Annotated in this window: 53 protein-coding genes and 6 pseudogenes (2 of these 59 cut by a window edge); 20 read left to right on the plus strand and 39 right to left on the minus strand. The window is 65.3% G+C overall.

Annotated elements, in window-relative coordinates:
- Nucleotides 1-327 carry the 3' portion of a helix-turn-helix domain-containing protein gene (locus ACSQ86_RS16650; RefSeq protein WP_436309207.1) on the plus strand. Its footprint begins 531 nt before the window's first position, so 327 of the gene's 858 nt are visible here — the last part of the coding sequence; its start codon lies beyond the left edge, outside the window; it ends in the stop codon at nt 325-327.
- A gap of 83 nt (nt 328-410) precedes the next feature.
- Here the strand turns inward: ACSQ86_RS16650 and mobF are convergent, their stop codons facing one another.
- From mobF to ACSQ86_RS16670, 4 genes are all read right to left on the minus strand, one after another.
- Nucleotides 411-3,401, minus strand: coding sequence for a MobF family relaxase (gene mobF / locus ACSQ86_RS16655; protein ID WP_436309208.1), 2,991 nt, complete (start codon nt 3,399-3,401; stop codon nt 411-413).
- Nucleotides 3,402-3,418: 17 nt separating this feature from the next.
- Nucleotides 3,419-5,050, minus strand: a complete 1,632-nt coding sequence (locus tag ACSQ86_RS16660) for a type IV secretion system DNA-binding domain-containing protein (protein WP_436304370.1) — start codon at nt 5,048-5,050, stop codon at nt 3,419-3,421.
- Nucleotides 5,050-5,403: a hypothetical protein gene (locus tag ACSQ86_RS16665; protein WP_436309209.1), complete on the minus strand. Its 354-nt coding sequence runs from the start codon at nt 5,401-5,403 to the stop codon at nt 5,050-5,052. Before ACSQ86_RS16665 ends, ACSQ86_RS16660 begins: the two co-directional genes overlap by 1 nt.
- Before the next feature lie 502 nt (nt 5,404-5,905).
- Nucleotides 5,906-6,454 carry a helix-turn-helix domain-containing protein gene (locus ACSQ86_RS16670; RefSeq protein WP_436292852.1) on the minus strand — a complete coding sequence of 183 codons (549 nt, stop codon included), beginning with the start codon at nt 6,452-6,454 and terminating at the stop codon, nt 5,906-5,908.
- Between the two features lie 305 nt (nt 6,455-6,759).
- Here ACSQ86_RS16670 and ACSQ86_RS16675 point away from each other — a divergent pair, with 305 nt between their 5' ends.
- From ACSQ86_RS16675 to ACSQ86_RS16690, 4 genes and pseudogenes are all read left to right on the plus strand, one after another.
- Complete coding sequence (locus ACSQ86_RS16675; RefSeq protein WP_436309210.1) at nt 6,760-7,059, plus strand: helix-turn-helix domain-containing protein; 300 nt, start codon at nt 6,760-6,762, stop codon at nt 7,057-7,059.
- Between the two features lie 441 nt (nt 7,060-7,500).
- A pseudogene (locus tag ACSQ86_RS16680) lies at nt 7,501-9,228 on the plus strand (glutamine amidotransferase-related protein); the annotation flags it as partial.
- A complete protein-coding gene (locus tag ACSQ86_RS16685) occupies nt 9,140-9,634 on the plus strand; it encodes a chorismate-binding protein (protein ID WP_436310278.1) in 495 nt (164 codons plus the stop codon). The pseudogene ACSQ86_RS16680 and the gene ACSQ86_RS16685, both read left to right, overlap by 89 nt.
- Complete coding sequence (locus tag ACSQ86_RS16690; protein ID WP_436309211.1) at nt 9,627-10,496, plus strand: DMT family transporter; 870 nt, start codon at nt 9,627-9,629, stop codon at nt 10,494-10,496. The genes ACSQ86_RS16685 and ACSQ86_RS16690 overlap by 8 nt, the downstream gene beginning before the upstream one ends.
- A 586-nt stretch (nt 10,497-11,082) precedes the next feature.
- On the opposite strand, the pseudogene ACSQ86_RS16695 reads toward ACSQ86_RS16690, so the two are convergent.
- The 5 genes and pseudogenes from ACSQ86_RS16695 to ACSQ86_RS16715 form a co-directional block, all read right to left on the minus strand.
- A pseudogene (locus tag ACSQ86_RS16695) lies at nt 11,083-11,382 on the minus strand (transposase); the annotation flags it as partial.
- 106 nt (nt 11,383-11,488) lie between these two features.
- Complete coding sequence (locus tag ACSQ86_RS16700; RefSeq protein ID WP_436309212.1) at nt 11,489-12,289, minus strand: transporter substrate-binding domain-containing protein; 801 nt, start codon at nt 12,287-12,289, stop codon at nt 11,489-11,491.
- Nucleotides 12,290-12,323: 34 nt separating this feature from the next.
- Entirely contained in the window at nt 12,324-13,208 is an 885-nt protein-coding gene (locus ACSQ86_RS16705; protein WP_436304377.1) for a Bug family tripartite tricarboxylate transporter substrate binding protein, read from the minus strand.
- Between the two features lie 106 nt (nt 13,209-13,314).
- Complete coding sequence (locus tag ACSQ86_RS16710; protein ID WP_436304378.1) at nt 13,315-14,097, minus strand: aldolase; 783 nt, start codon at nt 14,095-14,097, stop codon at nt 13,315-13,317.
- Nucleotides 14,098-14,272: 175 nt separating this feature from the next.
- Nucleotides 14,273-15,154 (minus strand): LysR family transcriptional regulator, encoded by an 882-nt coding sequence (locus tag ACSQ86_RS16715; RefSeq protein ID WP_436304379.1) that lies wholly within the window; start codon nt 15,152-15,154, stop codon nt 14,273-14,275.
- 2 nt (nt 15,155-15,156) lie between these two features.
- Between ACSQ86_RS16715 and ACSQ86_RS16720 the strand changes: the two are divergent.
- A pseudogene (locus ACSQ86_RS16720) lies at nt 15,157-15,307 on the plus strand (IS256 family transposase); the annotation flags it as partial.
- 76 nt (nt 15,308-15,383) lie between these two features.
- Here ACSQ86_RS16720 and ACSQ86_RS16725 read toward each other — a convergent pair.
- From ACSQ86_RS16725 to ACSQ86_RS16750, 6 genes and pseudogenes are all read right to left on the minus strand, one after another.
- Nucleotides 15,384-16,472, minus strand: coding sequence for a cyanophycinase (locus ACSQ86_RS16725; RefSeq protein WP_436309213.1), 1,089 nt, complete (start codon nt 16,470-16,472; stop codon nt 15,384-15,386).
- Nucleotides 16,473-16,556: 84 nt separating this feature from the next.
- A pseudogene (locus ACSQ86_RS16730) lies at nt 16,557-16,913 on the minus strand (transposase); the annotation flags it as partial.
- Between the two features lie 175 nt (nt 16,914-17,088).
- Nucleotides 17,089-17,736 (minus strand): hypothetical protein, encoded by a 648-nt coding sequence (locus ACSQ86_RS16735; protein WP_436309214.1) that lies wholly within the window; start codon nt 17,734-17,736, stop codon nt 17,089-17,091.
- A 25-nt stretch (nt 17,737-17,761) separates the two neighbouring features.
- Nucleotides 17,762-18,310, minus strand: coding sequence for a helix-turn-helix domain-containing protein (locus tag ACSQ86_RS16740; protein WP_436310279.1), 549 nt, complete (start codon nt 18,308-18,310; stop codon nt 17,762-17,764).
- Nucleotides 18,311-18,543: 233 nt separating this feature from the next.
- Nucleotides 18,544-18,918, minus strand: a complete 375-nt coding sequence (locus tag ACSQ86_RS16745; RefSeq protein ID WP_436309215.1) for a chorismate mutase — start codon at nt 18,916-18,918, stop codon at nt 18,544-18,546.
- Nucleotides 18,915-19,865: a Bug family tripartite tricarboxylate transporter substrate binding protein gene (locus ACSQ86_RS16750; RefSeq protein WP_436309216.1), complete on the minus strand. Its 951-nt coding sequence runs from the start codon at nt 19,863-19,865 to the stop codon at nt 18,915-18,917. The genes ACSQ86_RS16745 and ACSQ86_RS16750 overlap by 4 nt, the downstream gene beginning before the upstream one ends.
- A 307-nt stretch (nt 19,866-20,172) precedes the next feature.
- On the opposite strand from ACSQ86_RS16750, the gene ACSQ86_RS16755 reads away from it, so the two are divergent.
- Nucleotides 20,173-20,796 carry an acyl-homoserine-lactone synthase gene (locus ACSQ86_RS16755; protein ID WP_436309217.1) on the plus strand — a complete coding sequence of 208 codons (624 nt, stop codon included), beginning with the start codon at nt 20,173-20,175 and terminating at the stop codon, nt 20,794-20,796.
- A 6-nt stretch (nt 20,797-20,802) separates the two neighbouring features.
- On the opposite strand, the gene ACSQ86_RS16760 is transcribed toward ACSQ86_RS16755, so the two are convergent.
- Both ACSQ86_RS16760 and ACSQ86_RS16765 read right to left on the minus strand, forming a co-directional pair.
- Nucleotides 20,803-21,510: an autoinducer binding domain-containing protein gene (locus tag ACSQ86_RS16760; RefSeq protein WP_436292803.1), complete on the minus strand. Its 708-nt coding sequence runs from the start codon at nt 21,508-21,510 to the stop codon at nt 20,803-20,805.
- 56 nt (nt 21,511-21,566) lie between these two features.
- Nucleotides 21,567-21,755: pseudogene (locus tag ACSQ86_RS16765) on the minus strand (hypothetical protein); the annotation flags it as partial.
- Nucleotides 21,756-21,757: 2 nt separating this feature from the next.
- Between ACSQ86_RS16765 and ACSQ86_RS16770 the strand changes: the two are divergent.
- Nucleotides 21,758-23,164 (plus strand): c-type cytochrome, encoded by a 1,407-nt coding sequence (locus ACSQ86_RS16770; protein ID WP_436309218.1) that lies wholly within the window; start codon nt 21,758-21,760, stop codon nt 23,162-23,164.
- 435 nt (nt 23,165-23,599) lie between these two features.
- Here the strand turns inward: ACSQ86_RS16770 and ACSQ86_RS16775 are convergent, their stop codons facing one another.
- From ACSQ86_RS16775 to ACSQ86_RS16785, 3 genes are all read right to left on the minus strand, one after another.
- Entirely contained in the window at nt 23,600-24,550 is a 951-nt protein-coding gene (locus ACSQ86_RS16775) for a tripartite tricarboxylate transporter substrate binding protein (RefSeq protein ID WP_436309219.1), read from the minus strand.
- A 118-nt stretch (nt 24,551-24,668) separates the two neighbouring features.
- Entirely contained in the window at nt 24,669-25,643 is a 975-nt protein-coding gene (locus ACSQ86_RS16780) for a LysR family transcriptional regulator (protein WP_093111775.1), read from the minus strand.
- Nucleotides 25,644-25,696: 53 nt separating this feature from the next.
- Nucleotides 25,697-26,782: a tripartite tricarboxylate transporter substrate binding protein gene (locus ACSQ86_RS16785; protein ID WP_436309220.1), complete on the minus strand. Its 1,086-nt coding sequence runs from the start codon at nt 26,780-26,782 to the stop codon at nt 25,697-25,699.
- 115 nt (nt 26,783-26,897) lie between these two features.
- Here ACSQ86_RS16785 and ACSQ86_RS16790 point away from each other — a divergent pair, with 115 nt between their 5' ends.
- From ACSQ86_RS16790 to ACSQ86_RS16820, 7 genes and pseudogenes are all read left to right on the plus strand, one after another.
- Nucleotides 26,898-27,452 (plus strand): cupin domain-containing protein, encoded by a 555-nt coding sequence (locus tag ACSQ86_RS16790; protein WP_436309221.1) that lies wholly within the window; start codon nt 26,898-26,900, stop codon nt 27,450-27,452.
- Nucleotides 27,453-27,965 (plus strand): cupin domain-containing protein, encoded by a 513-nt coding sequence (locus ACSQ86_RS16795; RefSeq protein ID WP_436309222.1) that lies wholly within the window; start codon nt 27,453-27,455, stop codon nt 27,963-27,965. It begins immediately after the preceding gene.
- A 57-nt stretch (nt 27,966-28,022) separates the two neighbouring features.
- Nucleotides 28,023-28,721: an RraA family protein gene (locus ACSQ86_RS16800; RefSeq protein ID WP_436309223.1), complete on the plus strand. Its 699-nt coding sequence runs from the start codon at nt 28,023-28,025 to the stop codon at nt 28,719-28,721.
- A 5-nt stretch (nt 28,722-28,726) separates the two neighbouring features.
- Complete coding sequence (locus ACSQ86_RS16805; protein WP_436310280.1) at nt 28,727-29,698, plus strand: Gfo/Idh/MocA family protein; 972 nt, start codon at nt 28,727-28,729, stop codon at nt 29,696-29,698.
- Nucleotides 29,691-30,659: a Gfo/Idh/MocA family protein gene (locus ACSQ86_RS16810; RefSeq protein WP_436309224.1), complete on the plus strand. Its 969-nt coding sequence runs from the start codon at nt 29,691-29,693 to the stop codon at nt 30,657-30,659. Before ACSQ86_RS16805 ends, ACSQ86_RS16810 begins: the two co-directional genes overlap by 8 nt.
- Nucleotides 30,656-31,021 (plus strand): annotated as a pseudogene (locus ACSQ86_RS16815) (serine hydrolase domain-containing protein); the annotation flags it as partial. The gene ACSQ86_RS16810 and the pseudogene ACSQ86_RS16815, both read left to right, overlap by 4 nt.
- A gap of 25 nt (nt 31,022-31,046) precedes the next feature.
- Nucleotides 31,047-31,796, plus strand: coding sequence for a serine hydrolase domain-containing protein (locus ACSQ86_RS16820; RefSeq protein WP_436309225.1), 750 nt, complete (start codon nt 31,047-31,049; stop codon nt 31,794-31,796).
- Nucleotides 31,797-31,876: 80 nt separating this feature from the next.
- Here the strand turns inward: ACSQ86_RS16820 and ACSQ86_RS16825 are convergent, their stop codons facing one another.
- The 6 genes from ACSQ86_RS16825 to ACSQ86_RS16850 form a co-directional block, all read right to left on the minus strand.
- Nucleotides 31,877-32,845: a D-2-hydroxyacid dehydrogenase gene (locus ACSQ86_RS16825; protein ID WP_436309226.1), complete on the minus strand. Its 969-nt coding sequence runs from the start codon at nt 32,843-32,845 to the stop codon at nt 31,877-31,879.
- 45 nt (nt 32,846-32,890) lie between these two features.
- Entirely contained in the window at nt 32,891-33,874 is a 984-nt protein-coding gene (locus tag ACSQ86_RS16830) for a Bug family tripartite tricarboxylate transporter substrate binding protein (protein ID WP_436309227.1), read from the minus strand.
- Nucleotides 33,875-33,907: 33 nt separating this feature from the next.
- The gene (locus ACSQ86_RS16835; protein WP_436310281.1) at nt 33,908-34,990 is read right to left on the minus strand and encodes an SDR family oxidoreductase; all 1,083 of its coding nucleotides are present in this window, start codon (nt 34,988-34,990) and stop codon (nt 33,908-33,910) included.
- 40 nt (nt 34,991-35,030) lie between these two features.
- On the minus strand, nt 35,031-35,984 hold the full coding sequence (locus ACSQ86_RS16840; RefSeq protein WP_436309229.1) for an SMP-30/gluconolactonase/LRE family protein: 954 nt from the start codon (nt 35,982-35,984) through the stop codon (nt 35,031-35,033).
- Between the two features lie 25 nt (nt 35,985-36,009).
- Entirely contained in the window at nt 36,010-36,987 is a 978-nt protein-coding gene (locus ACSQ86_RS16845) for a Bug family tripartite tricarboxylate transporter substrate binding protein (protein ID WP_436309230.1), read from the minus strand.
- A gap of 148 nt (nt 36,988-37,135) precedes the next feature.
- Nucleotides 37,136-38,140 carry a LysR family transcriptional regulator gene (locus ACSQ86_RS16850; protein ID WP_436309231.1) on the minus strand — a complete coding sequence of 335 codons (1,005 nt, stop codon included), beginning with the start codon at nt 38,138-38,140 and terminating at the stop codon, nt 37,136-37,138.
- Between the two features lie 92 nt (nt 38,141-38,232).
- Between ACSQ86_RS16850 and ACSQ86_RS16855 the strand changes: the two genes are divergently transcribed.
- From ACSQ86_RS16855 to ACSQ86_RS16865, 3 genes are read left to right on the plus strand one after another with little or no spacing between them, the layout of a single operon-like run.
- Entirely contained in the window at nt 38,233-39,225 is a 993-nt protein-coding gene (locus ACSQ86_RS16855) for a Bug family tripartite tricarboxylate transporter substrate binding protein (RefSeq protein ID WP_436309232.1), read from the plus strand.
- A gap of 1 nt (nt 39,226) precedes the next feature.
- Nucleotides 39,227-40,240 (plus strand): alpha/beta fold hydrolase, encoded by a 1,014-nt coding sequence (locus ACSQ86_RS16860; protein WP_436309233.1) that lies wholly within the window; start codon nt 39,227-39,229, stop codon nt 40,238-40,240.
- A 36-nt stretch (nt 40,241-40,276) separates the two neighbouring features.
- Entirely contained in the window at nt 40,277-42,124 is a 1,848-nt protein-coding gene (locus tag ACSQ86_RS16865) for a tannase/feruloyl esterase family alpha/beta hydrolase (protein WP_436309234.1), read from the plus strand.
- A gap of 118 nt (nt 42,125-42,242) precedes the next feature.
- On the opposite strand, the gene ACSQ86_RS16870 is transcribed toward ACSQ86_RS16865, so the two are convergent.
- From ACSQ86_RS16870 to ACSQ86_RS16895, 6 genes are all read right to left on the minus strand, one after another.
- Nucleotides 42,243-43,061 (minus strand): alpha/beta fold hydrolase, encoded by an 819-nt coding sequence (locus ACSQ86_RS16870; RefSeq protein WP_436309235.1) that lies wholly within the window; start codon nt 43,059-43,061, stop codon nt 42,243-42,245.
- Between the two features lie 93 nt (nt 43,062-43,154).
- Nucleotides 43,155-44,600 carry an FAD-binding oxidoreductase gene (locus ACSQ86_RS16875; protein WP_436309236.1) on the minus strand — a complete coding sequence of 482 codons (1,446 nt, stop codon included), beginning with the start codon at nt 44,598-44,600 and terminating at the stop codon, nt 43,155-43,157.
- A 29-nt stretch (nt 44,601-44,629) separates the two neighbouring features.
- Complete coding sequence (locus ACSQ86_RS16880) at nt 44,630-45,625, minus strand: Bug family tripartite tricarboxylate transporter substrate binding protein (protein ID WP_436309237.1); 996 nt, start codon at nt 45,623-45,625, stop codon at nt 44,630-44,632.
- A 31-nt stretch (nt 45,626-45,656) separates the two neighbouring features.
- The gene (locus ACSQ86_RS16885) at nt 45,657-47,135 is read right to left on the minus strand and encodes an aldehyde dehydrogenase (protein ID WP_436309238.1); all 1,479 of its coding nucleotides are present in this window, start codon (nt 47,133-47,135) and stop codon (nt 45,657-45,659) included.
- A 36-nt stretch (nt 47,136-47,171) separates the two neighbouring features.
- The gene (locus ACSQ86_RS16890; protein ID WP_436304415.1) at nt 47,172-47,768 is read right to left on the minus strand and encodes a thiamine pyrophosphate-dependent enzyme; all 597 of its coding nucleotides are present in this window, start codon (nt 47,766-47,768) and stop codon (nt 47,172-47,174) included.
- Nucleotides 47,765-48,304 (minus strand): phosphonopyruvate decarboxylase, encoded by a 540-nt coding sequence (locus ACSQ86_RS16895; RefSeq protein WP_436309239.1) that lies wholly within the window; start codon nt 48,302-48,304, stop codon nt 47,765-47,767. The genes ACSQ86_RS16890 and ACSQ86_RS16895 overlap by 4 nt, the downstream gene beginning before the upstream one ends.
- A gap of 116 nt (nt 48,305-48,420) precedes the next feature.
- Between ACSQ86_RS16895 and ACSQ86_RS16900 the strand changes: the two genes are divergently transcribed.
- Nucleotides 48,421-49,353, plus strand: a complete 933-nt coding sequence (locus ACSQ86_RS16900) for a LysR family transcriptional regulator (protein ID WP_436309240.1) — start codon at nt 48,421-48,423, stop codon at nt 49,351-49,353.
- A 92-nt stretch (nt 49,354-49,445) separates the two neighbouring features.
- On the opposite strand, the gene ACSQ86_RS16905 is transcribed toward ACSQ86_RS16900, so the two are convergent.
- The 4 genes from ACSQ86_RS16905 to ACSQ86_RS16920 all read right to left on the minus strand — a co-directional run bounded on the left by ACSQ86_RS16905 (nt 49,446) and on the right by ACSQ86_RS16920 (nt 52,296).
- The gene (locus ACSQ86_RS16905; protein ID WP_436309241.1) at nt 49,446-49,844 is read right to left on the minus strand and encodes a hypothetical protein; all 399 of its coding nucleotides are present in this window, start codon (nt 49,842-49,844) and stop codon (nt 49,446-49,448) included.
- 47 nt (nt 49,845-49,891) lie between these two features.
- Nucleotides 49,892-50,530: a 4-carboxy-4-hydroxy-2-oxoadipate aldolase/oxaloacetate decarboxylase gene (locus ACSQ86_RS16910; protein ID WP_436309242.1), complete on the minus strand. Its 639-nt coding sequence runs from the start codon at nt 50,528-50,530 to the stop codon at nt 49,892-49,894.
- A gap of 61 nt (nt 50,531-50,591) precedes the next feature.
- On the minus strand, nt 50,592-51,473 hold the full coding sequence (locus ACSQ86_RS16915; protein ID WP_436309243.1) for a Bug family tripartite tricarboxylate transporter substrate binding protein: 882 nt from the start codon (nt 51,471-51,473) through the stop codon (nt 50,592-50,594).
- Between the two features lie 139 nt (nt 51,474-51,612).
- Entirely contained in the window at nt 51,613-52,296 is a 684-nt protein-coding gene (locus tag ACSQ86_RS16920) for an RraA family protein (protein WP_436309244.1), read from the minus strand.
- Nucleotides 52,297-52,383: 87 nt separating this feature from the next.
- Here ACSQ86_RS16920 and ACSQ86_RS16925 point away from each other — a divergent pair, with 87 nt between their 5' ends.
- Nucleotides 52,384-53,280 (plus strand): LysR family transcriptional regulator, encoded by an 897-nt coding sequence (locus ACSQ86_RS16925; protein WP_436309245.1) that lies wholly within the window; start codon nt 52,384-52,386, stop codon nt 53,278-53,280.
- Nucleotides 53,281-53,297: 17 nt separating this feature from the next.
- On the opposite strand, the gene ACSQ86_RS16930 is transcribed toward ACSQ86_RS16925, so the two are convergent.
- The 3 genes in view from ACSQ86_RS16930 to ACSQ86_RS16940 are tightly spaced (each overlapping or abutting the next) and all read right to left on the minus strand, a layout consistent with a single transcriptional unit that may run on beyond the window.
- A complete protein-coding gene (locus ACSQ86_RS16930) occupies nt 53,298-54,530 on the minus strand; it encodes a pyridoxal phosphate-dependent aminotransferase (RefSeq protein WP_436309246.1) in 1,233 nt (410 codons plus the stop codon).
- Nucleotides 54,530-55,192 (minus strand): RraA family protein, encoded by a 663-nt coding sequence (locus ACSQ86_RS16935; protein ID WP_436309247.1) that lies wholly within the window; start codon nt 55,190-55,192, stop codon nt 54,530-54,532. The genes ACSQ86_RS16930 and ACSQ86_RS16935 overlap by 1 nt, the downstream gene beginning before the upstream one ends.
- Nucleotides 55,189-55,579: the 3' portion of an RraA family protein gene (locus tag ACSQ86_RS16940; RefSeq protein ID WP_436309248.1), read on the minus strand. It continues 278 nt past the right edge of the window; the window shows 391 of its 669 coding nt (coding positions 279-669); the start codon falls outside the window, past its right edge; its stop codon occupies nt 55,189-55,191. The genes ACSQ86_RS16935 and ACSQ86_RS16940 overlap by 4 nt, the downstream gene beginning before the upstream one ends.

Here is a 55,579-nt window from a genome sequence, read left to right on the forward strand (position 1 = left end):
GGCTACGAGCCGGTGGGTTTCAGCGCCGCGAATGCGTTGATCGCAGAGATCCAGCGCTCGCCGTTCGACGGCTACATCCTCGACTGGAAAGTGCGCGGCGGCAATGCCTTGCCGGTCGTGGCAAAGATCCGCGAGCAGGCTGTTCACGGCGCCATCGCCCTGCTCAGCGGGCGCCTGCGCGACGGCAGCATCAACACGGCGGAGGTCGCCGCGGCGTCGAGCCAGTACAACTTCAGGGTGTTCGAAAAGCCCGCGCAGATCGAGTTCATCATTGCGGCGCTCGAGAGCGATGGCTTGGAATCCCCTCGAGCCCCGGATTCCCGATAGGGCTTTTCCGTCGCGCGGTCGAACGGGCAGGGCACGAGGGTCCCGCCGGGACTGACACCGCGTGGCGACCAGCTACGGCCGCCTCACCTCTGGTGAGCGACCCCGAGCGCCGCCGCTGCCGGCCTTACAGGCGGCGGGCGCATCCTGACCTGAGCGGCAAGCTTGAGCCTGGCAGCACGGTCTATCTTGGTTTTAAGGACCATCTGCTCGTTGCGCGCATCGCGCAATTCCAGTGCCGCGAACTTCTTCGGCTCCCGGCTCATTGCCGCGGCGAGCTTCGACGCGTCGTCGGTGAACAGCGTGATGTCGTTGCGCGGCCGCGAGATGGCCACGTAGAACACCGCCCGGTTGCTGGTCAGGCTTTTCGTGTTGGCGTCGACCAGCACCCGGTTCCTGGTGAGCCCCTGCGCAGAGTGGATCGTGCTGGCATAGCCGTGCTGCAGGTGCATGGGCCGCCGGCGATCGATCCTGATGCCCAGACGACCGCCTTTGAGCGTCACATGCGTCGCATCGACGGCCGCCACCTGGTAGCGCTCGCCATTGCAGACACCCAGGACCTTGTCGTTCGCGCTCACACGCACCCAGTCGCCCGGCGCCAGATCCACGTTCTCCATCTCGTACAAGCGCAACATGGATTGCCGACCGGGGTTGAAGTCGAAGCGCCGGCCCCCTTCCCTGTCCACCGTGAGCAGGTTGCGCCGGATGTCGTGGCTCACGACGGTGAGCTGCTCGCCCTTGACGAGATCGCTGCCGTAGCTGCGCTGCGGCACGACGATCTGGCCGGCCTCGTAGCTCTGCGCTGACTTGAGTTCGGCGCGCGTCATGTCGACGTTGTTCAAGACTCCCACCTTTTCACCGTTCGGAAGTGACAGCCCCTCGCGCACCAGCGCATTGATCGCCCGGCGTGCCTCGTTGGTCCCGGCGACGATCAGGGTTTCGAGTCGCTCGGACGCCGGGAGCTGCACATAGGCCTGCGCAATGCGCATATAGCGCCGGGCGTCCTGCTTGACCTCCACTACCGTGTGCTGGAGCACCGACACGGCGGCGGGAACCTCGCTGTTCGCCGCGTGGACCACCGCCGCACGAATCGCCTCGTTCTTCTGGCGCTTGATCTCGGTCAGGTAGGCCCTGGTCATGCCGGCGTCCTGCAGCTGCTCGAAAGGCTTGCCGGCCTCCACCGCGTGGGTCTGCTTGCGATCGCCCGCCAGGATCAGCCGCGCATCGTGCTTCTCGACGATGGCCATGAGCTTTTCGAGCTGGTGCGCGGGCACGACGCCAGCTTCGTCCAGCAGCACGATCGAATGGCGATCGAGCGCTCGATGCTGGCTGGTTCGGGCAAGGAAGGAGGCGAGCGTCTGCGACTCCATACCCAGCGCAGCCAGCGCCTGGTTCTGCGACGCGTAGGGCGCCAGCCCGATCACCCGGTAGCCGAGCTTGCCCGACAGCTTGCCGGTCTCGGCCTTGATCCCTTCGACGGCCTTGCGCAGCATGTGGCTCTTGCCGGTCCCTGCCAGGCCCTGGATGCCAACGAACCGATCGCGCGCGGTCAGCACCATCGACACCGCATCACGCTGGCCGGCATTCAGGTCGCTCGCTGCCAGCATGCCGGCCGCCGCCTCAGCAGATGCCACGGCGGGCACGGCGCCGCGCCCGGCTTTCTCGATGGCCAGGATGCGGATCTCGCTGCGGCGGGCTTCGGGCGTCGTGAAGCGCGGCTCGGCCGAGACGAGCGCACCACGCCGGATGGCCGCGTCGACGCTGGCCTGCGCCTGCTGCTGGGCCTGGCCGCGCACCGCCATCGTCAGGGCGATCCATGAAGAGCGGGTCAGCTTCTCCGAGTCGTCATGTCCCTTGAAGCGGCCCGCGCGAGGATCCCTCAGCAGCTCCGAGGCGCTGATGTTCAGCGAGCGGGCCGTCTGGTACAGCGGCAGCTCGGACAGCAGACGGCCATCCGATTTCGCCGAGTTCAGCGCCGCTTCGACCGCAGTGGTACTGGTGCGCGTTGCAGCGCGGCCATAGGCCACCTCGAGCAGTTCGCCCCGGGTGAAGATACCCTGCCGCTCCGCCAGGTGCGCGATCGCGAAGTCGATCGCGCCATTGGCTGCTGTCGCGCTGGCCCCCTTGCCGGTCAGCTTCTCGACGATGGCGTCGCCCAGCTTGTCGACTCTTCGCTGGATCGTCTGCCCGAGCCCACTCTGGACATCCAGCTCGATGCCGGCCTCGCGTGCGGTCTGCAGCCAGTGCGCGCGCAGCCAGGCACGGTCGCTCTCGGTCTTCTTGCGGCGCGTGGCCAGCGTGACGATCTGTTTCTGGGCGGTGGTGGCGCTTTCCCGATCCTGACCGCGTGCCGCGAGCAGCCGCTCGATCTCCTGGCTACGCTGACTGAAAAGCCGGATAGCCGGATCGGAAATGTGCGCCAGCTCCCAGCCGCCCTTTCGGGTCTCGCGCAACTCGAAACCCAGCGCCCTCAGCTCGGCCGCCAGCGTCGCTCGGTAGAAGGCGCCCACCACCTTCACGTTCCTGAGCATGTCCTCGTTCGAGAGGGCCCGCCATTCGCCATCCGAACGGCGTGTCAGGTTCATGACGATGGCATGCGTGTGCAGTTGCGGATCCTGCGCGCGCGACAGCTCATGGCGGAACGTCGCCGTCACGAGCTTGCCGGTGCGCTCCCGATACGACAGGCCGGCTTGCTTTTTGCGGGTGGCAGCGAACTCCTGCAGCAGGTCGAGACTCTTTTTCACGGCCGCGTCGTGCGCGTCGATGATCCGCGGGTCACCCTTCACGAGCGCCTGGATGCTGACCGATTTGGGCGCACTGAAGGTGAAGTCGATGCCCTTGCGGTCCTTGCTGCCCTTGGTCTGGCTGAGTCGGACGCGCTTCCCGTTGGGCAACTGGCCGTCGAGCAGGTTCTGGAAGGTCTCGCGATCGACGGCGTGGATGCCGTCCAGCCCGAGATCGATCACCCCCTGACCGATCCAGTCGCCGCGATGGCCCTCCTTGCCGCAGTAGTCGTCGGAGGTTTCGAAGTAGTGGGCTGCGCCGGAGGCGCTGGTCACGAACTTGAAGGACAGCATCCGCCGGCGCTCCAGCGTCAGGCACTGGCCGCGGCGGCCACTGCTGCGGGCGTGGCGGGCGCAGCATCGGCCGCGGCTGAGAACAGCAGGTTTTCTTCCTGTGGCCGATCATGAAAGCCGTCCGCCATGACCATCGGCGCCGCAACCACCAGGCGTGGCTTGTACCTCATGGTCACGCGTGCGATGGGATAGTTGCCCGCCAGCTTCAGGTAGCCCGTGAGATTGGGGAGCAGGTGGAACTCGGCCGGCGACACCAGGCGCTCGGTGTCCTGGCGATGCGAAAGGGTGCCCTTCCCGCCTGCACTGCCGACCGACACGCTGGGCGCCCGGCGCAGCACGGTATGTTCGCCGAGCCCGCGAGAGAACTCCTCGGCGGTGTAGGTGTCGAGTTCGCCGATGCCGCACAGGAAGGCGCTGCGAAAGCAGTTGCGCAACGTCAGCGCGTCGTCCCTGCCGTAGATGTCGTTGAGTTGCGCCAGCGACTGCACCCCCGGCATGATGCGCAGGCCCTTCTTCCGTCCCTTGGTCGCGGCGTCGATGATGTAGTTCAGCTTCTCCAGTGAGTCGAGTTCGTCGCAGACCAGGTGCATGCGCCGGTCCGGATCCTCCGGCATCGACAGCACGCTGGCGCAGGTCACGTCCACCCAGCAAGAGATCAATGGCTTCAACGCCTGCAGCATGTCCTCACGCCAGGTGATCCACAGGCCTCCCCGGCCCGCGTCGAGCCAATCCCGGAACGAGAAGTCGCCCGAGGGCAGGTACTTGTGCGGCGTGATGTACTGGGTCAGCACGGTCCGGATGCTGGCCAGGGTGTCCGGCGCTCCGTGGAAGCAGCCGGCGGCCGGCGTTCCCGCCAGCAGCGCCTTGAGGTCGTCATTGCTGGCCGTCGTGAGCCAGTAGACCAGGCGCTCCGTGGTGCCCGCTCCCTGCCGCAGCAACACCGTCAGGGTCTCGCTCACGATCGTGCGGCCCATGCTGTTCCACGTCTCCTGCTCCGTGGACGGGCTGCGCGGGATCAGGCTGATCGCGTACTGCTCGCAGTCGAAGCTGGTCCGGATCTCGTTGAAGATGCTCCAGCCCTGGCTGCGCTTGTCGAACGGATTCAGGATCGCGTCGCCAGCGGCGTAGAAGTAGCGCATGGATGCGCCGTCGGGATCGACACAGATGATGCGGTCCTGACGCGCCACCGCGCTTTCGATGTAGTCGCTGATGCACACACTCTTGCCCGTGCCGGTCGAACCGCCCACGAAGAACTGGGTGTTCTCCACTTCCGCAGGAATGGGAATCCCGGCAAAACGCAGTTGCCCCCTGCCCTTCCTGGTCTGCGCGGCGAGCAGCGTCTGGCTCACCATCCTGGGTCCCCTCAGTCTCGTCACGAAGGCCGCGCCGCCGAAGTGATTGACGTAGCGATTCGCACAGACGGCGAAGACCAGCACGCCGAGAATCAGGCCCGCGATCGGCCCGATCCAGAGCGCTGGAATGCCGGGCGTCTCCTTGGCCGCATACCAGAGACCCCGTGCAAACATCGATGCGGGTAGCCGGTAGTAGAGCGCGACGCCGGCGACCCAGCCCGCCAGGATGGCGGCGAACACACCGAGCGCGAGCAAGGATCGCAGGGCGTTGTCGGGGCTGCGATGGCTGACGAACATCACCTGCCCTTCAGGAAGCCTTCGATCGCCGTGACGTCCAGCACCTGGTCAGCCTGGGCACGGATGCTTTCACTGACCGACTTGCGAACCATGACGTACAGGCCGCAGAGGATGCCCAGCAGCAAGTCCGGATCGGTCTTTCCACAATCGCTATCGCGCAGCCGCTCGACCTCGGCGCCGATGCGTTCGAGCTCGGATCGAATCTCCTGGAGCACGCCGACGTTGAGCGTGAGGGCGTCGAAGTAGACCTGCTTGATGTGCGAGCTCAGGCCGGCGATGCCCGAGGCCGCATGGGCACGCTGCAGCACCTCGGCCTCTTCAGCGTTGAACTTGATGGACACGATGCTCGGCATGGTCCTACCCCTTCAAGCAGCATTCATGCGGCTTTCGGACCCCGAGGTCATACCTCGGAGAGTCCAGGCCGTACCCAGTTCAACCCCTTGGCGACGGAAGTGAAATGGCGCAAATGGCGAAGGTCGATCATCTGCGTCTCCCCCGTGGGTCTTTTCATGTTGACTTTCGCCTCGACTGATCATTCATTGGACGTCTTGCTCCTGCCGTCGCGTACCAACGCAACATATTGATCGCCCCTCGAAGAGCCTATCCGAGCGCGTGCCTTCGCTCACCCACCAGTTCTGGGAGTTGACTGTTCCGCGGCCCCCGTGCCACTCTGTCCGTGGTCGCGCCGTTCCGGCCCGCAATCGTGGTTTAGGCGCTGCTGCTCGAACGCCGCAATGCCGGTTTCATAGTTCTTCTGCAAGCGTCACTTGCCCATCGCCATGGCCGCCGCCGCTGGCTGAGGGCTGGAGGGCTGGAGGGCTGAGACTGGGGTTATGGCTGGGACTGCGTTGCGGTCTAGTCGCGCAACGAAAAGACGATCGCCAGATAGCTCACCGGCGCTTCGATGATCGCCTCGACCCCGTGCAGCGCGCTCGCGTCAAACAGCAGCGCGTCGCCACGGCCGAGCTTGAGCAGCTTGCCGCCGTAGCGGTAGTTCACGCTCCCGGACATCAGGTACAGGAACTTCAGGCCCGGATGCTGGAAGCTGGTGTAAGGCCGCGCCTGAGGCTGCAGCGTGACCAGATAGGGCTCCACGAACAAGTTGCCCGACAGCAGGTGGCCCAACAGCTCGTAGCGGTAGTCCGCCACGGCGCCGATGCGCTCGACCATGATCCCGTGGCCTGCCGGCACGAAGGACAGGTCCGTGCGGCTTCTCTGGTCGGAGAAGAAGCGGGAAAGCGGAACATCGAGCCCCTGGGCGATGCGGTTGAGCGTCTCCACCGATGGGGACACCAGGCCGCGCTCGACACGCGAGAGCAGCGAGCTGGAGATGCCGCAGCGGCGGGCGAGTTCACCGCCAGAGGCGCCGCAGGCGACGCGCAGGGCCTTGATCTGCTCGCCCAGGCGCGAGGTGGACTCGCTGCGGGCAGGCGTTGCGGGACGGCCGCGCGGGTGCGACAGCGCAACGGGTATCTTGGGTTTTCTTGCCGTCGGGAACGGTGAGGGCGGGAAGAGTTTCCTCATGGCAATGCGCTCGGCCCAGGCTGCGACGTTCGACCTCGAACCACAGGTTCGAGCGGTGGCGGTCTGCAAGCTCCTGGATCAGTTCCTTTGCTCACGGAAGGGCTCCCCAATTTGACTAAGGAATCCTTAGTGTAAGGGCCAAGGAAAACTTTGAGCATTCCCGACCGAGTTGTTAGGGGTGTTTCTTGTCCGTTCTTGCAAAGCGCATGAAAGAGGCGCGGCTACGCGCTGGCCTGTCTCAAGAAAAGCTGGGCGTCATGGCGGGCATCGATGAAATGTCGGCGAGCGCTCGGATGAACCAGTACGAGCGTGAGAAGCACGCTCCTGACTGGTTGACCGTGGAAAGACTGGCCGCAGTGCTCGACGTGCCGGTGGCCTACTTCTACGCGGTTGATGACGACACGGCCGCCATGCTACTTGCCTTTCACGCGCTCACGCCCGAAAGTCGCATCAAGGCGCTGGAGATCATCACCCGGATGCAGTGAGCCAGGTCACCGCCTTGACTCCTTCTCAAGAAGAACTGACCTTTGCGTATTTCAGATACGCGAAAGTTAGATCCGGGCCACGGTTCCCCACCCCAACATACGCAGAGACTGGCAAACCGTCGGCTCCTGAGCCGTAGCTCCCGCAGCGCCTGAGGAGGGGCGCACGGTCTATCGCGTGCATCGCGTGCGCTGCGGCTCGTCTTCGAACTGACCGGCGCCAAGTACGCCCCATGGTTGGAAGCTCTCCGGACATAGAAGCGGACCTTCGCACCGACATTCACAGAGTCATCCGGACAAGAATCCTGTGAGCAGGAGCGATCTGCGCGCCCAAGTGGTACCAGGTGCTCAACCTTCAAGCATGCCTACCTGTTCTGGTAGTTGGCACAACTCTGCGCGTCGTCAACGATGGATCCGCACGCTTAAAGTGCAAAGGGATCCACGATGCGCACACTGCTGATCGACAACTACGATTCGTTCACCCACAACCTCTACCAGTACCTCGCCGCGACCAACGCGCAGCCGCCGCGCGTCATCACGAACGATGAAATGTCGTGGCCCCAGATCGCCGAACTCGAGTTCGACAACATCGTCATCTCGCCGGGGCCCGGAAGACCGCAACGCCCTTCGGACCTGGGGGTCTCGGCCGACGTGCTCCGGCATGCCAGGGTACCGGTACTGGGTGTCTGCCTCGGGCACCAGGCCATGGCCCACTTCTGCGGTGCGAACGTGGCCCGCGCCGTACGGCCGATGCATGGACGCCTCGACCGCGTCCGCCACTCCGGAAGCGGCTTGTTCCGGGGAATCCCGGAACAGTTCGATGCAGTCCGATACCACTCGCTGGCAGTGACCGGGCTGCCCGAGCAGCTCGAGCCGCTGGCGTGGACCTTCGACGGCACCCTGATGGCCCTGCGGCATACGTCGAAACCCTGGTGGGGCGTGCAGTTCCATCCGGAATCGATCTGCACCGAGTACGGGGCGCGCCTGCTGCGCAACTTCAGGGAACTCACCGAGCAGTGGCAAGCCCGCGCAGTTGCCGTCCACGGCCCCTCGGCATCGCCCAGGTGGCCTCAACTTGGACACGGCATGCCGCTGCAGCAGGACGACACGCTGATCATTCGCGCGCGATGCCTTGAAAGCTATCCAGACGCCGAAGCGCTATTCCGCCACCGCTTCGCCGGCAGCGCGGCCGCCTTCTGGCTGGACAGCAGCGACGCGGACGGCCAGAACGCGCGCTATTCGTACATGGGCGATGCGGGCGGACCGGACGCGCAGGTGATCACCTACCGGTCACGTGACAGGCAGATCGATATCCACCACGAAGCGCACATCGAAACGCGCATCCAGAGCATCTTCGATTTCCTCAAGCAGGAAACCAACGTTGTGCCGCCTGGCGGAGCGTCATTGCCCTTCGACTTTGCCGGCGGCTACGTGGGCTATTTCGGCTACGAGCTCAAGGGCGAACTGGGCGGCAACCACGCCCACGACGCGTCCACGCCGGATGCGCTGTGGATGCGGGTTCGTCGCTTTGTCGCTATCGATCACGGCGAGCAACAGACCTGGATCGTCTGCGTCGATCGCGAACCGCATTCCCCGGCCAGCGAGGCCTGGATGAATGAAATGCAAAGGACCCTCTCCAATCCGGTGCCATCGGACGCTGCACCACCTGACGGCGCTTCCCGAATTGCGGACGCGCTCGCATGGCGCATCGATCTGCCCGACTACCGACGCCGCATCGCGAGATGCCAGGAGAACATCCTCGATGGCGAGACCTACGAAGTCTGCCTGACCAACCAGCTGGAGGGCGCCGGCCAGATCGACGCCCTGGACGTCTATTGCACGCTGCGCAAGCGCAATCCGGCGCCCTACGCCGCCTTCCTGAAAACGCCCGGCCTGGCGGTCCTGTGCGCCTCGCCCGAACTGTTCCTGAACATCGAGCCGGACGGCACGGTCGAGTCCAGGCCGATCAAAGGCACCGCGCGCCGCGGCGCGACGCCGCAGGAGGACGCCGCCATCGCGGCAACCCTCGCCAGCGACGAAAAAAGCCGCGCCGAGAACCTCATGATCGTCGACCTCCTGCGCAATGATCTCAACCGGGTCTGCAAGGTTGGCAGCGTGCACGTGCCGCGCCTGTTCCAGATCGAGACCTTCGCGACGGTCCACCAGCTGGTCAGCACCATCCGGGGGCCAGTTGCGGTACGACGTGAGTGCGATCGACTGCGTCCACGCCGCCTTCCCCGGCGGCTCCATGACCGGGGCGCCCAAGATCCGGACGATGAGGATCCTCGACGAGATCGAAGGGTCGCCGCGGGGCATCTATTCCGGCAGCATCGGCTTTCTGTCGCTGAACGGCAGCGCGAAGCTCAACATCGTGATCCGCACCATCGTGAGTGCGAACGGCCGCGTCTCGATCGGCTCCGGCGGCGCCATCATCGCAATGTCCGATCCGGACGCCGAAGTCGAGGAGATCGTCCTGAAGGCGCGGGCCCAGCAGGATGTGCTGCAAGAGGCCGGCGCGCCGGGCACGCGCGCTTCTCGCAGTGCCGGGGATCCAACGCCGCACGACAGCAATGGCTGACCCTTCCGCCAATCGCCGCGGCGTCTTCCTGATGCTCGGGGCGATGGCGTGCTACGTGCTCAACGACGCCTGCCTGAAATTCACGCTGGCGCACCACCCGCATGGGCAGGTGCTGGCCGTCCGCGGCCTGTTTGCCACGGCGATGGTCCTGGTGCTCGCCCGTCGCGCCGGCATGCTGCCGCGATGGCGGCAACTGCTGCAGCCGATGGTCGCCGTCCGATCGGTGCTGGAGGTGGCGACCGCCATGGCCTCCGTCGCCGCTCTCTCGCTGACTCCGCTATCCATCGTCACGGCCATCATGATGGTGTCGCCCTTGCTGATTGCCGTGTGCGCGATGGCGCTCGGATGGGAGGCGCCGCAAGCCGGTCGCATCTTCGCGACAGTGACCGGTTTGGCCGGCGTGCTGCTGATCGCCAGACCCTTCTCGCAGGCGAGCGTGGCGAACTGGGGCATCGTGTTCTCTCTCGCCTGCGCTGCCGGCCTGGCGGCAAGGGACCTGGCCACGCGCGCCATGCCCCCGGGTGTTCCTTCGGTCCTCATCACCCTCGCGGCGACGGTGGCCTCGTGCGCTGGCGGTTTCGCGCTCGGCCTGCGGGAGACCTGGCAACCGCTGCAGCCCGCGCAAACGCTGGGTCTCGCGCTGGCCGCCCTGTGCGCGGCGCTGGGTAACTACGCGCTGATCACCGCCTGCCGCGACGTCGATCTCTCGGTCGTCGCGCCATTTCGCTACAGCATCCTGCTCTGGGCGCTTCTGATGGGCTACCTCGGGTGGGACGAGACGCCCGATGCGGCGTCGGGCATCGGCATCGTGCTGATCAGTGCCGGCGGCCTCCTGGCGCTACGCGGCAGTCGTTCCCGCTGAGTGGCCCGCCTCCGCCTTTCGGCCGCGTTGACACGGTCCTGGTGCTCGTGAGTGATGGTGGCCACGTCGATGTGACAGCCAGTTGCTTCGCGGATGTCGGTGGTTATCTCAAGGGCCGTGGGCCTCGGCGAACTTCGGCGATCTGGGCTTGTGGGGCCGTCAGAGCCAGCTTCAACGAGCGCTCTAGACTGTTTGCAGTCGCCCGGGGGCGCCGACTTGGCGGTCCGCTAGAGACTGATTGGAGTCGTTCGCGCGGTCACGATCGAGCTGCTGTCCTCGACCCGGAGCGGTGTGCCATCTCCGTCCAAAGCAGTCGTTCGCCTCCCGCACGCCGCGACGCAAGTCGTCGGTCGTCAGTCAACCCATTTCGCACTCCGTCTACCTTAACGCTGCCTCGCGAGAACTGGAGGTGGACCCGCAAAGTAGAGTTCATCAGCGCCACCACTGTCGATGAGCTCAACGCGGCACCGACGCTTGCGCCATCCTGGTGGTGAGCGATGCGATGGAAAGGGGCAGATGCCGAACGGCTGGCACCCTTGTTGTAGGGGTGTGTCGGGAGCTGGTTCCGGCCTTCAGCCACGACGCCGGTGGGCGTGAAGTGCATGACGAACCGTGGGTGCTTGGCCAGCCACGCCTGCACGGCCGGGTGGGCATGCGTGCCGTAGTTGTCCACGATCAGGTGCAGCGTCAGATGCTTGGCTGGCTTGCGGTCGATGAGCCGCAGGAACTTCAGCCACTCTTCGTGCCGATGCCTGGGCTCGCACATCGAGATCACGGTGCCGTCCAGCGTGTTCAGCGCCGCGAACAGCGCGGTCGTGCCGTGGCGCTTGTAGTCGTGCGTGCGGGTGCCGGCGCGCCCGGCCTTCATCGGCAGGCCTGGTTGCGTGCATCGATCTTCCCGGCAACTCGCATCGCTCCAGCCTCCTGGGCGCTTCGAGTATGCCGAGAGAAATACGTTCCATGACTTCGAGCGCACTACACTCTAGAGAGCGTTACTGCGTCGTGGTCACAAGGGCGCCGCGCATTCCGACCCTCTCGATCGCCGCCTTGACCAGCCCCTCGGACTTCGCGCTCTCGACAAATTTGCGCGCGTAAGCCACGCCGAGGTCCCGTCCCTTCGGCATCGCCATAGCGTGCGGATCGATACCAGGCCGACCGTCGAGAACCCGAGAACCGGGCAACTGATTCGACAATTCGAACAGGATTGGCTTGATGCTGCCCATGACGTCCGCTCTCCCAGTTTTCAGCAGATCCAATGTGGCAGGGTTGCTTGATGCCCGGACCACCACAACATTTTTCAGTAGGGGGGAGAAGAAGACATCCGGGCCGGACCTCTCCTGCAGGGCAACTCGAATTCCGGGGCGATCCACATCGGCCATCGTTGAGATGGAAGAACCGGCTGGGACGAGGTAGCCGAATTCGACTTCCAGGTGCGTCTTGGCGAAATCGAAATCCTTCGCGCGCCCAAGGGTAAACCCAATGAAGGTGACGTCCCAAGCGCCGGACTTTCCGCTGTCGAGGAGGGCGGGGATTGATGGGTACAGGACCGGATCAAACGGAACCCCCATGCGCCGGGCCAACTCCTTTCCGAGGTCGAATCCGATCCCTTTCATCTCACCCGACGCGGGATCCTTGATCACGTGTGTGGGACTGCCAAGCAAGAGCCCAACGCGAAGCTTGCCGGTTGGAGCCAAAGCCTGTCGCGCTTCCGCTGTGGGGGCGGTACTGATGCCCGCACAGCCCGTCAGCAGCAGTCCAAGTATTGCAGTCATCAGCCAAGGAGTCGTGCGCATTGCGTTCTCCTTTGGAGTTGGACTTTCCTGTCTTTTACTTGTCGACCTTGATGTTCGCCTGCTCCGCGATCATGCGATATTTGTCGATTTCCGCCCTTTGAAAGGACGCGAGCTCCGATGGCGAATTGCCGATGGCCTCGCTGCCCTGCTCCGACATGCGCGCCTTGTAGTCGGGCGACTGCACGATGCGCGTGATTTCCGCGCTCAGCTTGTCGAGCACGTCCTTCGGCGTCGCGGCCGGCGCCCACACGGCGTTCCACTGGCTGATGTCGAATCCGGGCAGCGTTTCGGCGAGCGCTGGCACGTCCGGCAACAGCGGCACCCGCTTTTGCGTCGTCACCGCCAGGGCGCGCAACTTGCCGCTCTTCACATGCTGCATCGCCGGCAGCAGTGTGGCAAAACCGCTTGGTGAATGCCCGCCGAGCAAATCGTTGATCAACGGGCCGGAGCCCTTGTACGGCACGTGCACGATGTCGATCATGGTCTGCATCTTGAGCCACTCGCCGGCGAAGTGGTGGGGGGTACCGGAGCCGACCGAACCGAACGTCATCGATCCGGGCTTCGCCCTTGCGATCGCGATGTATTCCTTCAACGATGTGATGGGCACCGACGAATGCACGACGAGCGCCATGGGGGTCACCGTCGCCAGCGTGATCGGCGCGAAATCCCTGACCGGGTCGTACGGCATCTTCGGGAAGAGCGCGACATTGAGCGCGACTTCCGCCGAGGCGCTGACCAAGAGGGTATAGCCGTCGGGCGGCGCCTTGGCGACCATGTCCGCGCCTATCATGCCGCTCGCCCCGCCGTGGTTCTCGATGACGACCGGCTGGCCCCAGCGTTCGCTGAGCATCTGGGCGATTGGCCGCGCGGTGATGTCGGCGCCGCCGCCCGGCGGGTACGGCACGATGATGCGAATCATCTTGTTCGGGTAGGTCTGCGCCGACGCCGTCGCGGCTGCAAGCGCGAGCAGTGCCGCGCAAATTCGGTGCATTGAAGGGTGTGTCATATCGTCTCCCTTGGTTGCGTCAGCTCAGGCAGTCCGGCGTCTCGCGCAGCACGCGCCGCGCGAGGTAATTGAACGTCGCAGCGATGTACTTGGGACTGCCGCGATAGCTACGCGCCTCGCGTGCGAGTTCCGGCTTCACCCGCTTGATAGGCCCCACCGCTCGCGCCATAAGTTGCAGCTTCGCCGCGCGCTCGACGTAGAACGCAAGCACCGCCGCGTCCTCGATGGTCGTCGCCGCAGTCAGCAGGCCGTGGTGCGCGAGCAGCACCGCCTGCTTGTCGCCCAGCGCGGTCGAGATCATCTCGCCCTCCTCGTCGCCGATCGGCACGCCCGGCCACTCGGGGAGATAAGCGCAGTTCTCGTAGAGCACGCAGGTGTCCATGTGCGACACGATGAGTTCCTCCGCGATCATCGACAGCGCCGAAGCGTGCGGCGGATGGGTGTGCACGATCGCGTTGGTCTCGGCACGGGCGCGATAGATCCAAAGATGGAATCGATTCGCGGGGTTGGCCATGCCCTCGCCAGCGAGGACGTTCAAGTCGTCGTCGATCAGCAGGATGTTGCTCTCGCGCGCCTCGTCGAAGCCCAGCCCGAAGCGGAGCGTCCAGTAGGTGCCGGGCTTCTCCCCGCGCGCCGAAACCTGGCCCGCGAGCGCGGACTCGTGCCCATCGCGATCGAGGATGCGGCACGCGAGCGCGACCTTCTGTTGCAGCGTCCAGCCGGTCACCTGCACGAACTTGTCCAGATCGGCCCGGAACTTCGCGTCGTACTCGGATTTCGGCCGGGATACCATGTTGTTCACTGGGGATTCCTTTCTCTCTCAGCGAAGGCGACGACTGCCAAGGCCGCCAAAACACCGATGATGAGGGGGAGCATTGCTGCACTCCCGGTTGATGGCTATACGTCCAAGCTTGGACGCGCCCGGCTTCATTCGCAACTGACCTTTCGGAACGCCGGCCGTCGCGGGCCGCGATGGCTCAACCCGCAGCGAGATGCGCGAGGAGTTCCTCGATCGCAGGGGCGGCGGCCGGGCGCGGGGCGCACACCAGGTAGAGTTGCATGCACGCCCAATCGTCGGTGAGCGGCAGCGCGCGCACCTGCAGGAGATCCTCGTACGGCAGAATGTTTGGCGCGGGCATCACCGCGATACCGAGACCCGCCCGCACCATCGCGCGCATCGCCTCGTAACTCTGGACCTGCATGGTGAACTTCGGCTTGCGCGCCATGCGGGCTGCCGCTGCCAGCGCCCAGCCGCGGAGTGCGGTGCCTTGCACCAGCGTGATGAGATCGAACTCGAGCGCTTCCGCGAAAGAGATCGCCCCGCGGCTGGCAAGCGGATGCGAAACCGGCATGACCAGCATGAGAGGAATGCTGCGATAAGGAACGACGCGCATCCGGTCGATGGGCTGAAAGTGGCCGATGATGCCGACGTCGGCACTCCCTTGCGCGACCTCCTCAATGATCTGCAGACTCCGGCCTTCTTCAAGACGAATCTTCACCGCGGGCCGCTGCGCGATGTAGCTCGCGAGATCCGCGGCCACGACGACAACCGCGGTCTGATTCCCCAACATCCGCAAATCGGGCTGATCGTCTGCAGCAAGGGTGCTGAGCGCATCGGGTATTCGGTCGAGCGTCTTGATGACCTCGCGCGCCTGGCGGGCGAGCGCTTCGCCCGCAGCGGTCGGGACGACTCCCGCGTGCTGGCGTACGAGTAGCGCGACTCCGAGCCCGGCCTCGAGGTCACCGATGCGTTTGCTCGCCGCCGAAGCGACGATGTGCTCGTGCTCTGCGGCCTTTGCGATGCTGCCGTGCTCGATCGCGCTGACGAAGAGCTTTAGCGTGGTGAGGTCGAATCGCACGAATGGATCGTAAGGCAAACAAGACCGCCTTGAGGGTTTCGCACCGCAACAACCGTGCTGCCGTGACGCGCTGGATGGCCAGCCCACGGCCAGGCGCTGCTGCCGATGCTGGAGCTGTTGGAGAACGCGCAGGCCAGCGTGGACGAACTCATCCAGATCAGCGACCAGATGGCAGCGGCTGGGCAGCTCTGAACGACCGGCCCGGGGCGGCTGCCAAGGCATCGGCCCATCAGTAGATCCCGCCCCCCGGCTGCGAAGAGATCAGCACGCCGGCTTCGGCTGACAGGTCGTAGCGCGTCGTCGCGCCGCCGGCGCCGGTCCAGTTCTTGACATGGAACGACCCCGCGCCCGACAGCCGCTCGACCAGCACGTTGCGAAAGGTCAGCGGCTGCCGCGGCTCGCACACCGTCGGCGCGATCGACGGCCGCAGGAAGTACACCGATCCGCCGAGGTCGACGCCTTGCGCGTCGCGGTCGGCCAACCGGGTCGCGACGCCCTTGTCGATCGCCACCGCGGTCGATGGATCGACCCCGATGCCGCGCGCCGCATCGACGCCGATCCAGCCGTCGCTGGGGTTGGTGAGGCGCGCCAGGAAGGCGAGCAGCCGCCCCATGCGGTCGCGCTCGTCGAAATGCGAGTCGGTGATGACGCCGGTCATCGCGGCGGCGGTCAGGAACTCGCGGTCGAGCGTCATGCGGCGGTTGTAGGGGTTGGCCAATGCGTCGGCCGAGGTGACCGTGCCTTTCAGTGCGGCGAAGTCGAACTGCCCCAGCACCGCCAGCCCGGCGCTGGTGCCGCCGATCGGCACGTTGCGGCGGACCAGGTCCCGGATCGCGTCGTCGAGCGCGGTGCCCTTCCAGAACTCGATGTAGTCGCTCTGGTCGCCGCCTGCGATGAACAAGGCTTCGGCCTTGCGCACCCGGTCGACCACGAAGGGGTCGTTGGCCGCTTCGACCGAAGGGATCACGAGCGACTCGACCGAATCGACGCCCCCCATCACGTAGACGTATTGGTTGTAGCCGTCGGCGCCGGTCGCGCGGATAACGACGAAGTCGCCGCCGCCGGCCTTGTCGATCATCCAGCGGAACGCCGCGTCGACGTCGGAGCCACCACCCATCAGCAACGTCGACGGCGAGCGCGGCGGCTGCGACGAGGCCGCATCGGCCGGATTGCCGGTGAGGTAGTAGTCGTAAGACGTCTTGGCCTTCGGCGCAGCCGACGCGACCAGCGCAGCGCCGAGCGCGGCAATGCCCAATGCCAGCCGCGCCAGCAGGCGCAGGAACGGCCGAGGGCCGCGTGCAGGGTTCGCCGCGTGCATCTTCAACTCCTCCTCGACGCCACGACAGGCGCCCGGAATCTTGTTCGAGGGCCTGCGGGCTTGTCAATGGGCACCGACACTGTCCGCGGTGCGATAGCTCACGCCGAGCTGCCTGGTCAGTTCCAGCGCCGACACGTTGTTCTTGGCCTGCGTGAGCAGTTGCTTCGCCAGGAACCAGCGCGTCAGGGGCAGCTTGGTGGCCTCAAAGACGGTGCCGCTGGTCACGCTGCACTGGTACTGGCAGCCGGCGCACTGCCAGTACAGCCGGCCCTCGCGGCGCAACGAGGTGCGCGACTGCATCACGCCGCAAACCGGGCAGACGAACCCGCCGGGCCAGCGGGCAGCGACCAGCGCCTGCTCGCATTGCTGCTCGGTCCCGTAGCGGTCCATGAACTCCGGCAACGACAGCCCCTTCTGGAACTGCACTCGGTTCATCGGCATGGCGCATCTCCTGGTTGGATGCCGCCCATCCTCGGCCCTCACTGGCTCACAGCGTGAACCTGCTGAGCTTGCTCGCTAGTCAGCAACCGCCTTGTTGCACTTGGTGGTGAGAACCAGATAGGTTCCAGCGGACTGCCTACGGCAGCCGCTGAACTCAAACGTTGAACGACCGCTTCTATGAGGACTGGTTTGTCAAGGCATGACGGTCATGGCGGGACCTGTTCGTAGCATCCGATCGAAGTGCCGGCGGGCTGTCCGTCCACACTACAGCTTTGCCCTTATCCACGGCCGCTGTCCCGAACACCACCCACGCATCGCAGATGGCACCGACGTCCTCCAGGACCTGGAATCTCTCTGGGTACTCTTCGAGCAGCGAAGAGAACGCAATGCCGGCCTCGTACTTCTTCGCCAGCAGGCCCTCGCCCACGGCCGTGACCGTAGGTTCAAGCACGGCCTCCGACCACCGGGACAGGTCGGCATATTCTCGCGTGGCGGGCTGTAGCCCTACGCGGCGCGGCAACTGCCCAGCGTCGTGATCCTGCGCCATTAGTAGCGACATGGGCCTGCTGCGCGAGATGAACGCGTCGACCACGAACACCTGCCGCCGGAAAGCTCCGGTGATCTCAGCCGTCGACGGGTGCGCGGCGCACTGCAACATGAAGTCCGCGCGACCATCGATCAACATCCGGGCACCTTGGTGGAAGTCATCGACAAGCTCGATGCGAACGCGCTCAAGGTCCAGCAGGCCGTGCGCCCTCAGATAGCGCCGCAGCACGAAATCATGGTTGCTGTTCGGCGGACCCAGGGTGACGAAGGTGGACATGAATTTGAAGCGGTGCTGCGGCAGTCTAGTTGCGAAGGGTCAGGACGATCGCCAGGTAGCATGCCGGTGCCTCGATGATTGCGTCGACGCCATGGAGCGCGCTCGCCTCGAAGAGCAAGGCGTCGCCCTGGCCAAGTTCGAGCCGCCTGGTGCCGTACCGGTAGCGCACGCGCCCGGACATCATGTACAGGAATTTCAAGCCAGCGTGTTGAGTACCGGGGTGCGGCTGCGCGTCCGGCAGCAGCGTGACGAAATGAGGCTCCACGAACAGATTGCCTGACAGCACGTGACCCAGCAACGCGTGGCGGCAGTCCGTCCCGGCGCCGAGGCGCTCGACGACGATGCCCTGGCCGGCCGGCACGAACGACATGTCCGAGCGGCTCCCCGGCTCGCAGAAGAAGCGCGAGAGCGGAATGTCCAGCCCGTGGGCGATGCGATCCAGCGTTTCGACAGATGGAGACACCAGGCCACGCTCAACGCGAGAGAGCATCGAACGGGAGATGCCGCAGTTGCGTGCGAGCTCTCCCCCCGAGGCACCGGAGGCAACGCGCAACGCCCTGATCTGCTCGCCCAGTCGCGAGGCAGACCTGCTGCGGGCGGGAGCGGGGATGCCGTGTTGGGGTGACAGCTCAATCGGGATGCTTGTTCTTCTCGTCGTCGGGAGCGGCGACGCCGGGGACTTTCTTCTCATGGCATCCGCCTCCACTGCAGCGCGGCCCTCACCTGGCGCCAGCCAAGACACACGACACCTGCCACTCGAATGGTCGAATACGAGTCCGGAGACAAGACGGTGGCGCTCCACCCACCTCAGCTTTGCTTCACGGCAACAACGATGCGTTGGTCCGGATCGCTGCCGTCGGACTGAATGATGGCGTCTTCGAGCCGGCATGCCTCCTCGATGATGAGTTCGTAGAGCTGCCGCAAGAACTCCCCGTTGAGTCCGTGTTGCTGAGCGAACAACGATGCACGCTGCTGGACGACTCCAATTCGGCCAGCCTGCATCATGGGTATTCCATTGCGCTTCTTGTGAAGACCGATCTGGCGGCAACACGCGAGGCGGTCGCGGATGGCCGCCAGCAATGCCTTGTCGATCACGTCGAGTTCGTCACGCAGCCTTTCGAGGACCTCATGGGGATTACCGGCCGGTTGGCACGGTGTTGTGGATAGAGGCGAGGTGTTCATTCCGCCCTCACACCCTGCGCCACGATGATGCCGCGCAAGAGGTCCGTGTCCGATTTGATTCGGCTGGCCAAGCCTTCGGCTGTCGTGCCAACGGCCTGGTAGCCCTGCTGGAACAGCTTCTGCCTGACCTCGGGAGATCGCGTGATCTCGCTGAGCAGCGCCGACAGCCGGGCAATGATGGGTTTGGGCAGCGTGGCCGGCGCGGCCGCGGCGGTCCAGATCTCGATCTGGAACCCGTGGATGCCCGCCTCTTCGAGGCTCGGGAATTCCGGCACCAGCGCACTGCGGGTCGCCGAGGTCACGCCGATGGCGCGCAGCTTGCCGGCATGAACCTGGGCCGCGCCCAGGCCAGGCGGCAGCAGTGCGAGCTGGATGTCGCGTCCGATCAGTCCGTTGATGACCTGCGGGTTGCCCTGGTAGGGCACGTGGATCGGCGCGATGCCCGAACGGGTCTTGAGCAGTTCCATGGCCAGATGACCCACCGTGCCGATGCCTGGCGTGCCGTAGCTCCAGCGGTTGCCTGCAGTGCGCGCAGCGGCGAAGAAGTCGCGCGCGTCCCGCCCCGGCGCATCGACGGGCGCCGTCAGCAGCAGCGGCGCGGTGCAGATCAGGCTGATGGGGGCGAGGTCCGTGAGCGGATCGTAGGGAGTGGAAGGCGTCACCAGCTTGGCAATCGTCATGTTGCCGTTGATCAGCATGCCGATCGTGTGCAGGTCCGTGGCCTTGGCCACCAGGTTGGCGGCGATGTTCCCGCTCGCGCCAGGGTGGTTCTCCACAATCACGGGCTGCCCCAGCGCTCGGGACAGCGGCTCGGCCAGCGTTCGGGCGACCAGGTCCGGCGAAGACCCGCCACCGAAGCCCACGATGATGCGCAGGGGCTTGGTCGGCCACTTGTCGCGAACAGGCTCCGGCTTGGCGGCAGTTTGCGCGCCGGAGCCGCTGGCCATCGCAACAAGAACAAGCGCACCCAGAAAGCTGCGCAGGAAGCGGAGGAGAGAAGGAGTCGGTCGCAAGGAAGGTCACCTGAGTTCGATTCGGTGCGCCGATCATTTCCCACGTTGAGTGCGCTTTCAACGCTTGCATGCGACGCAAGGGTGGGCCGCCGTACGTCCCTCCCGGGAGCCTTGCATCCCGCGCAAATCGGGTGTGGTACAGGTCAAACCCGCCGCCGGTTGGCAACCTGCCAGATCATGTAGTTTCCGACGTCGGCGCGCTCCGCTGGAATGGCCTCATGACATTCAACGGGATCAGAAAGTGGAAATTCTGGCGGGCACGCCCATCAGCTTAGGCGCCGACCTGATGGCCCGGATGGCGCGCTACCGGCACAAAGTCTTTGTCGAGCGCCTGGGCTGGCCGCTGCATTCGCCCGAAGGAATGGAATACGACCAGTTCGATCGGCCCGATACCCTCTACTTGGTAGCGCTGCGCGGCGATAGCACTCTGGTTGGCACGGCGCGGCTGCTGCCGACCGAACGGCCGTACCTGCTGGGCGAGGTCTTTCCCGAGTTGATGGGGGATTCGGAAGTCCCGCGATCCCCGGACGTCTGGGAGTTGTCGAGATTCGCTGCGGTGGATCTCGATTCGATCGATCCGAACGCAGATGGTCGATACTCGTCGCCATTGGCGGTGGCTTTGCTGCGGGCCGCAATGTCGGCGGCCGCCGGCGCCGGGGTGAGCCGACTCATCACGGTTTCTCCACTCGGGATCGAACGTCTTCTGCGGCGATATCGCATCAGTGCAAGCCGCGCGGCAGCGCCGCGGTTCGTCGGCGAACAGCAGGTCTTTGCCTGCTGGATATACACCGACATCCCGGGCAGCGGGGGGCGAGCGTTGCACTCTCAACAGTCGGACGCCAGTTCGACCAAGAGGGACGCATAGGTGAATTCAGTGAAACAAGCGCACGGCCAGGCGTGCAACAGCGGCGGTCTTGTTCGCGGTTCCGAGCTTCACGAGCACGTTATTGACGTGGAAGTTGACCGTGTCGACCGAGATGCCAAGGATGTCCCCGACCTCGAGGGAAGTCTTTCCGTCTGCCGTCCACTGCATGACCTCCCTCTCGCGCCGGGTCAAGCGAGGAGGCTCGCCAGACGCGATGGCCGTGAGCGCGGAAGAAAGCGCTATCTGCGCGACGTTTACCAGCCAACGCAGAGGCATGTCCTTCGCGCGGAGCTCCTTCTCCGTCAGCCGTTCGTGTGATCTCGACAAGGACAGCAACCCCACCGAACCGTCCGCGTCGAAGCACGATTGCGCCCAGCCGACGCACAGGCCGAAGGATCTCGCTTCGGCCCATAGCGCCGGCGTCTCGCAGAAGAGCGCATCAGACCACACGATTGGCGTCAGGCTCCTGGTTGCGTGAAGCACCGTGGGATCGACCGCAAGGTAGCCGGCCTCCTCGTAGCGACGACGCCAACGCGGGTCATAGTCGTTCAGCAGGAATATTCTTGGCCGCGTAAAAGGCGAGGGCCGTCGCAAGCCGTATGCGCAGCGCTCAAAGCCAAGACTCCTGGCGCTTTTGCAGATTTGGGCGAACAGGTCGTCCACGCCATGCGCGCGACTGATGCCCGTAACAAGATCTTCCGTCCATGCCTTCATGACAGCCCTCGCCATGTCCAGGATCTGCGGCGAATGCAGCGGCCGCACGCCAATAGTTATGACTTGAAACTATCAGACAAAGTCGTTGCGCGCCGCCTCGGGCGCCGCAAAAGCGTCTTGACCGGATCCTGCACGGCCGTGAAAAGGTCGGCAACCAGGCCGCAATCGGCCACGCTGACGATCGACGCCTCTTCGTCCTTGTTGGTTGCCACGATCACCTTGGAGTCCTTCATGCCTGCCATCCCTCTTGACGCACATCCCAACGAATACTCGACGCACGATTGTGCTACGAGTCGATACCACCACCGTTGATACCGAAGCAGGTGCGCGCGGTGTTCCCAACTACCTGCATCAGGTCGTGATCTCGCCAGATGGCTTGCGCGCGGTCTTGCCTTCTAAGAAAGACAATATTCTGCGCGGCCAGTGCCGAGACGGCCGGAAGCTGGATCACGATAAAACGGTGCGCTCCGTGCTCAATCAGGTGGACCTTGCCAAGGGTGAAGACCTCCCCGCCAGTCAGATCGACTTCGACAATCAGCCGCCGTCGAGAGCGGCAGTCTTCTCGCCATTGGGCGACTTCGTTTTCGTTGCCCAGATGGAGGGAAATACGGTAACGGTCGCCGATGCCTACAGCGGTAGTCGGGGGGCTCAGATCACTCGGATGCGGAGTACGCCGCATGGCTTGTACATCGATGCTGAGCGCAAGTTGTTGTTCACCAACAATTTCCTCGATCGTTCGGTATCTGCGTATGACGTGAGCACGATCTACTCCGGTAAGAACGCTGACGCTCCGTTGCTTCACTACGTTTCAACAGTCGCGACCGAGCCGTTGAAGGCATCCGTGCTGCGCGGCAAGAAGCTCTTCTACAACGCCAGCGACATCCGCATGTCCAACGAAAGCTACATCTCATGCGCGAGTTGTCATGTGGATGGCGGAGATGACGGGATGGTATGGGACTTCACTCAGCGCGGTGAAGGCATGCGCCGCACCATTTCTCTGCTAGGGCGTGCCGGACTGGGCCATGGCAATCTGCATTGGAGTGCCAACTTCGATGAAGTCCAGGACTTCGAGAACGACATTCGTCGGGAATTCGGGGGGGCTGGCTTCATGACTAAAGCGGACTTCGAGGTCACGGCCGACCCGTTGGGAGCACGGAAGGCCGGAAAGAGCCCCGAGCTGGACGATTTGGCTGCATACCTAGCTTCGCTCGACAAGTACATGCGCAGTCCGGTACGCAACGCCGATGGAGCTTTGAGCGTGACGGCCCTGCAAGGTAAGAAACTATTCGGCGACCTGCAGTGCATCACTTGCCATTCCGGTCTCGCTATGCGTGATGGACAACGGCACGATGTAGGGACTATTCAACCCAGCTCGGGCAAAGGCAGTGGCAAGAAACTCGCCGGTGCAGGGTTCGACACGCCAACTTTGCATGGGATCTGGAGCAATGCGTCCAGTTTCCACAATGGCCAGAAGACAACGACAAAGGATCTGATCGTCTCCGGTCATGGAAATAGCAATGCATCGAACTTGTCGCCTGCAGATGTGGATGCACTGGCCGAATATCTTCGGTCCCTGGATGGACCTAAAGATGATGCGAGTGTTGGCTCGACTGCGCCACCTTCTTCATCGCCGACCAGCACTGCTGCGCAGTGAACAGGGTTGGCAATCGACATTGAATAGATGAGAGGTATTCAGATGTTCTGTTCACCCATTGTGAAAGAGGTCGAAACGATGGTCTTTCGAAAGAACTGGTTGCAGGCCGTCATGTTATGTGTCGCTATTTTCACAAGTGGATGTGGAGGTGGGGGAGGTGGGGAAAGCTCCTCTCCTGTCAAATCCATTCCTCAGTCCTCGGCGGGTGCTCCTTCCTCATCGACGACGGGCACGACGGCTGCACGGACACCAGGGAAGACAGGGGCGGGCTCTGACGTGCAACCAGTTGATGTTTCTAACATCAGCGATTGTGTTGCTTCTTCCGATCTTGAGGATCGCTGACTAGAGCCTTCCTTGGCCTGTCGAGCGACCAAGCCGGTAGCTGCCTGAAAGGACGCGCACCAAGGCAACGCTGGACCCGGCCGCACACGCCAGCTACTTGGACACGCGCTCCTTCCAGACAACACTGTATTCCTGCTGCTGCCGCAAGAGGTCTTTCGCGAACGTCTCGTGGTCCATGTAGTGAAGGGGCATGCCTTGCTTGTGGGCGATTTCGACGAATGCAGGATCCTTTGAGGCGTCGGCAACGGCGCTGCGCAGCAGCTTGAGAACGTCCTCCGGCGTGCCGGCAGGCGCAGCCAGGCCGCGCGATGCACTGGTCACCACGTCATACCCTTGTTCGACAAGCGTTGGCGCGGTCGGTATCGAGTTCAGGCGCTTGCGGGCTGTGACGCCCAGGGCGCGGACCATCCCAGCGCGCAGATCTCCTGCACCGTCCACCGCCGTGACGTAAGCCATATCGAGGTCACCGGCCAGGATGCCCATCCGAGTCGGCGCTGCACCGGCGTAGTGAACCGCCGTCAATTGAATGCCCGCCTTTTGTTCGAGTGCGAGCATCGTCAGGTGCGGCAAGCTGCCCTCACCTGTCGTTCCCACCGTCACCTTGCCGGGATTCGCCTTGGCATAAGCCACGACGTCGGGCATCGACTTGAAAGGGCTCTCCTTCCGCACGAAGAACATGCCGTCGTCCTCGACCAGGTTCGCGATGAGCGCGAATTCGGACAGCTTGTACTGTGTGGGGCGCTGCAGCGGAAACACCACCACGTTCGGCGCGGTGATGATGCCGATCGTGTAACCATCAGGCTTCGCCTTGGCGATGGCGGTGAACCCGATCTGTCCGCCGGCACCGGGGCGATTGGCAACCACCACCGGCTGCTTCAGGCGCTTTTCCAGGTACAGGCCGATGGCGCGGCCCATCGCGTCCGCGCCTCCTCCCGGCGCGAACGGAACGATGAGCGTGACGGGGCGATCCGGATAGGTGGCGTGGGCCGGCCAGGCCGCTGCCGCAAGGGCGAGTGCCAGGCTGGTGAGCAGGCTGCGCAGCATTTTTGTCTCCTTCGACTCCAGGCGGGATACGCTGCCAGTATGCGAACGCCGGCGATCGAAGCAGTGCCATTTCCGACATAACACCTATGCGTGTGCCCTGGTACCCGGCTGCGGCCCCTCACGAGTCCCAGTAGGGCGGCCTACCGAACTTCTGCGTGAAGTAAGCGACGAAACTTCGCAACTGCTTCGACTTCGACAGCTCGGGAATCCAGACGAAGCTGATGTCGCGCGGCTCCATGTCACTGTCGATGCGCCATTGCGGCAGCAGTTCGACCAGCTTGCCGCTGCGCAGGTCGGCCTGCACGGCCCAACTGGCCAGCAGCGTCACGCCCATGCCGCTCGCCGCAGCCTCCGCGAGGATGTCCGAGCTGTTCGCTGCCAGCGGCCCGGCGACCCGGATGGTGCGCATGTTCCTGCCGGACCAGCTGTGCCAGATGCCCGTCGGGGCCAGGCGGGTATGAATGAGGCACGGATGCCTGGCCAGGTCCTCGGGACTCTGGATCTTGCCGCGCTTGGATTCGTAGCTCGGAGAAGCACAGAGGATTCGGCGCTGTTTTGCGATCTTCGCCGCCACCAGGCGCCGATCCGGCAGGTGCCCGATGTGAAGCAGCAGGTCCACCTCGTCACGCACGAGATCGACCTTCTCGTCGGTCAGCGTAAGCCGGATCTCCACGCCCGGGTTCGCGTCCCGGAAGGACTGGAGGTGCGGCAGGATATGCTGCTTGCCGAACATGGGGCCGGTCGTCACCTTCAGCACGCGGGGACTGGAATTCGACTGGCGCAGCTGATCCAGCAACAGGTCGGCCGCACGCAACATGTCCTTGCCAGTATCCACGAGCAGATGGCCTGCATCGCTGGTGGAGATGGATCGCGTGGTTCGCTTGAACAATGGAACGCCGACCATCTCCTCCAAGGCGAACAGTTGCCTCGAGGCGGCGGGCTGCGACAGTCCCAGGCTCGCGGCTGCTTCACTGATCGACCCCGATCGCTCGATCGCGAGGATCAGCTCGATCCCGGCGATCAACTGGGCCCGCTCGGTGATCTTCCTCGCGTTCTGTTGCCTCGTTCTGCCTTGACCGGTACCGTTCGCCATTGCCGTGCAAGCTCCAAATGCGGGCCGGCATGATAGCGCTCTGCCCCTGTTTCCTAGTTCTCCCAGGGCGAAACACGCCAGAGGGCCCGATAGTCGCGGTCCAGCCGCTCCAGCTCACCCTTGAAATCCTGGGGTCCCATGTACCGCAGCGGCAGCTTCTGGGCGGCGGCTTCCTTCTGGAACTCCGGACTGCGCACGATAACCTCCATCGCCTCGGCCAGAACGCGCACCACCTGCGGCGGGGTGCGCGCGGGCGCTGCGATGCCCCGCAGCGCGCTGATGACCACGTCCACGCCCTGCTCGCGCAGCGTCGGCATCTGCGCTGCGGTGGGCGAGCGATGCTCCGCGGCTTGACCGAGGGAACGCACCAGGCCCCCGTCGAGGTCGGAAGCGGCATCCGCGATGGTGATGAAGCCGACATCCACGTCGCCTGCCAGCACCGCTTGCCGGATCGGGACCGTCCCCGAGTAAGGCACCGCCATCAGCTTCGCTCCGGCGTTCTTCTGGAGCGACAGCAAGGCGAAATGCGGAAGCCCCCCGTTGCCTGTGGTGGCCAGGTTGATGCTGTCGGGCTTGCTCTTCGCTTGGGCCACCAGGTCCTTCATGGTCTGGAAGCGGTGATCCTTGCGGACAAAGAAGACCCCCACATCCTCCACAAGGTTGGCGATCGGCTGGAGATCCGAGAGCTTGTACTGGGCGGCGCGCTGGATCGGCAGGACCACGACATTGGGAGCCGTCACGACGCCGATGGTGTATCCGTCCGGCTTGGCGCGAGCGATGGCGGCAAAGCCGATCTCGCCGCCGGCACCAGGACGATTCACCACCACCACCGGCTGGCCGAGCTTGCGCTCGAGGTGCCGCGCCAGCAGCCGGCCAGCCGCGTCGGCCCCGCCGCCGGCGGGAAAGGGCACGACCATCGTGATGGGCTTGTCGGGGTAGTTCGCTTCCGCGGCGGCGGCCGACGCCACCCCGATCAACGAAGCAAGAATGAAGCGAATCAGATGTTTCATCGCCGTTTCTCCATTGTTCTGGTCATCACCCGGTGCCCGGCAATGCTTCGCACGCCCCAGGACGAAGCACAGCGCATTCCCGTCGTCCGATTCTGCGCCGGTGCTACGTGGCCGCCTTCCTTTCAGCACATGACTCTTATGTCAGCGTCGCATGAATCACCGGCGAATAGATGACATGCTTCCTCATCATCGCAGCGCTGGAAAGCACCGCCCACATTCCGATATCACAGTACAGAGTCATACCATGGAGCAAGCTACATCCATCAGCAAGGAACAGTTGGAACAGCGGATCGCGCGCTACCGCGAGCTGTCCGGCACCACGAGCGCATTTGTCGATTCGCGCCTGCCGGGCGGACAGAAGCAGAACTTCAAGCTGGTCGCTGCCGGCAAAGGCATCTTCGAGAACCCGGACATGCGACCGGCGATCGCCGCAGCGCACAACATCAACATGAGCTGGGTGCTGATCCCGCCCGGCGGGGGTTCGAATCTGCATGATCACCCGGGCTCCGGTGCCGAGCTGTTCATTCCGGTGGATGGGCCTCTGACCATCTATTGGGGCGAGACCGGGGAGCAAGAAATCGTTCTGCAGCAGTTCGACTGCGTCTCGATCCCCGAAGGGCTGATGCGCGGCTTTCGCAACGACTCGGACCGCGCCGTCCTGATGCTCGCCATCGTGGACGGGGGCGCTTCCGGCGGCGGCAGCGTGCGCTGGCATCCGTCCGTGCTGGAACGCGCGGCGAAGACGGGCGTGTACCTGGACGCCAACGGCAAGCTGGCCCAGGAGGCTTCGGCCCAATAGATGGCAGCGGCGGTGCCCGCGCGTTTTTCCGACAAGGAGCGAGACATGACGAAGGTTCAGGTTGCACGATTCGCAGAGCTCAAGGGCAACAAGGCCGGTTTTCTCGACACCCGCCTGCCGGGTGGCGCGAAGGAGAACCTGAAGCTGATCGGCCGTGGCTCGTCGGAGAACCCGCTTCCTCCGGCCATCTCCGGCGACCACCGGTACGTCATGAACTGGGTCAGGATCCCGCCCGGCGGCGGATCGCGGATGCATTCGCATCCCACGCAGGAGGTGTTCATTCCCGTCGAAGGGACCATGACCATCTACTGGATCGGCGACGACGCGCAGGAGCATGCCATCTCCGCGCAGCCGAGAGATTGCGTGTCGGTCGAGGGCGGCGCGATGCGCGGCTTTCGCAACGACGCGGACACCGAGGCCCTCATGCTCACGATCGTCACGGGCCACGACGCCGGAGGTCCGCTGATCTGGCACGCCACGGTGGTGGCGGAAGAGAATGCGCTGGCCACCTGAGCGAGCGATCTCAAACCGCACCGTACGAACCGCACCATCGCGAAACAAGGAGCTCACATGGCCGATAGCACCGCCCTCTTCAACCTCGACGACCTCGACCTGCTCGCGTCCTGGGATACGCCGACCATCTGCAACGCCCTGGAACTGTTGATGCCGGAAGTGCCGCTCACCGCCTACACGACCCGGCCGGGCGTGCCCCTGGACGGTCCGTTCCAGCCAATGATCGGTGTGGCGCGCGTCGGCACGATTCGCGCACGCAGCAAGCCTGCCCAGCCGGCGGCAGACCGCTTCGACTGGTACGACTACGTGCACGCCAGGGAACTCCCGACCATCGTGGTCCTGCAGGACCTGGACGACCAGCCCGGCGCCGGTGCCTTCTGGGGCGAAGTGCACTCCAAGGTTCACCTCCGGCTGGGGTCTCGCGGCTGCGTCACCAATGGCTCCTTCCGCGATACGGATGCCTGGGCGCCGGGCTTCAAGATGCTGGGCGGCTGCCTCGGCCCGAGCCATGCGCACGTCCATCTGGTCAGCTTCGGCGAGCCCGTCTCGGTGCTCGGCATGGATGTGCGCCATGACGACATCGTTCACGCGGACCACCATGGTGCCGTCGTCGTTCCGCGCGACTGCGTCAAGCGCCTGCCGGAGGCGGTCGAACGCATTGCCGCCAAGGAGCGGCGCACGCTCGAGCTCTGCGACGCCTCCGACTTCTCGCCGGACCTGATGCGCCGCGTTCTCAAGCAGGGGCATATCCATTGAAGCCGATGCTGCTGGGCATTGCCGGCCTGGGCTGGTGGGGCCAGCGCCTGGTCCGGTCCGTGCAGGGGAAAAGCGACGCGGTGCGCTTTGTCGCCGCCGCCGTGTCCGATCCCGCCAAACGGGCCGATGTCGCCAAGGAGCTGGACCTCGAGCTCATCGACTCCTTCGAAACCCTCGTGCGCGACAGCCGCATCGACGGCGTCGTCATCGCCACGCCGCACTCGCTCCATCCCAAGCAGGTGGAGCTCGCCGCGGCCGCAGGCAAGCAGGTGTTCTGCGAGAAGCCGCTGGCGCTCACCGCCGCCGATGCGCAACGCGCGATCGCGGCCTGCTCGAAGCACGGCGTCACGCTGGCCGTCGGCCACAACAGGCGATTCGCGCCCAACGTGAGGAGCTTGATCGAGACCGTCAGGAGCGGCGAGCTCGGCAAGCTTCTGCACATCGAAGGGCACTGGAGCAACGAGAACACGACCCGCCCCGACTTCGGTGCATGGCGGGCTTCTCCGCTGGAAAGCCCCGGCGCGGGAATGACCGGCACGGGCATCCACGCGCTGGACATCATGACGGCGCTGTTCGGGAAGGCGGCCGTGGTTCGGGTTCAGTACCGCGCGCACTCATCCGCAGGGCAGGCAGCACGCGATGCACTCAGCGTCCTGATGGAGTTCGGCGGGGGCGTCTCCGGGGTGCTGACCACGATCCGGCCGACCCCGCGCTTCTGGCGAGTTCACGTGTTCGGCCTGGAGGGATCGGTCGAAGCCCGCGGAGACACGGAGCTTCGCCTGTACCGCCGTGACCAGGCTCCCGTCGTCACCCGGTTTCACGAGATCGACACGCTGCGCAGCGAGCTGGAGGCGTTCGCGCACAGCTGCGGCGGTTCTGCGCACTATCCCGTGACGGCCGAGCAGATGATCCACTGCGCCGGCGCGCTGGAAGGCATCGTGGAGCAGCTACGCACCCGGGAGATCCAACATGGTTGATGCCGCTATCCTGGGGCTCGGCTGGTGGGGCCAGGCACTGGTCTCGGCAGTCCAGGGCAAGAGCGAGCGCCTTCGCTTCGTGAAGGCAGTCGTTCCGGACCTCGCCAAGCGCGCCGCCGTCGCCGAGCAGCTCGGCGTGGCGCTCAGCTCGAGCTATTCGGAAGTCCTCTGCGATCCCTCGATCCAGGCGATCGTGGTGGCCACGCCTCACTCCCTGCATGTCGAGCAGGTCGTTGCCGCCGCACGCGCCGGCAAGGCCGTCTTCTGCGAGAAGCCGCTCTCCCTCACTCGCGACGGCGCCCAGCAATGCGTGGACGCGTGCGCCGCGGCAGGAGTGACGCTCGCGGTGGGGCACAACCGCCGGTTCATGCCTGCAATCGCTTACCTGCAGGACGCGCTCAGCCGAGGGCTGCTGGGTCAGGTGCTCCATCTCGAAGCCCACTCGAGCAATGAAAGTGCCCGCAAGAGCTTCGCCGCCTGGCGCTCCGAGGCCGCGGAATCCCCCGCGGCTGGAATGACCGGCACCGGTATTCACCTTCTCGATCTGGCGATCTCCCTGCTCGGAAGGCCGGACAGCGTCACCGCAAGGGTCTTCGGCATGGAAGCAAGAACACCGCCGGAAGACGCGTGCAACGTGTTCCTCGCCTTCGCCAATGGCGTAACCGCCACCCTTTCCATGGTGCAGACGACACCCCGCTTCTGGCGCATGCACCTCTTCGGCAGCGACGCTTCGCTGGAGATCCTCAACGACGAGGAGATGGTGTTGTACCGCGCCGGGCAGCCACCGCAGCGCCGGCAATTGGCAAAGGTCGATGCACTCCGCCTGGAGCTGGACGCGTTCGCGCAGGCGATCGAGCTCGAACGGCCCTACCCCATCTCGCCCGAGCAGATGGTGTGGACCGCGGCCGTGATGGAGGGCGTTTGCCGTTCGCTCGCAACAAGCCAAGAGGAGCAGCTGTGAACGGGTTCGAGGAACAACTGCGGCCGGCACTGCGTGAGAGCGGGTTGCCGGGCATCGTGTGCGCAGCTGCCGGGCCGAATGCGTTGCTCGACCTCGCATCTCTGGGGCATATCGCCTTCGACGCGTCGGAAAGGATGTCGCTGGACACCACCTTCTGGATCGCCTCCATCACCAAGCTCGCGACTGCCGTGGCGGTGTTGCAGCTCGTCGAGCGCAAACGGCTGCGGTTCGAGCACGAGGCCGCCGACTACCTGCCCTTCTTCCGCGATCTCGAGGTCCTGACGGAGGTCGGGCTCGTGCCCGCCACGACACGCGTCACGGTGCAGCACCTCATGACGCACACCGCGGGTTTCGGGTACGAGACATGGAGCCGGCCTCTCGCAGAACATGTGCTGCTGCAGAACCTGCCCGCCGCGCGCAGCGGGCTGCGGCGCTCGCTGGAGCGGCCGCTGCTCTTCCAGCCCCGGGGACATGTGGAACTACGGCATAGGGATGGACTGGGCAGGTCTGCTGGTGGAGCGCATCGCCGGCTGCAGCCTCGGCGAGTACCTGCGGGCCCATGTGTTCGAGCCCCTCCAGATGCATTCGACTGGATTCGCGCCCCGGGCCGATGCGATCCGGGCTGCCCTGTACGCCCGTCAAGCGGGCGGCTCGCTCGCAAGCGCGCCGAACGCACCGAATCCGGATCGCGACTTCGATGCCGGGGGAGCGGGTCTGTACGCCACGCCTCGGGACGTGCTGCGGCTTCTTCAGTCCATCCTGCGTGCGGCGCAGGGCAGCACGCAGGAGGTGCTGCAGCCGCAGACCGTCGCCGAGGCCCGCCGCAACCAGATCGGATTGCTCGAGGTACGCGACCTTCCCACCTGCGCGCCGGAGCGCAGCAGCGATCTTGTCATGTCGCCCGACACAAAGAAGTGGAGCCATTTCGGCCTGCTCCATCTGGAGGCACAACCGGGCGGCCGGTCGGCGAACAGCATCTCGTGGGCCGGCATCGCCAACACCTTCTTCTGGATTGACTTCGAAGCAGGTCTCGCAGCCGTCGCGTTCGCGCAGAGCCTGCCCTTCCTCGATCCAAGCGTGCTTGCATTGGTCGGCCGGTATGAGCGTTGTCTGTATGCCGGTCTGCGGGCCGGATGACAGCGCTCCTGTCGCGTCACTCGCCATGAGACACGCCGGGCCCGGTTGGGAAAGGCCGAGCCAGCCCGGCGTCGCCACCGCTATGACCCTTGCTCGGCCTGCACGAGGTTCACCGGCGTGCCCTTGGCAAAAGCCTCGATGTTGTCGATGAGCTGATCGGCAAGGCCCTGCACCGCCTCGTCGCTCGCCCAGGCCACGTGCGGAGTCAGCAGGAAGTTCGGCCGGTCCAGCAACGCCGTGAACGGATGGTCGGGCGGAGGCGGCTCGACGCTGACGACGTCGAAGGCAGCGCCGCTGATCTGCCCGGCGTCCAGTGCGGAGCCGACGGCGCTTTCGTCGACGAGCCCGCCGCGCGCCGTGTTGATCAGCAAGGGCTGGCGAGTCATGCGCCGGAACTCGCCGGCACCGATCATGTTGCGCGTGCTCGGCATCAGCGGGCAATGCAGCGTGAGGACGTCGGAGCGTTCGAGCACCTGCTCGAAGGGCGTGTACAGCGGGCCCATGTCCGCACGCCCCTTGTAGGCAGCGAACAGGACGTCCATGCCCAAGGCCCGTCCCATGGCCGCGACCGCCTGGCCCAGCGCACCATCGCCGATGATGCCCAGCGTCGAGCCGGCGAGATCCCGGATCGGATAATCGAAGAAGCAGAACTGCCCTGCCTCCTGCCAGCGGCCGGCGCGGACCGCATCCCGGTAGGCGCAGATGCTGCGACGCAGGGCGAAGATCAGTGCGAAGGTGTGCTCGGGAACGGTGTGAACCGCGTAGTTTCGGATGTTGCTGACGGCGATCCCGCGCCTTGCGCAGGCGACCAGATCGATGTTGTCGGTGCCGGTCGCGGCCACTGCGATCAACCGCAGGCGCGGCGCGGCCGCGATCGATCGGGCGCCCAGTTTCACCTTGTTGACGATCACGATATCGGCCTCGGCCAGGCGCTCGGCGAGCTGGTCCTGCGAGGTCCGATCGTGGATCTGCAGGTGATGGGCAAAGTCGGGCTTTCTGAGCACGGTCTGGGGCGAAATCGTGGCGCGGTCGAGGAAAACGATGTTCATGGGAATGCTGGAGAAGGTGAAGGATTGCGTGCTCGGACTGGGTTCTCACTCGAAGCGGATGTCGTTCTCCTTGGCGATCTTTCCCCACTTGAGGTGCTCGGATTGATGAAAGCGGCGGAAGTCCTGCATGGCACTGCCGATGCATTCCAGGCCGAGGTCAGAAAGCCGGGCCTTCATCTCGGTGCTGCGCATGATCCGCACGGCCTCCGCGTTCAGCCTCGCCACGATCTCGCCCGGCGTGCCGGCCGGCACGAAGAGCGCATGCCAGCCGTCCGCCTCATAGCCCGCGAGGGTCTCGCTCACCGTGGGTACCTCCGGCAGTACCGTGGAACGCTTGACGCTGGTGGTCGCCAGTGCCTTCATCTTCCTCGAGCGAACAAGCGGAATGGTCGTGGTTGCTGCCTCGAAGCCGATCTCGACGAGGCCGCCCATCATCTCCGGCAGCGGTGAGGTCCTGTAAGGGATGTGCCGCATGGTGGTGCCGGCCAGGTTGTTCAGGTACTCCATGCGAATGTGCGTGGCGGACCCGATGCCGTAGGACGCATAAGTGATGGAGCCCGGCTTGTCTTTGGCTGCAGCGATCAGCTGCTGCAGCGAGTCGTAGGGCCGCGTGGGCGGCGTGATCAGGTAGAAGGGCACGCTCGTGAGCTGCGTGACGGGCAGGAAGTCCTTGAAAGGGTCGTAAGGCGTCTTGCTGTTGATGTGGGGCATGACTGCCATCAGTGCATCGACCCCGAGCAACAACGAGTAGCCGTCGGCCGGACTCTTTGCCACGTTGTCCGTGCCGATGATCCCTGCTGCCCCGACCCGGTTGTCGATCACCACCGGCTGCTTCAGCGCGACGGAGAGCTGGTCTCCAAGAAGCCGCGCGACCACGTCGACCGAATTGCCGGCGGCGAAGGGAACGACGATGCGAAGCGGTCGGCTCGGCCATGGACTCTGGGCCCGGATCGCCTTTGGAGCGCCGACCACGGCAGCGCCGATCGCGACCATGGCCGAGCGCCGGTTCATGCGGAAATGAGGTCTCATGGTTAGCGTCTCCTTCTTGCCCGCAGGCGGGCTTCAATGCGGCAGGACCTGTTCTTCCTGCAGCCGGCGCAGCCAGTAGGCGATGGCGTCCTCCGTATCGAGGAACTCGTTGAATCCATGGCTTCTGAGCTTCAGACCGTCCAGCACGGAATGGGGCGGGTACTCGAACCCGTAGCCGAAGGCCCGGTCCGCGAACTGCCAGGATCTGTCCAGCAGCTTGGCCAGCGAGGTCTGCTTCAGGGCGTGTCGCGTGGCGATCCGCTCCCAGACCTCCTCGTGCCGGGGCATCGCGTCCGCAAGGCAAAGCGGTCGAGGCTCGCCCGCCTCGATGCCGAAATGGCGCGCGATGCCCGGCCAGATGTCCTTCCAGGCGAACACGTCGCCGTTGACGATGTTGTAGGTTTCCCCGCCGCAGATCTCGTGCGTACCCACGAATTCGGCGGCCTTGGCAATGAGGCGCGAATCGCTCGCGCCGTACACACCGTACGCGCCGCCCGGGAAGCACAGAGGCCTGCCGAGCTCGCGCTGGATCGCGGCAAAGGCGCCGATGGCCAGCACGATGTTCATCGGCGTGCCGGCCACCGTCCCGAGTACGAGCTGAGGACGAAGAATGGAGAAAGTCCACCCCCGATGAGCCTTGCGCTCGCGCAGCAGGTCTTCCTGCAGCCAGTAGAAGTTCTTGTGCGGATGCCGCGGCACCCTCTCCTTGCATGGGACCGGCGTAGGCCCGAGGTGCAGGCCGTAGGCCTTGGCGCCTTGCAGCAGCGTGATGTGGCGCAGCTCGGGGGCCGCGCGATCGAGCCCATCGAGCACGTTCCTCAGCATCGAAAGATTGGTTGCCATCTGCTCCTCGTCCCTCCAGCTCGCGACGAGGTTCGGCTTTTCATAGAGCGCGGTGTAGAGGACGTGCGTGACCCCGCGCACGGCACTCAGGCCCTCCACGCAGGCGGACTTGTCGGTGAGGTCGATCTGCAGCTGTCGAACGGAGTCGGGAAACGGCAAGGTGCGGCGGGCGACCGCCGTCACCTGCCAGTCCTGGATCCTGCTGAAGTGTTCCACGGCCGCGGCCCCGACAAGCCCGGTGGATCCGATGATGAGGATGTGGTGTTTGATGATCTGCTCCTGGTTGGAAGGTGCTGGCGGTGCCCAGGCCCGCCTACGGGCCTGACAGCGAGGCCCCTCTGACCTTCAGCTGGATGCGCCACAAGTAGGAAGGCCCCGTCATGTACAGCGTGTCGCCCTCGGCACCGCCGAAGGCAAGATTGGTCAGTCGCTCGCGTGTCTGGATGACCCCCAGATGGGTTCCGTCAGGAGCGATCACCCAAAGGCCGCGTGGCCCGGTGCAATAGACATTGCCGTGCATGTCCACCTTCATTCCATCCGGCACGCCGGGGGAAGCGTCGGAATTCATGTCGGCGAACAGGTCGCGGCGCCCCAGCGGACCATCGCGCCCGGCGTCGAAGCGCCAGATCAGCTTCCGGCGGGTGTCGTTGACGTAGAGGTACCGCTCGTCTGGAGAGAACACCAGTCCGTTGGCCGCGTCGAAGTCCCCGTGCAGCATCTGCAAACCTCCGTGCGCGATGCGGTACACGGCGGAAGTGGCAACGCCACGGTAGCGACCGTCCTTGGGTTCCCGCATTTCCGCAGAAGAGTCGGTGAAGTACACCGTGCCGTCGCTCCTGACGACCAGATCATTGGGGGTATTGAGCCGGCGGCCCTCGAAGGACTCTGCCAACACGGTCCGCCGGCCGTCCGGCTCCAGTCGGCCCACGTGCCGCGGTCCGTAACCGCAATAGAGGATGCGCCCCTGCCGATCCAGCGCCAGTCCGTTCGGCCCCTTGAGCTGCACGCGCCGGGAACCAAGGTCGATCTCGCGAACGCAGGATGCCGGCGAAGAATCGAAGAATGAGTCGGCAATGATGCGCAGGCCCGTGCGGCAGTCCAGTGCGAGGATGGCATCGCTGGCGATGTCCGTGAAGATCAGGTGTCCTCCGCTCGGCGTTCGCACCCACACCGGCCCTTCGAAGAACGCGGCCTGATCCTTGAGGATCTTCTCGACCTGCGCATCGCTGTCCACCAGCGCGTCCAGGCGGGGATCCAGGCGCAGCACGTCACCTATCGGGCTCATGGCATTCTCAGTCCGCACGAATTTGGTATTGCCGGGCAATCTTGCCCCACTTGTCGAACTCCGACTTGATGAGCGCCGAGCACTGGCCGGCAGTGCTTCCGACGGCCTGCAGACCGAGGTCGGCAATGCGGGATCGCACCTCGGGGGCCTTCAGCGCCTTCACGGCTTCGGCATTCAGCCGGTCGATGACGGCGGGTGGCGTGCCTGCAGGCGCAACCAATGCCATCCAGCCATCGTTGTCGAAGTTGGGCACGATCTCGGCGACGGCGGGCACGTCCGGCAGCGCCGCCTGACGCGTAGCGCTCGTGACGGCGAGCGCGCGCAGCTTTCCGCTCCTGACCAGGGGAATGGCCGTCGTCGCCGGCTCGAAAGCCATGGCGATGTTCCTGCTCATCACATCCGGAAGCGGGCTGCTCTTGTACGGCACGTGCAACAGGCTCACACCCGTCATGCTGCTGAGCATCACCATGCGCATGTGCGCGCCCGAACCCACACCGAGGGAGCCGTAGGTCAGGAAGTCAGGCTGTGCCTTCGCCCGCTCCAGCATCGCCGCCAGCGTCGTGAACGGCTGATCGGGCGCGGTCACCAGGTAGAAAGGCCCGTACGCAACCTGGGTCACAGGCACGAAATCTCTGAACGGGTCGTACCTCAGCTTGGCGTAGATGTGGGGCAGCACGCCCAGGATGGACTCGACCGGAAGAAACAGCGTGTATCCGTCCGCGGGCGCCTTTGCTGCGACTTCCGCACCGATGATCCCGGACGCACCGGCGCGGTTGTCGACGATGATCGGCTGCCCCAGCGCCTGTCCCATCTTGTCCGCCAGCAGGCGCGCGACCACGTCAGGCGAAACGCCGGCGGCAAACGGGACGATGAGCGTGATGGGCTTGCTCGGCCATGCCGTCTGTGCAGCCGGCCGGGGCGTGACTGCGAGCAGGCCGCAAGAGCCCAAGGCGGCCAGTACGGTGCGACGGTTGTACGCTTGCATGCATGTCTCCTGGCCGCCTAGCTGCACGACGTGCTTGATCGACAACGGCTGAGATCAGTGTGATCGAACTCGAGACCGCGCGATCGATGTACCGCGCATATGTGTTATTCGGGTGAGTCCAGCCGCTGCACCCTCAGCTCAAAAAGACTTAGTCTCGTGAAGACTTCGGTTGACGCAGATGTTGGCCACTGGCTCCAACCTGCTCGCGCATCTCTGGAGTGACTTCGAACAATCGGGCCAGGAATTCGCACAGGCTTGCGCTGGCCTCGCTCGCGCCGACCGACGGCTTCAGCAAGCCGAGGGGTTCCATCGGGATGTCGCTGCTGACCCGGATCTCGGCGAGTTCGCGTGCAAGTAGATGAGGCCGCACAAAACTCAGCGGCAGCAACGCGAGCAGATCGCCTTGCCGCAAGAGCCACGCCATCATGCTGTCCGAACGCGTGACCAGCGGATGGGTCTTCGGCGTACCGGGGAAACGCTCCGCGAGTGCGTCGAATTGCTCCCTTGCCGCGGATCCTGCCGGCGCCAGCAACCAAGTCTCCCCGCCGAGGCTCTTCCAGCTCACGCGCTTGGCGCTGGCGAGTCGATGACTCGTCGAGCACACCACGGCGAAGCGATCCTGCACCAGAGGATGGAACTGCCACCCTTCGGGATTGACCATGCGCTGGCGGCAGGCGACAAGGTCGACCTCACCTCTGGTGATCGCCAGGAGCTGGTCATCGTTCTCGGCCTCGCGCAGATGCACCCGGATGTCCGGCCAGCGCGCGTTGAACTGCGGGATCGCTTCCACCAGCAGCCCGTTGACGGCTGCCGCGGAGGCAATGAGCCGGACGCTGCCGCGGCCGGCGCTGCGCCGGGCGGTGACGATCTCGGCGCTTTCCGTCACCCCCAGCAACACCTGCCGCGCCACCGGCAGCAGATCGGCGCAGGCCGGCGTGGGCCGGACCCCGCGGGCATGCCGGTCGAAGAGCCGGATGTCCAGCAGCTGCTCGAGGTAGCCCAGCATCTGCGTCACCGAGGACTGCGTGGTGCCGATCGCATCGGCCGTGCGCTGCACGCTGCCCAGCTCCGCGAGCTTCAGCAGCACCTGCACATGGCGGAACTTTCCGCGTGCGAGCAGCCGGTTGACGAGGACGGAGGCGGACTGTTCCAAGGTATCGCCCAGTCTAATACCTCCCACCCACTATTAATTGGGCGCCGCCGCCCGGACTCTGCAAGATGCGCCTGCAGAACAAAGGAGACAGAGTGAGCTGCACGACCTCTTGCGGCATCCGGCGCCGCGGAATCCTCGTCGCCGGCGCAGTCCTGATGGCCGGCGCCGGCCTGTCGATGCACGCGCAGGCCGCGGATTTCCCCACGCGTCCCATCCAACTCGTGGTCGCTGCCCCGGCGGGCGGTCCCTCGGACGCGGTCGCGCGGATGCTGGCGGAGGACATGGCGAAGGTGCTCGGCCAGTCCGTCATCGTCGACAACAAGCCGGGCGCGGGCGGCGCCATCGCCGCCGATGCCGTGGCGCGCGCGGCGCCGGACGGCCACACCCTCATGCTGTCCTGGATCGGCAACGCGACGAACCAGACCTTGTTGCCCCGGCAGGCCCTCGACGTCAATCGCGACTTCGTGCACATCACCCAGGTGGTCTCCGGCGCCAATGTGCTGGTGGCGCGGCCCGGTGTCGCCGGGTCCCTGAAGGAGCTGCTTTCGCTCGCCAAGGCGCAGCCCGGCAAGCTGAGCTACGCGAGCGCGGGCAACGGCTCGTCCGGCCACCTCGCGATGGAAATGCTGAAACAGCGCGCGGGCGTTTCCCTGGTCCACATTCCCTACCGCGGCGGCGCGCCGGCGCTCAATGACCTGCTGGGCGGCCAGGTCGACCTGATGTTCCTCAACCAGGACGCCGTGACGCCCTATGTGCGCAGCGGCCGGCTGGTCGCGCTGGCGATCAGCGGCAGCGCGCGCAACGCGCAGCTGGCCGAAGTGCCGACGGTGGCCGAGTCCGGCTTCCCCGGCTTCGAGGCGACCGCATGGGCCGGCCTCTCCGCGCCGCGCGGCACGCCCGAGGCGGTGGTGCAGCGCCTGCACGCCGCGGCGCTGACGGTCTTGCAAGGTCCCTTCCGAGCGAAGCAGGAGGCGATCGGCGCACAGGTGGTCGGCTCCGCGCCGTCCCAGTACGCCGCCTTCGTGCGCAGCGAGACCGATAAGTGGGCCGCCGTCATCAAGACCGCAGGCATCCGACCCGACTGACATGAACCACACGCTATCGATCGGCTCCTTCGAACTGGAGTCAGGCCGGGTGCTGCCCGCCGTGCACGTCGGCTACGTCACGCACGGCACGCTGGCGCCCGACGGCCGCAACGCCGTGCTGGTGACGCATGGCTACACCAGCGGTCCCTCCATGCTGTCGCCGGGCCACCTGACCGCGGAAGGGTCCTGGGCGTCGCTGCTCGGTCCGGGGCGCCCGCTGGACACCGAGCGCTTCTTCATCGTCTGCTCGAACATGCTGGGCTCCGCCTTCGGCACCACCGGACCGGCCTGCATCGACCCGGCGACCGGTCGCCCATGGGGCGGCGATTTCCCCGCGATCACGCTGGGCGACATCGTCGGCGTCCAGCATCGCCTGCTCGCGCAACTCGGTGTCAGGCACCTGAAGGCGGTGGTCGGGCCCTCCTATGGCGGCTGGCAGGCGCTGCAGTGGGCGCTCGACCACCCCGACATGGTCGACGCCATCGGCGTGCTGATGTCGGGCCTGACACATCCGCCGGGCCTGAGCGCCGCTTCCGTACGCGCCCGGTTCACCGAAAGCCCGCAGTGGCATGGCGGCCGCTACTACGAGCACGGCGGCATGTACCAGGACCTGCTGCAGATGCGCCTGCAGACGCTGCGCTCCTATGGCCTGGAGCGGCTCTACGAGGACCGCATGCCCGATCCGCAGGAGCGCCAGGCCGCGCTCGAGCGGCCGGCCCGCGAATGGGCTGCGCGTTTCGATCCGCACAGCATGGTGGTGCTGGCCGGCGCGGCCGAGCGCTTCGACGTGCGCGCGCGCATGGCGGAGATCCGCGCCCGGCTGCTGTTCGTCGTCTGCACCACCGACGCGATCTTCCCGCCCGATCCACAGGTGCGCTTGCTCTTGCAGCGCACGCGCAGCGTGCACCGCCATCTCGAGCTGGACAGCCCCTACGGCCACATGGCGTCCGGCATCGAATGGCGCCGGCTGGAGCCCGAGCTGCGCTGGCTGCTCGCCAACCCGCCAAGCCAGTGAATCGATAGACCAATACACAGCACAGGAGACAACACGATGAAGAACGACTCGCGCACGAAGAAGCGCCCCGCGCCGTGGGCCGCACTCGGCCTGCTCGCCGCACTCGCCGGCTGCGGCGGCGGTGGCGGCGGCATACGTTTCACGCCCCCTGCTCCGCCGCAGCAAGCCACGACGCTGAGCTGCGACGACAACATGAAGACCGCCTTCAAGCCGGACGCGAACACCACCGTCACGCTGGTCCAAGCCTTCAAGGCCGGCGACGCCCTGAAGCTCGCCAACACGCCCGCCACGCCCGCACCGCCCGTGGCCGGCATCGACACCTGCCTGGTCAAGCTGCTGGTGGGCCCCGGCAACCCCGGTCCCGCCGGCGCGCCCTCGACCTCCGCCGGCATCGGCATCGAGGTCTGGCTGCCCAAGCCGAGCGCCTGGAACAAGATCGTCCGCGCCTTCGGCAGCGGCGGCTGGGCCGGCGGCGTCCATGCCGACACCACGCAGATCGGCTCGCGCGCCCAGTTCATCCCGGCGCTCAACGCCGGCTACGCGATCAGCGCCTCCGACCACGGCCATGCACTGTTGAACAACGGCTCCTTCGCCATGAACCCCGACGGCACCATCAACACCGTGCTGTGGCAGGACTTCGCCGAGCGCAGCATGCACGAGATGGCGGTCAAGACCAAGGCCCTGGTGAAGGCCTACTACGGCGAGGCGCAGGCCTATGCCTACTGGGACGGGTTCTCCACCGGCGGACGCCAGGGCTACAAGATCGCGCAGAAGTATCCGGCGGACTTCAACGGCATCCTGGCCGGCGCGCCGGCTTTCAACTGGAGCAAGTTCATCACCGCAGAGCTGTACCCGCAGGTGGCGATGCAGCGCGAGCTCGGCGCGCCGATGGCCGCGGCGAAGCTGAACTTCGCGAGCGGCGCGGCCGTCAAGGCCTGCGACACCCTGGGCCTGGGCTTCCTGCTCGACCCGCTGCAGTGCCGCTACGACCCGACCAAGGATGCCGATGTGTTGTGCGCGGGCGTCGCCGGCAACGGCGTGACCGGCGCGAGCGCCAGCGCGTCCTGCGTGAGTCTGGCGGAAGCCCGCGTGATCAACCAGATCTGGTACGGCCAGACGGCGAGCGGCAGTACGCCGGACCCGGCCGGCGACAACGGCAGCGGCACGGCCCTCGGCAGCGCGGATCACCTGTGGTGGGGCCTGACGCGCGGCACCAACCTGGCCGTGTCGCTCGCCGGCAGCAACCCGTTCCCGATCGCGACCGACCAGGTGGCGCTGGAGCTCCAGGATCCGAGCTATGCCGGACCCAGCTTCACCAACGCGAGTGGCAACGGCACGAGCAAGTGGAAGGCGCTGGACTATGCAGGCCTCGCGAATGCTTATGCGCAGGGCATCGTCTTGCAGCCGCAGTTCAGCTCCATCAACACCGACGATCCGAACCTGGCCGGGGCGCGCGACGCCGGCACCAAGATCCTGTCCTACCACGGCCTGGCCGACGACAAGATCATGCCGCAGGGTTCGATCAACTACTTCACCCGCGTCTCCGCCGCGATGGGCGGCAACGCCGAGGTGCAGAAGTTCAATCGTCTCTTCCTCATCCCCGGCCTGGCGCACGACAGCACTTTCGCGAGCAGCGCGTCCATCGATTCCGCGACCGGCGCCAACCTAGCGGCCCGGCGTGTGCCGCTGCCGCAGCCCGCGGGAGGACGCGACGAGTTGTTCGCCGCGCTTCGAAACTGGGTCGAGAACGGTGTTGCGCCAACGCGGATCAACTTGGCCTCCTCCGATGGCAGCGTGGGCATGCCCTTGTGTTTGTATCCGCAGAAGGCGAGCTATTCGGGCAGCGGCTCGCTCGCGGTGGCCAACAGCTATGAATGCAAATGAACGTGGCGCCGCTCCTTGAGGGGCGACATGGGACCAGCACTACGGCCAGCTTGTCCTGCGTCGATACGCTGCTGCGCCGCGCTGGCGCACGGGTCGGTGCCGAGCACCGAGCAAGGCCTCATCCAGCCGATGCTGGTGTGAGAAAGCCGGCTAATCGCTCCCACATCTCGACAGGGTTCGAGTACATCGGGAAATGTCCGCTGCGGGAGATCTCTGCCAGCTTGACGCCATTGGCGCGCAGATGCGGCAGGTACGACAGGGACGCGTTCTGCTCCCCATACATGAACATCCGTGGGAACGGCATGGACAAGAATTTCGTCATCAGGTCACCATGGTCCGACAACTCGACCATGGACGTGAAGATGCCGCGCACCGCCTCCACCCGCACCTTGTGACGCAGACTCGACGCATAGAGCGCACTCGAATAGAAGGGCGAGCGCCAAGTCCGCTCGATGAAGTCTTCGAAGAAGGCATCCGCAGTGTCCGCAGGATAGTCGACCACCTGCCGGCTCAGAAAACAGTCCTCGGGGGCCACATTGCCCTCGATGTCCACAAAGCTCAACAGACGATGCGACTGTTCATGCGCCAGCATGAGCGCTGTGAGGCCTCCCATCGAATGCCCGACGAGGTGGAAATTGCCGATCCCGAAGCGCTCGAGCACCGCCTTCGCGGTTGCCACGAGGAAAGGGATCGAAACCTTCGATAGATCGCCGCAGCGTGTGGCTCCACAGCCTGGAGCGTCGTACGCGATGAACGGACGTCCCGCGAACGCCGGGTGACGGACGATGTCGACGTAGTCCTCTTTGGTCGAGCCGAATCCATGCAGGAACACGATCGGTGCCAGTTCGCCTGCTCGGTGCACCGTGGCTACTTCGAGCTCGACGCCCTGCACGTGCAATGTCACGGTCTCTTTTGCGATCTCATCGTGTGTCGACATGTCTTTCCTTGGTGTTGCGATGGGCTGAAGCGCTTGATCGCGCCGCACGCGTGCTCCCGCGCTCTGTCGGATCACATCGATCACGCTGCTGGTTTACGCCTCGAAGGTATTGGCCCGGAGGATCTTCCCCGGATTCATCAGGTTCGACGGGTCGAATTTCGACTTCACCATCCGCATCATCTGCAGGTCGATGGCCGGCTTGAATCGCTCCAGGCGCTCCACGTGCATCCTGCCGATGCCATGTTCGGCGCTGATGCTGCCGCCCAGTTCAACGCTCGCCGCGTGCACGATCACGTTGACGCGCGCAGCCACCGCCTCGCATTGCTCCGGCGTGCCATAGATCGAACGCGAAAGCACCGCGATGACATGAATGTTGCCGTCGCCGATGTGCCCCGCGTGGCACACCGCGGCCCCCGCCACCTGCTGCTCGATGCGCTCGGTCACGAGATCGATGAAGCGCGGGAGTTTGGAGACCGGCACCGACGTGTCGTTCGAGACAGTAAATCCCGCGCGCTTGTTGGCCTCCGAAATGTTGTGCCGCAGCTCCCAAATGCGGTTCGCCTTGGCCACGTCGGTGGCGACCACCGCGTTGATCACCAGGTCGCGCTCGAAGGCGGTCTCGAGCGTCTTCTCCAACTCGGCGACGGCGTCCCACTGCGGCGAGCTGTCCGCGATCTCCATCAGGACGAACCACGGGCTGTCCATTTCCATCGGCGACTGAAGGCCGTGACCGTGCTGCAAGACCAACTCGATCTGCCGGCGCGACATGATCTCGAAGGCCTCGATCCGGTTGCCCACCTGCTCCTGCATGAAGCGCAGAAGGTCGACCGCCTGCTGCACGGCAGTCAGCGCCACCATGGCCGTGGCAGAAACATTGAGACGAGGAAAAAGCTTCAGCACCGCGGCCGTCACCACGCCCAGCGTGCCCTCGGCACCGATGAACAGCTGCTTCAGGTCGTAGCCGGCGTTGTCCTTGCGCAGCGCCCGCAGACCGTCCCACACGCGGCCATCGGGCAGGACCACCTCGAGGCCCATCACCAGCTCGCGCATGTTGCCGTAGCGCAGAACGCCGGTGCCTCCGGCATTGGTCGACACCAGGCCGCCGATCTCGCAGCTGCCGACGCTGCCCAGCAGCAGCGGGAACTGGCGCTGGCGCTCATCGGCGGCCTCCCGCACATGGGCCAGGATGCAGCCGGCCTCGGCCGTCAGCGAGTTGTTGGTGGCATCGATGTCCCGTATCCGGTTCATGCGCGACAGGTTGAGGATCACGGCCGGCCGCTCGGCGCCCGCAACGGCACCGCCCGTCAGGCCGGTGTTGCCGCCTTGCGGAACGATCGCCACCTCCAGGCTCGCGCAGGCTTTCACGAGCTCCGCCACCTCGCTCGTACTGCCGGGCATCAGGACTGCGAGCGCCGCGCCCTGGTACCGGCCGCGCCAGTCCTGCTGATACGGTTGCGTGTCGCCCGGATCAGTCAACACGCGTGCCGGGCCGACAACCTCGGCGAATCGCTCGAGCAAAGCGGCGGTCTTGAGCATCATGCTCTCTCCAGCGTGACGGCACACATGGCTCACTCCCTCTTGAGACCGCCGATGGACTTGATGACCGCGCCCCATTTGTCGAGCTCGGACTTGACCAGCGCATCCAGCACTTCGGGCGTCGATCCGACCGGCGTTGCACTGAGGTCCTTCAGCTTCGCCTGTACGTCCTGCTGCGCCACCACGGCCTGCAGTTCACGGCTCAGCAACTCGACCAGAGGGCGCGGCAGCTTCGCGGGCCCGAAGACGGCGTTCCAGGTATAGGTTTCGTAGCCGGCAAGACCTGCTTCGGCGAGGGTCGGGACGTCCGGAAAGGACGGCGAGCGCTTGCTGGTGGTCACCGCCAGGGCACGCGCCGAGCCGGCTCGGATGTGCGATGCCGCCCCTGTCAGGACGTCGAACAGGATGGGAATGTGGCCACCGACCAGGTCGGTCATGGCCGGCCCGCCACCCTTGTAAGGAACATGACCGATGTCCACACCGGCCATGGACTTGAACAACTCGCCCGACAGGTGTGGAGGCGTACCCACACCCGACGAGCCATAGTTGAACTTGCCCGGTTGTGCCTTGAGAAGGGCGATGAGCTCCCGCACGTTCTGTGCCTTGACGGACGAGCTGACCAAAAGGACGTTGGGCACTGTCGCGACGAGCGAGATGGGCGTGAAGTCGCGCTGGGCATCGTAGGAGGACGGCGGTGTCGAAAGCGGATTGATCGCGTGTGTCGCGACCGTGCCCATCAGCAGCATGCTCCCATCGGAGGCCGCCTTCGCCACCTTGGCGGCGCCGATGGCGCCCCCGCCGCCGGCGACGTTCTCCACGACCACGCTGTGCGCGATACGCTCCGACAGCTTTTGCGCCACCAGGCGGGAAACGACATCCGTGGCACCCCCGGCCGAAAAGGGAACCACCAGCGCGATCGGTCCCTTCGGCAAAACCGACTGCGCGAAGGCGTGCGGCAGGGGCGCGCCCAGCGTGGCGGCAACACCCCACTTCATCAACTCGCGCCGTGACAGCGTCGATGGACTCATGTTCTTGTCTCCGTTTATTGATTCGAATGTGTCAGCGCATCACGAACGGATTGCCAGTGACTGCGCCGCTGTTGATCCAGACGCACTTGGTCTGAAGGTACTCGCGGATCGCATCGATGCCGTTCTCGCGGCCCAGCCCGGAATCCTTGTAGCCGCCGAACGGCGCCATGAAGCTCACGGCGCGGTAGGTGTTGACCCACACGGTGCCAGCCTGCAGCTTCTCGGACATGCGGATGGCGCGGCCGATGTCCTTCGTCCAGACGGCTGCCGCCAGGCCGAAGCGCACGTCGTTGGCGATGCGCAGCGCGTCGGCTTCGTCCTTGAAGCGAATGATCGACAGCACCGGGCCGAACACCTCCTCCTGTGCAATGCGCATGTCGTTGCGCACGCCGGTGAAGATCGTCGGCTGCACGAACCAGCCCTTGCCGCACTCGGGTGCGCTCCCCTTCTCGCCGCCGAGCACGGCTGTCGCGCCTTCGCTGCGGGCAATGTCGATGTACTCCAGCACCTTCTTGTACTGCGGCGGCGTGGTCACCGGGCCCACCTGGGTGTCCGGGCTCATCGGATCGCCCATGCGGGCCGTGCGTGCCACCGCGAGCAGGCGCTCTACGAACGCATCGTGGATGCTGTCCTGCACCAGCAGGCGGGAACCCGCAATGCAGGTCTGGCCCGTCGCGGCAAAGATGCCCGAGATGGCGCCAAAGGCAGCCTGTTCCAGGTCCGCATCCTCGAACACCACGTTGGGCGACTTTCCGCCCAACTCCATGGCCGCGTGCTTGAGGTGGCGGCCGGCCTTCTCGTTGATCAGGCGACCCGTGCTGTCCGAGCCGGTGAAACTGATCTTGCTCACCAGCGGGTGCTCGACAAGAGGCGTGCCCACCTCGGCACCGAAACCCGTGACCACGTTGAACACGCCCGCCGGAAAGCCCGCCTCCTCGAACAGCTCCGCCAGCTCCAGCGTGGAGGCCGAAGTGAACTCCGAGGGCTTGACCACCACGGTGCAGCCGGCGGCCAAGGCGGGAGCGATCTTCCAGCTCAGCAGCATCAGCGGCGAATTCCAGGGGGTGATGGCCGCCACCACGCCGACCGGCTCGTGGCGGGTGAAGGCGAAGTACCCTTTCTTGTCGAGCGGCAGCGTGCTGCCCTGCACCTTGTCGGCCAGACCGCCGTAGTAATGGAACCACTGCGGGATGTAGTTGAGCTGCCCCTGCATCTCGGCCAGCAGCTTGCCGTTGTCGCGAACCTCGGTCGTGGCGAGCTTGACGGCATCGCGAGCGATCAGGTCGGCGAGCTTGCGCATCAGGGCGCCGCGCTGGGTTGCCGTCAGTTCGGCCCAGGGACCTTGCGTCAGCGCCTGGTGGGCGGCCTGGACGGCGGCATCCACGTCGCTCGCATCGCCGCGCGGAATCTGCGCCCAGCTTTCGCCGGTGTAAGGGTTCTGTGTGTCGAACCACTGGCCGCCGCGGGGTTCGCAGGCTTGGCCGCCGATGCGCAGCAGGTAGCGTTTCATACCGTCTCTTCTCGTTGCAGGGGCTGGGGCCCGCTGTCAGAACGGCTTGAGCCCGAGTGCGGCGCGGAACCTGTTCTTGATGAACGGTCCGTCGCGCGGCGGCAGTGCGCGTGGCGGCTCATCGGCTTCGATGAAGACCTGCGCGAACGACACGCCGTCGCGGGCCAGAATGCGGCGCGAGACCTCGCCGCAGCCTTCCAGGCTGTCGGTCGTGAAGGCATCGGCAATGCCGAAGCCCTTGGCCACGGCAACGAGATCCGTGCCCAGGCTGGAGTGGCTGCGCTGCATGCCGGTCTCGCCGAAGTGGCCGTTGTCCAGCACGACGATGCTGAGGTTCCTGGGCTGCTTGGTCGCGATGGTCGCCAGGCTGCCGATGCCCATCAGTTGCTCGCCGTCGCCGGTGATCACCACCACCGACCTCTGCGGCTGCGCCAGCGCCAGGCCCAGGGCGAGCGAGGTCGAACCGCCCATGGCACCCCACAGGTAGTAGTTCTCGTCACGATCGCCGGCGGCGAACACGTCGTAAGCAGCGGAGCCCAGACCCGTCACCACCAGCGCCTCGGGCACTTGCGACAGCAGCTTGGCGACGAACTCGCGGCGATCGGCGCGCGGCCTCGATGCGATCTGGTTCATTGCTTGCGCTCCCACTTCTTGCGACCGATGAGGTTCTGGCCCAGCAGCACGGCCACCTTCTCGCCCGCCTCGAAGGCGGCGTCGAAGCCCGCGCTGACGATCTCTCCCGCTTCTTCCGGATCCGACACCCGCAGCACATGGATGCCCATCAGCTCCAGCGCCGCCTGCGTGGCCTTGCCCATGGGGCCTTGCCACGGGTTGAACTCGGCGTACTCGCCGCGCATGGTGACGAGCGTGAAGAACGGGAAGTCGGCCGCCTGCAGCAGCGAGAACATGTTCACGCAGTTGCCGACGCCGCTGCTTTGCATGAGCAGCACCGCGCGCTGGCCGCCCAGCCAGGCGCCGCTCACCACGGCCACGCCCTCTTCCTCGGTCGTCAACACGACATCCTCGATGTCGGGATCGGCAATGGCGCTGCGGATCACATGCGAGTGACCCGCGTCGGGCACGTACGCGATCTGGCGCACGCCGCCCTCCTTGAGAACCTTGAAGATGGCCTCCTGCCACGCAGGGGCCGGTGCGGGTGTGTGATTCATAGCCGTGTGGAGCCTTGGGTAGTACCGGGGTGCAGGAATCATAATTTTTGATCTATCCTTCTGAGAAATAGAATTTCGGCATTCCACCATCACGATTTGCGATTCGAGATTCATCCATGGACTTCAAGCAGCTGCGCGCCTTTCTCACCGTGGCAGAGACCGGCAACGTCACCCGGGCCGCCGATGTCCTGCATCTCGTGCAGCCCGCGGTCTCGCGCCAGCTGCGGCTTCTCGAGGAAGACATCGGAACGCCTCTTTTCGACCGTGGCCGGCACGGCATGGCGCTGACGCCAGCCGGCCAGTCGCTGGTGGGCTATGCGCGCCGGGCGATGCTGGAACTCGAGCGCGCCCGCGCGGAGATCGGAGGCAGCGGCAACGGCGTGAGCGGCCTGGTCACCCTGGGCCTCTTGCCCAGCACCATCGACATGCTGTCCAGTCCGCTCGTCGCGGCCATGGCAGCCGAATACCCGGGCGTCCGCGTCCGCATCGCGATGGGTTATGCGGGCACGCTCCTGCGCTGGCTCGAATCCGGCGAGGTGGATGCGGCCCTGCTGTACGGCGCCGCACGCTCGGCCGAAGTCCAAACGACGCCGCTGATCGAAGAGTCCCTGTGGGTGATCGGCCCGAAGGAAGCCAAGCTGCGCAAGAACAAACCGGTGCCCCTGGCCAAGCTGGCTGGAATGAAGGTGGTGCTTCCCAGCGCGCCGCATGGAATCCGGGCACTGGTGGAGCATGCGTGCGCGGTCGCCAATGTCACGCTGGACATCTGCGCAGAGACCAACGCACTGAGCGTGCAGCGCAGCCTGGTCCTCGGCGGCCACGGCCTGACCATCCTTCCGCCGATCGCGGTGGCCGAGGACCTCCGCAGCGGCAAGCTGTCGGGTGCGCCCCTGGCCGATCCGCCGATCGCCCGCACCATCGTGCTCGCCCTTCCCGCCGACCGTGCGACGGGACGGCATGTGCGCTGTGCGGTGGACCTGCTGGTCAGGGAAGCGCGGCGCGCGATCGACTCCGGCACATGGCTGGAGGGCCACTGGCTCGGCGCCTGACGCCCGACGCCTCTGTCGATTCGTCGCTCTGCAGACCAGTCCCGCCACGCGTCCTCATGTGGCTGATGAGCTGCCGGGCCGGTGTCGTCCGATCAGACAGAAGCGATGAGCTCCATCCGCAGCTCCCGGATGCGAGGCTCCACGTAGTAGCCGCCGTACTCGGTGTAGCGCAGGAAGGGCCGGCCGCACCCGACGCAGGCCCAGAGCTCGCAGCGGTTGTAAGGATGAAAAGCGGGCGCGATCGGCGCCTGAGGCGACCAGTAGCTGGTGCCGTTCGGGTGGTACTCGTCCAGCGTGGGCTCCTGGTCGCCAGGCGGGCGAAGAGAACCGACCCGACGCAGACTGCTTTCATCCGCGGTTGCCGAAAGAGCCTCCCAGCCAGGGCAGCGAAGTGCAGCGCACCGCGCGCAGCCCTTGTTCGACACGTGCTCGCGCGCCAGCCGAAGCAAGGCTTCGGCATCGAGCACGGCATCGTTCGGATCGGGAAGCATACGTCAGTCCAGCGTCACGCCGGTCACTGTACTCGCGTCGAGCCCACTCAGGTCAGGCCGAGCCGACGCAGTGTGTCCGTGAGGCCGAGCAGGTCCGAGGTGAAGCGCCCTTGCGCGATGGCCTCGCGCTGCGTCGCTTCCTTCTCCTCGCGCGCCAGGCTGGCCGCGATGGTCGACTCCACCTCGCCCCGCGGCACCACCGCAAGGCCATCGCGGTCGCCGACGATGACATCGCCGGGATGGATCAGCACGTCGCCGATGCTGACGGGCACGTTGACCTTGCCGGGTTGATTCTTCGCAGTCCCCTTGATCGAAAGCCCGCGGCAGAACACGGGAAAGCCGAGCTCGATGATGAGATTGGCATCGCGCACGCAGCCGTTGATGACCAGGCCGGCGAGGCCGACCTTCATCGCCTGGATCGTCAGGACATCGCCCCATGGTCCGGCTTCCATGAAGCCCTTGGCGTCGACCACGAGCACGTCGCCCGGCTTCGCCTTCTGAACCGCATAGTGCAGCATCAGGTTATCCGCCGGACGGCAATCGACGGTGAACGCGGGCCCGGCAAGACGCACCGTCGGATCGATAGGCTTCATGCCATGGTCGAGTGCACCCTTGGCGCCCTGCGCCTCGTAGACGGTTGCTGCGCCGAGGTCACGCAGCTGGACAATTTGTTCGGAAGTAGCCAAGGGAATCTCCAGAAAGGTATCAGGGATGGCGCGACGCACCCCGCACGAAGTTAGAGGCCGTTCAGTCGACCTTCGCACCGGACCGCTTCACCAGCGATTCCCAGTAAGGAAGCTCCTTCGCGATGAACTGGCTGAACTGCTCGGAACTGCCCGCGACATCGCGGGAGCCCATGTCGGCGAGGCTCTTCGATACTTCCGGGCTCTTGAGCACCTTGATCAGGTCGCGATTCAGTCGCTCGGTCAGCGCAGCAGGCGTTTTGGCGGGCGCAAAGATGCCGTACCAGTTCTCGACCACGAAGTTCGCGTAACCGAGTTCCTTCATAGTCGGGACATCGGGGAGGTTCTTCGAACGCGTGCTGCCGGTCGTTGCCAGCGCCCGGATGCGCCCGCCACTGCTCAGTTGCGAAGCGATCGCCGTGGTCGTCTCGAAAGCAACGGGCACTTGCCCGGCAATCACGTCCTGCAGCGCTGGCCCCTGCCCGCGGTATGGGATGTGGGTCATGTCCAGCTTCATCTCGAGCTTCAGCATTTCGCCCATCAGGTGTTGCGGGCTGCCGCTGCCGCCAGAGGCAAAGCTGTACTTGCCCGGAGCAGCCTTGATTGCCGCACTGAGCTGATCGACCGTTTTCGCGGACTCTGAAGCGTTGACGTAGAGGACCAGCGGCACGGAGGCCACCTCGACGATCGGCGTGAGCGACTTCACCGGATCGAGCCGGAGCTTGTAGAGGTTGCGATTGATGACGATCCCGGTGTTGTTGCCCAGCAGCAGCGTGCAACCGTCCGGCGGAGCGCCTGAAACGAACTCGGTGCCGATGTTGCTGCTGGCGCCGCCCTTGTTGTCCACGATGACGGTGGAACCGAGCTCCTTCGCCAGGCCGGGCGCGACCAAGCGCGCAAGAATGTCAGTCGTGCCACCCGGTGGATAGGGCGAGACGATCTTCACGACCTTGCAGGGATAGGCGCCCTGCGCCGATGCACCGCCCGCAGCTGCAGTCAATGCCAGACCCAGCGCAGCGAGTTGGAGGATTCGGTGGGGAAGTCTCATGGTTTGTCTCCAGCTTTGGTTATGGATCGCGAATTGGCTACCCTGCGAGCGTCGTAGGGGCTCGCTGCAAGGTGTGATAGCCATACTTCTTTCGAGCCTCCGACAGAGGCATGCCCGCGATTGCCGCCTCGAGGATCTGTGCCTCTACCGCTCGGGTCTCCAGCGCCTTGACCAGCACTTCCTGCGTCCGCTGATGCGGCACCACCACGACGCCATCGTCGTCGCCGATCACCAGGTCGCCGGGGCAAACTCGAGCATCGCCCAGCTGCACAGGGGCCTCGTACGCCTCCACCTGCACGCGATCCTTGCCCGTCCGCATGAACTTTCCGCAGGCATACAGCGGGTAGCCTGCGGCGTCCGCCTCGGCGGTATCGCGACAAACGCCATGCACGACAGTGCCGCCGATGCGCTTGTGCGCGGCAAGCTGGCTCAGGATGCCGCCCCAGACGGTGCAGTCCAGGCGCCCGCCGTTGTCGAGCACGACCACCTGGCCGGGTGTCAGTCGGTCGATGAAGTCTCCGACCGTGCCGGGCTCGAACCTGTCGATCGGCGCGAACCGGATCGTGAATGCAAAGCCAAAGAGCTTCGCCGGTCCCGCGATCGGCTTGATGCCCAAAGCGCTGCCGGGCAGCTCGAAGAAGTCGAGTGCGTCCGAGATTTCTGCTGTCGATAGGGATCGGCTCTGTCGCAGCCACTCTGGTTCATGGGCATGTTCTGTCATCGATGTCTCCAGTGGGTTCAGGAGTTGATATTCAAGTAAACTGAAATCGAAAGCAATCAACTAGTTTTGACTATGAGTTCAGAAAACATGAACCTGAAGCCGCTGAGGTATTTCTGCGAAGTGGTGGAGGCAGAGAACGCCAACATCGCGGCGGTGAGGCTCCACGTGGTACCGGCCGCCGTCAGCATGCAGCTTGGGCATCTGGAAGCTCTCCTCGGCGGCAAGGTGTTCGACCGCACCAGCCGCCCCATGAAGCTGACGACGCTGGGCCACTTCCTGTACCCGAAAGCGAAGGCGCTGATCTCCGATGCGCAGCGCATGCTCGACGAAGCCAAGGATGTTGCGTCCGGTCATCTCGGCTGGCTCAGCATCGGCTTCACGCGCTCGACGATCTTCTCGGTGCTGCCGGACGCCGTGCGAACGATGAGCGCCGCTTTCCCCAAAGTGCGCATCGATCTGACGGAGATACTCACGGAGCATCAGGCCGAAGCCCTGCGCAGCGGCCTCATCCATGTCGGCCTGTCGCGCACGATTGGCCAACTGGCGGAGGAAGACGACCTCGACTACATCCACCTGTTCGACGAAGCACTGATCGCTGCGGTGCCATCGGCTGGCACGCTCGCCCGGCGGAAGTCCCTGGGCCCGGGCGACCTTGCCGCATCCACCTTCATCAGCTATCCGAAGGACCCCAACAGCAGCTTTGCGCGCCATGTCATCCAGGCCCTGGAGAACGCGGGCGTCAAGGTGCGTGTCGGCTACGAAGCCAAGGAGATCCACACCGCGCTCGGCCTCGTAGCAGCGGGCCTGGGATTCACGCTGGTCGGAAAATCGGTCGCAGACAACAACAGAAGCGACATCGCCTTTCGGCCGGTAAAGGGCCTCAATGCGATGGCCAAGGTGTTCGCCGTTCGCAAGAATGGCCCTCCCTACCAACTCGTGGATGCCTTCCTGGAAATTGCCGTCAAGCAATCGCTCGCCAGGTGACGAAGCTCCCTCACATATCACGTGGCACTCACCAGCGATCGGCAAAAGCCCTGCACCGCCTCGCACGCCCTTCGCAGCGAAGCATCGTCGAGCGCATAGGCGATGCGGATGTAAGGCCCCAAGCCGAAGGCGCTGCCGTGCACGACGGCCACGCCGGCCTCGTCCAGCAGGGCCATCGCGACATCCTCGTCCGTGTGCAGCACAGTGCCTGCAGGCGTCGTCTTGCCGATCAGGCCCTCGCATGAAGCGAAGGCGTAGAACGCACCGGCGGGCACTTCACAGCCGAGGCCTGGTGTGTCGTTCAGCAGCTTCACCATCATGTCGCGCCGTTTCTGAAACACCGCGCGGCTGCTGTCGATGAAGTCTCGAGGCCCGGTCAGGGCGGCCACCGCGGCGTGCTGCGAGATGGTGCACGCCCCCGAGGTCTGCTGCCCCTGGAGCTTCTCCATGGCATCGAGCAGCCATCTCGGTCCCGTGCCGAAGCCGATGCGCCAGCCCGTCATCGCATAGGCCTTGGACACCCCGTTCATCGTCAGGGTGCACTCGCGCAGCCGAGGCTCGACTTGCGCGATGGTGTGGAAAGCGGCGCCGTCGAAGATCAGGTGCTCGTAGATGTCGTCCGACAGCACCAGCACATGAGGACAGTCCAGCAGCACGGTGGCCAGTGCCAGCAGTTCCGTGCGGGTGTAGACCGCACCGGTCGGGTTGGAAGGCGAATTCAGGATCACCCACCGCGTCCGCGGCGTGATCGCGTCCGCAAGCTTCTGCGGCGTGAGCTTGAAGCCCGTCTCGCTGCCGCAAGGCACGACCACCGGCTTGCCCCCGCAGAGCTGGACCATCTCCGGGTAGCTCACCCAGTAAGGCGCAGGCACGATGACCTCGTCGCCTTCGTTCAATGTCGCGGCCAGGGCGTTGTAGATCACCTGCTTGCCGCCGCTGCACACCAGCGTGTCCTGCCAGCTCACCTCCAGGCCATTCTCGCGTCTGAACTTCGTTGCGATGGCCTCGCGCAAGGCGCGCAGCCCAGCGACCTGCGTGTAGCGCGTATGGCCGGCACGGATCGCGGCGATTCCGGCTTCACGCACGTGTTCAGGCGTGTCGAAATCCGGCTCGCCTGCGGACAGCGAGATCACACTGGCGCCGGCCGCGCGGCGCGCCGCCACGCAATCCATCACGCGATAGGTGGCGGAAGGCTGTACGCTCTCGAGGTGGATGTTCAAGCGCCGCGTGTCGGATACAGAGACACCCATCATCCTTTCCTCTGCAGCGTGTGGTAGCCCAGCGTCTGGCGTGCCTCTCCCAGGGTCTTCCCCTGCGCGACCTGCGCGCGAATCTCGGCTTCCACCCCTTCGATCTTGCGGGCCAGCTCGGCCACCTCGCGCGCGCGGCCGCGAGGCACGACCACCACGCCGTTCGCATCGGCCACGACGATGTCGCGCGCCACGACCCGGGCCGTGCCGATCGATACCGGCGTATTGACCGACTCGACCTCGACCCGGTCCTTGCCCGTGCGCATGAAGCGCCCCCTGGTGAACAGCGGATAGCCGTCGCCCAGCGCCTTGGAAACGTCGCGGCACACGCCGTCGATCACGGTGGCGCCGATCTTTCGAATGCCGGCGTACTGGGTCATGATGTCGCCCCACACGGTGCAGTCGGTGCGCCCGCCGTTGTCGATCACGATCACGTCGCCTTCGGCCACGTCGTCGATGAAGTCGCCGACCGTCCCGGGGGGCGTGGAGGCCGACACGTACTTGACCGTGAAGGCGGGTCCGATGACGACCCGCTTGTAGTTGTCCAGCGGCGCAATGCCCAGGCACTGGCCCGGCAACCCCAGTTTGTCCATCGCGTCCGAGACGCCCGGGGTATCCAGTCCGTCGAAGAGATCGACGAGTTCCTTGTCTTGTGCGTTCATTTGCCGGCTCCTTGGTTGATGGCTTCGAATTCCTTGTCGTGCATGACTTCGGCGACCGAGCGGCCGGTGCGTACCGCCTGCACCATGGCGTCCTGGCGGCGCGCGATGCGCTCGCCCAGGTCGAGGACTTCCTTGATGCGCGCCGCCGGCACGAACACCGTGCCGCAGCGATCCGCGATCACGTAGTCGTCCTGATTCACCGTGACGCCGGCCATCTGCACCGGCTTGCCGGAATCGACCTGCACAACCCGGTTGCGCGCACTGATCATGGTCACGCCACGGCCATAGACGGGATAGCCGATGGATTCGCTGCCTTCGATGTCGCGGCTCAGGCCGTCGATCACCGAGCCGCGGATGTTCCGCGCCACGGCGGCGTTGGCCAGGATG

The sequence above is a fragment of the Variovorax sp. LjRoot130 genome (assembly GCF_964253755.1).
Lineage (GTDB): Bacteria > Pseudomonadota > Gammaproteobacteria > Burkholderiales > Burkholderiaceae_C > Variovorax.

Excerpts from the sequence above, each read along its gene's own strand:
- ACSQ86_RS16875 (WP_436309236.1), bottom strand. The coding sequence starts at position 44,600 with ATGATGCTCAAGACCGCCGCTTTGCTCGAGCGATTCGCCGAGGTTGTC.
- ACSQ86_RS16890 (WP_436304415.1), bottom strand. The coding sequence starts at position 47,768 with ATGAACCAGATCGCATCGAGGCCGCGCGCCGATCGCCGCGAGTTCGTC.
- ACSQ86_RS16795 (WP_436309222.1), top strand. The coding sequence starts at position 27,453 with ATGGCAGCGGCGGTGCCCGCGCGTTTTTCCGACAAGGAGCGAGACATG.
- ACSQ86_RS16690 (WP_436309211.1), top strand. The coding sequence starts at position 9,627 with ATGGCTGACCCTTCCGCCAATCGCCGCGGCGTCTTCCTGATGCTCGGG.
- ACSQ86_RS16860 (WP_436309233.1), top strand. The coding sequence starts at position 39,227 with ATGAACCACACGCTATCGATCGGCTCCTTCGAACTGGAGTCAGGCCGG.
- ACSQ86_RS16790 (WP_436309221.1), top strand. The coding sequence starts at position 26,898 with ATGGAGCAAGCTACATCCATCAGCAAGGAACAGTTGGAACAGCGGATC.
- ACSQ86_RS16700 (WP_436309212.1), bottom strand. The coding sequence starts at position 12,289 with ATGCGCACGACTCCTTGGCTGATGACTGCAATACTTGGACTGCTGCTG.
- ACSQ86_RS16830 (WP_436309227.1), bottom strand. The coding sequence starts at position 33,874 with ATGAGACCTCATTTCCGCATGAACCGGCGCTCGGCCATGGTCGCGATC.
- ACSQ86_RS16775 (WP_436309219.1), bottom strand. The coding sequence starts at position 24,550 with ATGCTGCGCAGCCTGCTCACCAGCCTGGCACTCGCCCTTGCGGCAGCG.
- ACSQ86_RS16800 (WP_436309223.1), top strand. The coding sequence starts at position 28,023 with ATGGCCGATAGCACCGCCCTCTTCAACCTCGACGACCTCGACCTGCTC.
- ACSQ86_RS16870 (WP_436309235.1), bottom strand. The coding sequence starts at position 43,061 with ATGTCGACACACGATGAGATCGCAAAAGAGACCGTGACATTGCACGTG.
- ACSQ86_RS16925 (WP_436309245.1), top strand. The coding sequence starts at position 52,384 with ATGAACCTGAAGCCGCTGAGGTATTTCTGCGAAGTGGTGGAGGCAGAG.
- ACSQ86_RS16745 (WP_436309215.1), bottom strand. The coding sequence starts at position 18,918 with ATGAACACCTCGCCTCTATCCACAACACCGTGCCAACCGGCCGGTAAT.
- ACSQ86_RS16805 (WP_436310280.1), top strand. The coding sequence starts at position 28,727 with ATGCTGCTGGGCATTGCCGGCCTGGGCTGGTGGGGCCAGCGCCTGGTC.
- ACSQ86_RS16760 (WP_436292803.1), bottom strand. The coding sequence starts at position 21,510 with ATGAAGGCATGGACGGAAGATCTTGTTACGGGCATCAGTCGCGCGCAT.
- ACSQ86_RS16725 (WP_436309213.1), bottom strand. The coding sequence starts at position 16,472 with ATGCACGCGGCGAACCCTGCACGCGGCCCTCGGCCGTTCCTGCGCCTG.
- ACSQ86_RS16930 (WP_436309246.1), bottom strand. The coding sequence starts at position 54,530 with ATGGGTGTCTCTGTATCCGACACGCGGCGCTTGAACATCCACCTCGAG.
- ACSQ86_RS16665 (WP_436309209.1), bottom strand. The coding sequence starts at position 5,403 with ATGCCGAGCATCGTGTCCATCAAGTTCAACGCTGAAGAGGCCGAGGTG.
- ACSQ86_RS16895 (WP_436309239.1), bottom strand. The coding sequence starts at position 48,304 with ATGAATCACACACCCGCACCGGCCCCTGCGTGGCAGGAGGCCATCTTC.
- ACSQ86_RS16920 (WP_436309244.1), bottom strand. The coding sequence starts at position 52,296 with ATGACAGAACATGCCCATGAACCAGAGTGGCTGCGACAGAGCCGATCC.
- ACSQ86_RS16845 (WP_436309230.1), bottom strand. The coding sequence starts at position 36,987 with ATGCAAGCGTACAACCGTCGCACCGTACTGGCCGCCTTGGGCTCTTGC.
- ACSQ86_RS16865 (WP_436309234.1), top strand. The coding sequence starts at position 40,277 with ATGAAGAACGACTCGCGCACGAAGAAGCGCCCCGCGCCGTGGGCCGCA.
- ACSQ86_RS16905 (WP_436309241.1), bottom strand. The coding sequence starts at position 49,844 with ATGCTTCCCGATCCGAACGATGCCGTGCTCGATGCCGAAGCCTTGCTT.
- ACSQ86_RS16900 (WP_436309240.1), top strand. The coding sequence starts at position 48,421 with ATGGACTTCAAGCAGCTGCGCGCCTTTCTCACCGTGGCAGAGACCGGC.
- ACSQ86_RS16825 (WP_436309226.1), bottom strand. The coding sequence starts at position 32,845 with ATGAACATCGTTTTCCTCGACCGCGCCACGATTTCGCCCCAGACCGTG.
- ACSQ86_RS16780 (WP_093111775.1), bottom strand. The coding sequence starts at position 25,643 with ATGGCGAACGGTACCGGTCAAGGCAGAACGAGGCAACAGAACGCGAGG.
- ACSQ86_RS16820 (WP_436309225.1), top strand. The coding sequence starts at position 31,047 with ATGTGCTGCTGCAGAACCTGCCCGCCGCGCGCAGCGGGCTGCGGCGCT.
- ACSQ86_RS16750 (WP_436309216.1), bottom strand. The coding sequence starts at position 19,865 with ATGGCCAGCGGCTCCGGCGCGCAAACTGCCGCCAAGCCGGAGCCTGTT.
- ACSQ86_RS16705 (WP_436304377.1), bottom strand. The coding sequence starts at position 13,208 with ATGATTCGCATCATCGTGCCGTACCCGCCGGGCGGCGGCGCCGACATC.
- mobF (WP_436309208.1), bottom strand. The coding sequence starts at position 3,401 with ATGCTGTCCTTCAAGTTCGTGACCAGCGCCTCCGGCGCAGCCCACTAC.
- ACSQ86_RS16810 (WP_436309224.1), top strand. The coding sequence starts at position 29,691 with ATGGTTGATGCCGCTATCCTGGGGCTCGGCTGGTGGGGCCAGGCACTG.
- ACSQ86_RS16685 (WP_436310278.1), top strand. The coding sequence starts at position 9,140 with ATGATCTCAACCGGGTCTGCAAGGTTGGCAGCGTGCACGTGCCGCGCC.
- ACSQ86_RS16935 (WP_436309247.1), bottom strand. The coding sequence starts at position 55,192 with ATGAACGCACAAGACAAGGAACTCGTCGATCTCTTCGACGGACTGGAT.
- ACSQ86_RS16880 (WP_436309237.1), bottom strand. The coding sequence starts at position 45,625 with ATGAGTCCATCGACGCTGTCACGGCGCGAGTTGATGAAGTGGGGTGTT.
- ACSQ86_RS16735 (WP_436309214.1), bottom strand. The coding sequence starts at position 17,736 with ATGTCCACCTTCGTCACCCTGGGTCCGCCGAACAGCAACCATGATTTC.
- ACSQ86_RS16660 (WP_436304370.1), bottom strand. The coding sequence starts at position 5,050 with ATGTTCGTCAGCCATCGCAGCCCCGACAACGCCCTGCGATCCTTGCTC.
- ACSQ86_RS16885 (WP_436309238.1), bottom strand. The coding sequence starts at position 47,135 with ATGAAACGCTACCTGCTGCGCATCGGCGGCCAAGCCTGCGAACCCCGC.